Origin of the sequence: Acetanaerobacterium sp. MSJ-12, from assembly GCF_018917875.1 — a bacterium.
GTDB classification, from domain to species: Bacteria; Bacillota; Clostridia; order Oscillospirales; family Ruminococcaceae; genus Bittarella; species Bittarella massiliensis.
In genome coordinates, this window is the sequence record NZ_JAHLPK010000012.1 from 1 (window position 1) to 56,335 (window position 56,335).

52 protein-coding genes are annotated in these 56,335 nt (G+C 65.2%); 32 read left to right on the forward strand and 20 right to left on the reverse strand.

Going from position 1 to position 56,335, the window contains the following annotated elements; translation table 11 throughout:
• A partial coding sequence (locus KQI11_RS12035; RefSeq protein WP_216402289.1) for a hypothetical protein occupies nt 1–861 on the forward strand: 861 nt, incomplete at its 5' end.
• Nucleotides 862–1,662: 801 nt separating this feature from the next.
• Here the strand turns inward: KQI11_RS12035 and KQI11_RS12040 are convergent.
• Genes KQI11_RS12040 through KQI11_RS12050 form a run of 3 tightly spaced genes read right to left on the reverse strand, consistent with a single transcriptional unit; the run spans nt 1,663 to nt 4,548 of the window.
• Nucleotides 1,663–3,273, reverse strand: coding sequence for a hypothetical protein (locus tag KQI11_RS12040; protein WP_216402290.1), 1,611 nt, complete (start codon nt 3,271–3,273; stop codon nt 1,663–1,665).
• Nucleotides 3,266–3,979, reverse strand: coding sequence for an ABC transporter ATP-binding protein (locus KQI11_RS12045; RefSeq protein WP_185916772.1), 714 nt, complete (start codon nt 3,977–3,979; stop codon nt 3,266–3,268). The genes KQI11_RS12040 and KQI11_RS12045 overlap by 8 nt, the downstream gene beginning before the upstream one ends.
• Entirely contained in the window at nt 3,973–4,548 is a 576-nt protein-coding gene (locus KQI11_RS12050) for a helix-turn-helix domain-containing protein (RefSeq protein WP_216402291.1), read from the reverse strand. Before KQI11_RS12050 ends, KQI11_RS12045 begins: the two co-directional genes overlap by 7 nt.
• Before the next feature lie 238 nt (nt 4,549–4,786).
• Here KQI11_RS12050 and KQI11_RS12055 point away from each other — a divergent pair, with 238 nt between their 5' ends.
• A complete protein-coding gene (locus KQI11_RS12055; RefSeq protein ID WP_216402292.1) occupies nt 4,787–5,557 on the forward strand; it encodes an MBL fold metallo-hydrolase in 771 nt (256 codons plus the stop codon).
• Between the two features lie 92 nt (nt 5,558–5,649).
• On the opposite strand, the gene KQI11_RS12060 is transcribed toward KQI11_RS12055, so the two are convergent.
• Complete coding sequence (locus tag KQI11_RS12060; protein WP_185916770.1) at nt 5,650–5,877, reverse strand: helix-turn-helix domain-containing protein; 228 nt, start codon at nt 5,875–5,877, stop codon at nt 5,650–5,652.
• 99 nt (nt 5,878–5,976) lie between these two features.
• Between KQI11_RS12060 and KQI11_RS12065 the strand changes: the two genes are divergently transcribed.
• The 8 genes from KQI11_RS12065 (at nt 5,977) to KQI11_RS12100 (ending at nt 13,149) form a co-directional block, all read left to right on the forward strand.
• The gene (locus KQI11_RS12065) at nt 5,977–7,047 is read left to right on the forward strand and encodes a lipid II:glycine glycyltransferase FemX (protein WP_216402293.1); all 1,071 of its coding nucleotides are present in this window, start codon (nt 5,977–5,979) and stop codon (nt 7,045–7,047) included.
• Between the two features lie 158 nt (nt 7,048–7,205).
• On the forward strand, nt 7,206–7,820 hold the full coding sequence (locus KQI11_RS12070) for a manganese efflux pump (protein WP_243164555.1): 615 nt from the start codon (nt 7,206–7,208) through the stop codon (nt 7,818–7,820).
• 141 nt (nt 7,821–7,961) lie between these two features.
• The gene (locus KQI11_RS12075) at nt 7,962–9,755 is read left to right on the forward strand and encodes an LTA synthase family protein (protein ID WP_286172774.1); all 1,794 of its coding nucleotides are present in this window, start codon (nt 7,962–7,964) and stop codon (nt 9,753–9,755) included.
• A 458-nt stretch (nt 9,756–10,213) separates the two neighbouring features.
• Nucleotides 10,214–10,693 (forward strand): DUF2975 domain-containing protein, encoded by a 480-nt coding sequence (locus KQI11_RS12080; RefSeq protein ID WP_216402295.1) that lies wholly within the window; start codon nt 10,214–10,216, stop codon nt 10,691–10,693.
• 9 nt (nt 10,694–10,702) lie between these two features.
• Nucleotides 10,703–10,915, forward strand: a complete 213-nt coding sequence (locus KQI11_RS12085; RefSeq protein WP_216402296.1) for a helix-turn-helix domain-containing protein — start codon at nt 10,703–10,705, stop codon at nt 10,913–10,915.
• Between the two features lie 125 nt (nt 10,916–11,040).
• Nucleotides 11,041–12,003 (forward strand): GrpB family protein, encoded by a 963-nt coding sequence (locus KQI11_RS12090; RefSeq protein ID WP_216402297.1) that lies wholly within the window; start codon nt 11,041–11,043, stop codon nt 12,001–12,003.
• On the forward strand, nt 12,000–12,473 hold the full coding sequence (locus KQI11_RS12095; RefSeq protein WP_216402298.1) for a hypothetical protein: 474 nt from the start codon (nt 12,000–12,002) through the stop codon (nt 12,471–12,473). Before KQI11_RS12090 ends, KQI11_RS12095 begins: the two co-directional genes overlap by 4 nt.
• Nucleotides 12,466–13,149 carry an HD domain-containing protein gene (locus KQI11_RS12100; RefSeq protein WP_216402299.1) on the forward strand — a complete coding sequence of 228 codons (684 nt, stop codon included), beginning with the start codon at nt 12,466–12,468 and terminating at the stop codon, nt 13,147–13,149. The genes KQI11_RS12095 and KQI11_RS12100 overlap by 8 nt, the downstream gene beginning before the upstream one ends.
• 289 nt (nt 13,150–13,438) lie before the next feature.
• Here the strand turns inward: KQI11_RS12100 and KQI11_RS12105 are convergent, their stop codons facing one another.
• A complete protein-coding gene (locus tag KQI11_RS12105) occupies nt 13,439–14,161 on the reverse strand; it encodes a transglycosylase domain-containing protein (RefSeq protein WP_216402300.1) in 723 nt (240 codons plus the stop codon).
• Between the two features lie 157 nt (nt 14,162–14,318).
• Between KQI11_RS12105 and KQI11_RS12110 the strand changes: the two genes are divergently transcribed.
• Nucleotides 14,319–14,612: a Dabb family protein gene (locus KQI11_RS12110; protein WP_185916761.1), complete on the forward strand. Its 294-nt coding sequence runs from the start codon at nt 14,319–14,321 to the stop codon at nt 14,610–14,612.
• A 58-nt stretch (nt 14,613–14,670) separates the two neighbouring features.
• Here KQI11_RS12110 and KQI11_RS12115 read toward each other — a convergent pair whose 3' ends face one another.
• A complete protein-coding gene (locus KQI11_RS12115) occupies nt 14,671–15,954 on the reverse strand; it encodes a galactokinase (RefSeq protein ID WP_216402301.1) in 1,284 nt (427 codons plus the stop codon).
• 151 nt (nt 15,955–16,105) lie between these two features.
• On the opposite strand from KQI11_RS12115, the gene mscL reads away from it, so the two are divergent.
• Nucleotides 16,106–16,525, forward strand: a complete 420-nt coding sequence (mscL, locus tag KQI11_RS12120) for a large conductance mechanosensitive channel protein MscL (protein WP_216402302.1) — start codon at nt 16,106–16,108, stop codon at nt 16,523–16,525.
• Nucleotides 16,526–16,583: 58 nt separating this feature from the next.
• Here mscL and KQI11_RS12125 read toward each other — a convergent pair whose 3' ends face one another.
• The 6 genes from KQI11_RS12125 to KQI11_RS12150 all read right to left on the reverse strand — a co-directional run bounded on the left by KQI11_RS12125 (nt 16,584) and on the right by KQI11_RS12150 (nt 25,341).
• Nucleotides 16,584–17,282: a response regulator gene (locus KQI11_RS12125; RefSeq protein WP_021661234.1), complete on the reverse strand. Its 699-nt coding sequence runs from the start codon at nt 17,280–17,282 to the stop codon at nt 16,584–16,586.
• Complete coding sequence (locus tag KQI11_RS12130; protein WP_216402303.1) at nt 17,272–19,968, reverse strand: ATP-binding protein; 2,697 nt, start codon at nt 19,966–19,968, stop codon at nt 17,272–17,274. The genes KQI11_RS12125 and KQI11_RS12130 overlap by 11 nt, the downstream gene beginning before the upstream one ends.
• 441 nt (nt 19,969–20,409) lie before the next feature.
• Nucleotides 20,410–21,012 (reverse strand): potassium-transporting ATPase subunit KdpC, encoded by a 603-nt coding sequence (gene kdpC, locus KQI11_RS12135; RefSeq protein WP_216402304.1) that lies wholly within the window; start codon nt 21,010–21,012, stop codon nt 20,410–20,412.
• A gap of 43 nt (nt 21,013–21,055) precedes the next feature.
• Nucleotides 21,056–23,125: a potassium-transporting ATPase subunit KdpB gene (gene kdpB, locus KQI11_RS12140; RefSeq protein WP_216402305.1), complete on the reverse strand. Its 2,070-nt coding sequence runs from the start codon at nt 23,123–23,125 to the stop codon at nt 21,056–21,058.
• 14 nt (nt 23,126–23,139) lie between these two features.
• Nucleotides 23,140–24,957 (reverse strand): potassium-transporting ATPase subunit KdpA, encoded by a 1,818-nt coding sequence (gene kdpA, locus KQI11_RS12145; RefSeq protein ID WP_353653981.1) that lies wholly within the window; start codon nt 24,955–24,957, stop codon nt 23,140–23,142.
• A 195-nt stretch (nt 24,958–25,152) separates the two neighbouring features.
• Nucleotides 25,153–25,341 carry a hypothetical protein gene (locus KQI11_RS12150; protein ID WP_216402307.1) on the reverse strand — a complete coding sequence of 63 codons (189 nt, stop codon included), beginning with the start codon at nt 25,339–25,341 and terminating at the stop codon, nt 25,153–25,155.
• A 225-nt stretch (nt 25,342–25,566) separates the two neighbouring features.
• Here KQI11_RS12150 and KQI11_RS12155 point away from each other — a divergent pair, with 225 nt between their 5' ends.
• Both KQI11_RS12155 and sigE read left to right on the forward strand, forming a co-directional pair.
• Complete coding sequence (locus tag KQI11_RS12155) at nt 25,567–26,454, forward strand: sigma-E processing peptidase SpoIIGA (RefSeq protein ID WP_216402308.1); 888 nt, start codon at nt 25,567–25,569, stop codon at nt 26,452–26,454.
• Nucleotides 26,411–27,103, forward strand: coding sequence for an RNA polymerase sporulation sigma factor SigE (gene sigE / locus KQI11_RS12160; protein WP_021661242.1), 693 nt, complete (start codon nt 26,411–26,413; stop codon nt 27,101–27,103). The genes KQI11_RS12155 and sigE overlap by 44 nt, the downstream gene beginning before the upstream one ends.
• A 98-nt stretch (nt 27,104–27,201) precedes the next feature.
• Here sigE and KQI11_RS12165 read toward each other — a convergent pair whose 3' ends face one another.
• On the reverse strand, nt 27,202–27,642 hold the full coding sequence (locus KQI11_RS12165; protein ID WP_185916753.1) for a YaiI/YqxD family protein: 441 nt from the start codon (nt 27,640–27,642) through the stop codon (nt 27,202–27,204).
• A gap of 174 nt (nt 27,643–27,816) precedes the next feature.
• Between KQI11_RS12165 and trxA the strand changes: the two genes are divergently transcribed.
• The gene (gene trxA / locus KQI11_RS12170) at nt 27,817–28,128 is read left to right on the forward strand and encodes a thioredoxin (protein WP_185916775.1); all 312 of its coding nucleotides are present in this window, start codon (nt 27,817–27,819) and stop codon (nt 28,126–28,128) included.
• A gap of 66 nt (nt 28,129–28,194) precedes the next feature.
• Here the strand turns inward: trxA and KQI11_RS12175 are convergent, their stop codons facing one another.
• Both KQI11_RS12175 and KQI11_RS12180 read right to left on the reverse strand, forming a co-directional pair.
• Nucleotides 28,195–28,764 carry an HDIG domain-containing metalloprotein gene (locus KQI11_RS12175; protein WP_216402309.1) on the reverse strand — a complete coding sequence of 190 codons (570 nt, stop codon included), beginning with the start codon at nt 28,762–28,764 and terminating at the stop codon, nt 28,195–28,197.
• 53 nt (nt 28,765–28,817) lie between these two features.
• Nucleotides 28,818–29,444 (reverse strand): lactate utilization protein, encoded by a 627-nt coding sequence (locus KQI11_RS12180; protein WP_185916751.1) that lies wholly within the window; start codon nt 29,442–29,444, stop codon nt 28,818–28,820.
• Nucleotides 29,445–29,645: 201 nt separating this feature from the next.
• Between KQI11_RS12180 and KQI11_RS12185 the strand changes: the two genes are divergently transcribed.
• From KQI11_RS12185 to KQI11_RS12195, 3 genes are all read left to right on the forward strand, one after another.
• Nucleotides 29,646–31,553 carry an ABC-F family ATP-binding cassette domain-containing protein gene (locus tag KQI11_RS12185; RefSeq protein WP_216402310.1) on the forward strand — a complete coding sequence of 636 codons (1,908 nt, stop codon included), beginning with the start codon at nt 29,646–29,648 and terminating at the stop codon, nt 31,551–31,553.
• A complete protein-coding gene (locus tag KQI11_RS12190; RefSeq protein WP_216402311.1) occupies nt 31,526–32,086 on the forward strand; it encodes a hypothetical protein in 561 nt (186 codons plus the stop codon). The genes KQI11_RS12185 and KQI11_RS12190 overlap by 28 nt, the downstream gene beginning before the upstream one ends.
• 510 nt (nt 32,087–32,596) lie before the next feature.
• Complete coding sequence (locus tag KQI11_RS12195) at nt 32,597–33,877, forward strand: alkaline ceramidase (protein ID WP_216402312.1); 1,281 nt, start codon at nt 32,597–32,599, stop codon at nt 33,875–33,877.
• A gap of 144 nt (nt 33,878–34,021) precedes the next feature.
• On the opposite strand, the gene KQI11_RS12200 is transcribed toward KQI11_RS12195, so the two are convergent.
• A complete protein-coding gene (locus KQI11_RS12200; protein WP_185916747.1) occupies nt 34,022–34,462 on the reverse strand; it encodes an FMN-binding protein in 441 nt (146 codons plus the stop codon).
• 312 nt (nt 34,463–34,774) lie between these two features.
• Between KQI11_RS12200 and KQI11_RS12205 the strand changes: the two genes are divergently transcribed.
• The 4 genes from KQI11_RS12205 (at nt 34,775) to KQI11_RS12220 (ending at nt 38,393) form a co-directional block, all read left to right on the forward strand.
• On the forward strand, nt 34,775–35,830 hold the full coding sequence (locus tag KQI11_RS12205) for an FAD:protein FMN transferase (protein WP_216402313.1): 1,056 nt from the start codon (nt 34,775–34,777) through the stop codon (nt 35,828–35,830).
• A gap of 24 nt (nt 35,831–35,854) precedes the next feature.
• The gene (locus tag KQI11_RS12210) at nt 35,855–36,400 is read left to right on the forward strand and encodes a Gx transporter family protein (RefSeq protein ID WP_185916745.1); all 546 of its coding nucleotides are present in this window, start codon (nt 35,855–35,857) and stop codon (nt 36,398–36,400) included.
• A gap of 255 nt (nt 36,401–36,655) precedes the next feature.
• Entirely contained in the window at nt 36,656–37,753 is a 1,098-nt protein-coding gene (locus KQI11_RS12215; protein ID WP_216402314.1) for a BMP family ABC transporter substrate-binding protein, read from the forward strand.
• Between the two features lie 169 nt (nt 37,754–37,922).
• Entirely contained in the window at nt 37,923–38,393 is a 471-nt protein-coding gene (locus tag KQI11_RS12220; protein ID WP_286172772.1) for a transporter, read from the forward strand.
• Here KQI11_RS12220 and KQI11_RS12225 read toward each other — a convergent pair.
• Complete coding sequence (locus tag KQI11_RS12225; RefSeq protein ID WP_216402315.1) at nt 38,317–38,511, reverse strand: YlcI/YnfO family protein; 195 nt, start codon at nt 38,509–38,511, stop codon at nt 38,317–38,319. The two genes, KQI11_RS12220 and KQI11_RS12225, sit on opposite strands and share 77 nt — an antisense overlap.
• Nucleotides 38,512–38,744: 233 nt before the next feature.
• On the opposite strand from KQI11_RS12225, the gene KQI11_RS12230 reads away from it, so the two are divergent.
• The 8 genes from KQI11_RS12230 (at nt 38,745) to KQI11_RS12265 (ending at nt 48,462) form a co-directional block, all read left to right on the forward strand.
• On the forward strand, nt 38,745–40,358 hold the full coding sequence (locus KQI11_RS12230) for a peptidoglycan D,D-transpeptidase FtsI family protein (protein WP_216402316.1): 1,614 nt from the start codon (nt 38,745–38,747) through the stop codon (nt 40,356–40,358).
• Between the two features lie 153 nt (nt 40,359–40,511).
• Nucleotides 40,512–41,381, forward strand: coding sequence for a MerR family transcriptional regulator (locus tag KQI11_RS12235; protein ID WP_286172778.1), 870 nt, complete (start codon nt 40,512–40,514; stop codon nt 41,379–41,381).
• 375 nt (nt 41,382–41,756) lie between these two features.
• Nucleotides 41,757–42,509, forward strand: a complete 753-nt coding sequence (locus KQI11_RS12240; protein ID WP_216402318.1) for a DeoR/GlpR family DNA-binding transcription regulator — start codon at nt 41,757–41,759, stop codon at nt 42,507–42,509.
• Nucleotides 42,506–43,426, forward strand: a complete 921-nt coding sequence (gene pfkB, locus KQI11_RS12245; protein ID WP_216402319.1) for a 1-phosphofructokinase — start codon at nt 42,506–42,508, stop codon at nt 43,424–43,426. Before KQI11_RS12240 ends, pfkB begins: the two co-directional genes overlap by 4 nt.
• A 38-nt stretch (nt 43,427–43,464) precedes the next feature.
• Entirely contained in the window at nt 43,465–45,369 is a 1,905-nt protein-coding gene (locus tag KQI11_RS12250; protein ID WP_216402320.1) for a PTS fructose transporter subunit IIABC, read from the forward strand.
• A gap of 43 nt (nt 45,370–45,412) precedes the next feature.
• Entirely contained in the window at nt 45,413–45,670 is a 258-nt protein-coding gene (locus KQI11_RS12255) for an HPr family phosphocarrier protein (RefSeq protein WP_216402321.1), read from the forward strand.
• Between the two features lie 22 nt (nt 45,671–45,692).
• Nucleotides 45,693–47,354 carry a phosphoenolpyruvate--protein phosphotransferase gene (gene ptsP, locus KQI11_RS12260; protein WP_216402322.1) on the forward strand — a complete coding sequence of 554 codons (1,662 nt, stop codon included), beginning with the start codon at nt 45,693–45,695 and terminating at the stop codon, nt 47,352–47,354.
• A 169-nt stretch (nt 47,355–47,523) separates the two neighbouring features.
• A complete protein-coding gene (locus KQI11_RS12265; RefSeq protein ID WP_216402323.1) occupies nt 47,524–48,462 on the forward strand; it encodes a hypothetical protein in 939 nt (312 codons plus the stop codon).
• Here the strand turns inward: KQI11_RS12265 and KQI11_RS12270 are convergent.
• Both KQI11_RS12270 and KQI11_RS12275 read right to left on the reverse strand, forming a co-directional pair.
• Nucleotides 48,416–49,780 (reverse strand): MATE family efflux transporter, encoded by a 1,365-nt coding sequence (locus KQI11_RS12270; protein WP_216402324.1) that lies wholly within the window; start codon nt 49,778–49,780, stop codon nt 48,416–48,418. The genes KQI11_RS12265 and KQI11_RS12270 overlap by 47 nt on opposite strands.
• 76 nt (nt 49,781–49,856) lie before the next feature.
• Nucleotides 49,857–51,338: an APC family permease gene (locus KQI11_RS12275; RefSeq protein WP_216402325.1), complete on the reverse strand. Its 1,482-nt coding sequence runs from the start codon at nt 51,336–51,338 to the stop codon at nt 49,857–49,859.
• Between the two features lie 192 nt (nt 51,339–51,530).
• Between KQI11_RS12275 and KQI11_RS12280 the strand changes: the two genes are divergently transcribed.
• On the forward strand, nt 51,531–52,118 hold the full coding sequence (locus KQI11_RS12280; RefSeq protein ID WP_216402326.1) for a pentapeptide repeat-containing protein: 588 nt from the start codon (nt 51,531–51,533) through the stop codon (nt 52,116–52,118).
• A gap of 66 nt (nt 52,119–52,184) precedes the next feature.
• Here the strand turns inward: KQI11_RS12280 and KQI11_RS12285 are convergent, their stop codons facing one another.
• Nucleotides 52,185–53,069, reverse strand: a complete 885-nt coding sequence (locus KQI11_RS12285; RefSeq protein ID WP_216402327.1) for a YitT family protein — start codon at nt 53,067–53,069, stop codon at nt 52,185–52,187.
• A 509-nt stretch (nt 53,070–53,578) separates the two neighbouring features.
• On the opposite strand from KQI11_RS12285, the gene alaS reads away from it, so the two are divergent.
• On the forward strand, nt 53,579–56,233 hold the full coding sequence (gene alaS, locus KQI11_RS12290) for an alanine--tRNA ligase (protein WP_216402328.1): 2,655 nt from the start codon (nt 53,579–53,581) through the stop codon (nt 56,231–56,233).
• Nucleotides 56,234–56,335: the final 102 nt, after the last annotated feature.

Genomic DNA, 56,335 nt, shown 5'->3' on the forward strand with positions numbered 1-56,335 from the left:
CGGGTGGGGGACTACGTCCTCATCTACACCGTCACCGACCAGGACGGCAACCGGGTCAGCATCAAGTTGAAATACCACCTCATCAGCAAAACGCCCCCGGCGGTGGTGCCCAGTGACCCGGACCACCCCCTGCCCGACCCCATCCCCCTGCCCGACCCGGTGCCCGGCAGTCAGAAGAAGCACTGGAACATCCGCGACTATCTGGAGGAGGAGGTCCGCTCCGGCAGCTGGAGCAAGGCCGACATCCTGCACTGGATGGCCCAGCAGTACACCGTCTCCTCCAACCAGGCGGACGGCAGCCTGACATACGATTTGCTGCTCTTTGACCAAAATGGCCGCCCCGCCGAAGAAATCGACCTGACCCGTCCCGGCAGCTGCACTTTCTACTATACCGCCACCGACTCGGTGGGCAACACCACCACTGTGCAGTTGACCTACAAGCTCACCGACCGCCAAATCACCGGCCCCGTGGGGCCTGCTGACCCCGATGGCGCGGGCGGTTCCGGCGGCGCGCCGAACGGAGAGGGGAGTGCCCCCTACACCGGCCTGCTGGGCAGCCGCGGTGCGGGCAACTGCTGGGTCCACTGGCTGGCCCTGCTGCTGATGGCGGCCGTGGCCGTATACACTGCCTGCCGCCGTCGCCAGACCGATGCGGATGCCGAAAAGATGGGGGACGAGCGCCCTGGTCTCCTCGGCAAAGACCTCTTTTTCTACAGCGTGGTCTCCGCCCTGACAGCCCTGCTCTACCTGTTGCGGGGCTGCGCCCTCGACGGGGTCGCCCTGCTGGCCGTGGCGGCCGCCATAGTCGCCAGCGCCATTGTCGTGTCCCGGCGAGAGGCAGAGGAAAAAAGTGAACACTAATTGAAAAGGAGCGCCTTTTAGGCGCTCCTTTTTTACGGGCTGGGGCTTTTTTACAATGCTACGGCTTCCGGTGCGAAGGGCAAGTGGACGGGGTTTCCCCAGAACCTTCGCACCGCGTGTGGGCAGTTGCAGGGGAGGAGTGACAGCGGTAAAGGGGGATTTGCCGCTGCAAATTGACAGAGCATTGGGGAAGCGGTATAGTAAAGAAGAAAGAGGATGAAATGTTTTTGTGCTTTGTTGCTGTCGCACCCTACGCGGGTGCGTGGATTGAAATAACAGCCCTGAGGGCATTGGCGCTGAGATCGACACGTCGTACCCTGTGTGGGTACGTGGATTGAAATACCGCCTCAAGCGCGGTTATCACCATCACCACGTCGCACCCCTCGTAGGTGCGTGGATTGAAATTCCATGGTGTCCTCCAAGGCCGACGCTGGTTGCCAGTCGCACCCCACACGGGTGCGCGACTTGAAATCCTCCCAAAGCACACTCCCGTCACCATGGTACGTGGATAAACTTTCTAAGAAGTAGTAATCACAGCGGCGAGACAGTTTGTCGCATCCCCCCGCGGTTTCACCCTCCGAAACGGCGAGAATTCCACATTTGCGCGCAGCCCTACCATGCTGCCACCTTTTCCGCCTGACAGTATCCTTCGAGTTTTTGCCCCGCACGAGAGGGGATGACACAGAGGGGGTTGCCCCCACTTGCCCACCCAGCTCAAAGGGAGGCAGGCCGCTTGCCTTTGCACCGTGAGCAGGTGCGAGGCGCACATAAAAAGAGCCCTCCGGCCGGAGGGCTCTTTTTTTATAGCTGGGCGAAAATCCGCGCGCCCTTTGTGTTCAGCCATCCCCACATCGCCAGACAGAGGAGGACGGCGACCACAGTGGCCACAGCCGTGACCAAGACCATGGACAGGTGCAGGGCGAAACCGAGGCCGATGAACGCCGCGGCCAGAATGGGGGTGGTGAAGTACCCCAAAAAGGAGGCGACGGATTGCTTGATGACCGTGACCTCGCTCTGCCAGTCCAATTTGGGGAACAGGAGGTTGCAGACCAGCCCTCCCAGAGAGGTGGAGAGGGCGAAGGCCAGCGGGGTCAGGTAGAAGAGCACCCACTCGGCGGGGGAGGGGCGCAGGGCCATCCCCGCCATGGTCGAGCCAATCAGGCAGGCGGGGACGAGGACGGTGAGGTTGACCAGGGCCTTGCTGGCAAACACCTGCGAGGTGCGGACCGGCAGGGACTGCAAGATCCAGAGGTGGTTTCCCTCCAGGGAGATGGAGCAGCTGCTGACAGCCCCCATCCCCCCGACGGCGGCCATAATGAGGGGGCAGATGCCGGTGAGCATCCCGGCCAGGCCGGGAACGCCCATCATGGCCTCCAACTGGTCCTGGGGCAAAAAGAGTATCGCCCCGCAGAGCAAAATCAGCATCAGCGCCCCCATCCCGGCGTTGAAGATGTAGAGGGTGGAGGAGGTGAAGCGCCGCCACTCCTTTTTGTAGAGGGCCGAGAGGGCGGAGGACTGGCGCAGTTCGCCCAGGCGGTACTTCCCTTTGGCCGAGGTGGTGGTGAAGACGGCGTGCAGCTGCCGGTAGTAGCGCCCCACCAACAGGCAAAAGAGGGCGAAGGGCAGGATGCACAGGGCCATCAGCAGAAGCCAGCTGCCCCAGTTGCCGCCGGCCACCCCCTGGGTGAACAGCCGCGCCGGCGGGTAGACGGATTCCAGCTGCAGGGCAATTTGGCTGCCGACCTGGGCCAGCTCGGTGACCTCCATTTCGGCCGCGCGGTAGCTGAGGGCGGTGGAGCCAAAGAGGACCCCCACGATCAGCAGCCCATACAGGAGGATGGAGAGGATTTTGTTGCGCCCCAGCCGGGCGGCGATCAGGGCCACCGCCCCGCCGAGGACCAACCCGACGACCAGCGGCAGGATGGGCATTGCCAGCAGCGCGGGCACCAGGGCCAGCCAGAACCAGAGAGAGGGGCCGGTCTGCACCGCGTAAACCACGGCGGCGGGGACGAGCAGCAGGCAGGAAAAGAGCAGGCTGCTGGAGTAGAGGATGAGCACCCGGCTGGCGACGATGGTGCTTTGGGGGATGGGCAGGGCCATCTGCAGGTCGTAGTCCTGAAAGGAGAAGAGGACGCTGCCGGCCTTGTAGATGACGGTGATGAGGGAGAGGAGGGAGGCGGCCACGGCCATGACCGTCAGCACCAGCTCCGGCCGCCCCACCATGGCGGCCAGCTGTCCCATCCCCACCGAGTAGACAGCCGACATGGCCACCAGGAGGACGGCGAGAAAGGCAACCCCCACCCCCATGAGCAGCGATTTGCGCTTGGCGGCCGGATCCTTGGCGTGCAGCATCTTGCCGATGCCGAGGGATTGGAGCGCGTAGACTTTGCCGAGTAAAAACAGCTTATTCATGGTCGATCAACTCCAAAAATACGTCTTCGAGACTGCTCTGGCCGATCACCTCGTGGGTGGGGCCGCTGACGACCAGCCGCCCCTCTTTGATGATGGCGATCTTGTCGCAGAGCTTTTCTGCCACCTCCAACACGTGGGTAGAAAAGAAGATGGTGCTGCCCTGCGCGCAGAGCTCCTTCATGATCTGCTTGAGCTGAAAGGCCGCGCTGGGGTCCAGTCCCACCATCGGCTCATCCAAGACCAGCAGCTTGGGGGCGTGGATCAGGGCGGAGATGATGGCCAACTTCTGCTTCATCCCGTGGGAGTAGGAGGAGATGGGGTCGCCCAGGTTGGCGGTGAGTTCCAGCCGGTCGCCGTATTTGGCGATGCGCTGGCGGCGCAGCTCCCCCTCGACGGCAAAGACGTCGCCGACGAAGTTCAGGTACTGGATGCCGGTGAGGTGGTCGTACAGGTCGGGGTTGTCAGGGATGTAGGCGGTGACCGCCTTGCAGGCCATGGGCTCTCGCTTGACCGAGTGCCCGTCGATGAAGATGTCGCCTCCCTCAAAATCCAAGATCCCCACTGCCGCCTTGATGGTGGTGGTCTTGCCGGCGCCGTTGTGGCCGATAAAACCGTAGATCTCGCCGGCGGCCACCTCTAGGCTCAGGTCGTCGACGGCCTTTTTGCCGCCCTTGTACACCTTGGTCAAATGCTCGATTTTCAGCATGGGGGTTCCTCCTTCTCTCCCCCCTCTGGGGGGGCGGCCGGCGCCTCCGCCGGCGTGATGATAAAGGTCAGTTTGCGGGCCTTGCGCCCGGGGGCGGGCCCGTTTTGCACCAGCGGGCCCAAAATTTTGCCCATCTCCATGCTCAACTGCCGCGTCTCGCCGTCGGTGAGCATCAGCGTTGAGGTGGTGAGGGCGATGTCCCCCTTGGCCGGGTCGGGTGGCGGCTGTTTTGCAAAATAGCGCTCGAAATCGCCCATGACGCCCAGAAGGATGGCAAACAGTCCCTGGTGCATCTGCTCCAGCTCCTCCTCGCTGCCGTGCCACTGGGGGTTGGGGGCCAGGCGGTAAACCCTCTCCACCGAACCCCGCATCGGCCGCTCCTCGGCCACCTGCAAAAGTTCCAGCTGCGCCAGCTTTTTGATGTGCCGGTAGAGGGTGGCCTTCGGCACGTCGCTGAGGGCGGCGGCAATCTCGCCGCTGGTGGCGGTGGGGTGCAGGATCAGGTGCTGGATGATTCGCATCCGCACCGGGTTGAGCATGGCCTTCATGATATCCGCCGTAAACGGCAATTGGCACTCCTCCTCTCACAATTGTTCTCAATAATGATAATAGTATCAAAAATGAGAAAAGTCAAGCAAAAAAGGAAAGTACTCTTGATTTGCGCCCAAAAAGCAACTGGCTTTTTGCCGCATGTCCATCCGGACGGCCGCGCGGGGAAAAACAGGTTGACGGCAAGGGAGCTGGGAGATATGGTAAAGGGGAAGGAACTGCCCCAAAAAGGTGGGCGGCCGAGGAAAGGGGAACAGCATGGGCGAGTGGTTCACCGTCGAACAGATCGAGAGAGACACCTATGCCATCAGCGAATACCGGCACTGGGAGGAGCCCCACTGCTACCTGCTGTTGGGGGCGCGGCGGGCCCTGCTCATCGACAGCGGGTTGGGGGTGGCGGACATCGGCCGGGCGGTGCGGGATCTGACCTCGCTGCCGGTGCTGCTGGCCACCACCCACGCTCACTGGGACCACATTGGCGGCCACCACTGCTTTGCCCTTGAGGACATCGCCGTCGGCGCACAGGAGCAGGGGTGGCTCGCCGGCCACTTCCCCCTCCCCCTGTCGGCGGTCAAGGCGGAACTCCTGCGGGGGGAGACGGCGTTCTCGCCCTCCTTTGACTCGGAGCAGTACCGCCTCTACCAGGGGGGCGCGGCAATTGCCCTGAACGACGGCGACGCCATCGATTTGGGGGAGAGGGAGGTGGAGGTGCTGCACACCCCGGGTCACTCGCCGGGGCATCTCTGCTTTTACGAGCCCCAGCGGGGGACCCTCTACGCTGGCGACCTGGTCTATGCCGGCTGCCTGGACGCCTTCTACCCCACCACCGACCCCCTGGCCTTTTGGCAGTCCATCCAGCGGGTGCGTGCCCTGTCACCCCGCCGGGTGCTGCCCGGCCACCACCGCCTGGACATCCCCGCTGAGCTGGTGGGGGAAATCGACCGGGCCTTTGCCGATCTCTGGGCAAAGGGGGAGTGCCACCAGGGCCTGGGGGTGCGCGATTTCGGCGCCTTTCAGCTCCACCTGTAAATCGCGCCTGCGGGGCGGATAGAAGGGAGAGGGGAGCGAACCGTTCAGACTGTTCGCTCCCCTCTCCTATTTTGGGCCTGGATAGCCGCCCCTCACCGCTTGGGCGGCGGGTAGGGGGCGGGGTTGTCGGTGCGGTCGAGCAGGTAGTCGACGCTGGTGCCGTAAAAGTCGGCCAGGCGACAGAGCACCTCCGCCGTCAGGGCAATGGTGCCGGTCTCGTATTGGGAGTAGGTGTTCTGCGCCATCCCCAGGTGCTCGGCCACCTCCCGCTGGCGGATGTCCCGGTCACAGCGGAGGTCGCGAATGTGTCTGTAAGCCATTTTGATCACCCAGTGACAGTATGTGCTATCTGAAATCGAGATATTGACTTTTATCTGAAATACAGATAACATGGGGGGAAAGTCGAAGGAGGAGATCGCATGCTTGCGTGGGTGGACCGGGAGGACAGGGCCTTGGCGGCGGAGTACGAGGCGTTTGTGGAAAGGCGAGGGAGCTTTTTTCAGTCCCTCGCCTGGGGGGAGGTCAAGGAAAACTGGCGGGCCCAGGCCCTGCTCTCCCGGGGGGAGGACGGAGGGATCCGCGCGGCGGCCCTGGCCCTGATCCGCCCCCTGCCCCTGGTGGGGGGCTCGCTGCTGTACTGTCCACGAGGCCCGGTGGGGGAGTGGAGCGACCGGGCGGTCTTGGGCGACCTGACAGAGGGCTTTGCCCGGCTGGCGGAGAGGGAGCGCGCCTGCCTGCTCAAACTCGACCCTCTGGTCGCCCCCGGCGGGCCGGAGGCGGCCCTTCTCCAGTCGGCCGGGTTTCGCCACCGGCCGGGGGAGGGGGATTACCGCACCCTGCAACCCCGGTTTGGCTATCTCCTCCCCCTGGCAGACAGGAGGGAGGAGGAGCTGCTGGCCGGTTTTTCACAGAAGTGCCGCTACAACCTGCGCCGGGCGATCAAAAAGGGGGTGGAGTGCCGGATGGGCGGGGCGGAGGAACTGGACGCCTTCTACCCCCTGCTAGAGGAGACCGGCCGCCGGGATGGCTTTGTCATCCGCCCCCGGGCCTATTTGGAGCGGCTGCTGCGGGCCTTTGGCCCCGCGCGCTGCCGCCTCTTTCTCTGTCGCTGGCAGGGGCGGCCGGTCTCCGGCGCCCTGGCCCTGCGCTATGGGCAGACGGCCACCTACCTCTACGGCGCCTCGTCCGGTTGGGGGCGGGAGGTCATGCCAAACTACTTGATGCAGTGGGAGATGATCCGCTGGGCCCTGGCGGGGGGCTGCGTGGTCTACGACTTTGGGGCCGTCCCCCACTTCTTGGAGCCGAGCCACCCGGCCTATGGCATCTACCGCTTTAAAAAGGGGTTTGGCGGCCGGGTGGCCGAGTGGGCAGGGGAGTTCGACTGGGTCTATCGCCCCGTGTCCGCGGCGCTGCTGCGGGGCGGGCAGCGGGGGTTGCAGTTGGCGCAGGCGGCCCTTCGCGCCGGGCGGGAGCGGCGGGGGCGGGAATGAACCTGTCCTTCCTATATATTTACACCCTTCGCCTTGCCATTTGGGCCCGATTCTGGTATCCTGTAAAAAACCGATGGATTTGTCCCCTTTTTGAACGTTTTCTCCCTCGCCCCATAGACTGGTCTGAATCCAATAAATGGGGTGATGGTTTGCTGCAGATGATATTGTTCTCCCTCTCGGTGTGCGCCGACGCCTTTGCCGCCAGTTTTGCCTATGGGGCGGCGGGCATCCGCATCCCCCTGCGCTCGGCGCTGGTGATCGCCGGGGTGGGCAGCGGCTTTCTGGCCGCCGCCGTCTGGGGGGCGGGGCTGCTCACCGGCGCCCTCGACCCCGCCCTCTGCGCGGCGGCGGGGGCCTGGCTGTTGATTGCGCTGGGGCTCTTCTCCCTGGGGGGCGCGGCCCTGCGGGGCTGGCTGCGCCGGGGCGGGCGGGAGCGGGAGATCCGCTTTCAGGTGGCCGGGGTGCAGGTGCTGGCGGAGATCTGCCTGGACGAGACCCGGGCCGACCGGGACAACTCCCGCACCCTCAGCCCCAAAGAGGCGCTGTTGCTGGCCGTCCCCCTCTCGGCCGACTCGCTGGGGGCGGGCTTTGGCCTGGGGCTGTTTGGGGCCCGCCCGCTGGCGCTGCTGGCGGTTTCCCTGCTGCTGGGGCTGGCCCTCATCGAGGGGGCGCACCGCCTGGGAAGCAAGCTGGCTGGGCGGTTTCAGGGCGGGCTCACCTGGCTGTCCGGGGCGATTTTGGTGCTGCTGGGGGCGCTTCGCCTCTGGATGTAGACCTGTCGGTAGATCGACAGGGGTTGTTCATAAAGTTGTCACTTTTTTTATCACGAGACTGTCATATTGTCCCGATAGAATGAAGGCATAGAATAGAGAAAGCCGCGGGACAAGGGTCTGGCGGAGTGGTAGGTGATCGAGATGGAAGAGAAAAAACAGGGGCGCATCAGCCGCCTTTTTGCCCTGCGCGCGCAGATGCCCGACCGCCATCCCCGCGCCGGCAGGGTGCTTCTGGCCCTCTACCCGCTCTTTATCGTGCTGGTGTGCGAACTCAACCAGAGCCAGAAGTTTGGCGATATGTTCGGGTTTTGGCTCGCCCGCCCCACCGTTCTCCTCTTTGACGTGCTGCTGGTGGGGCTCATCTACGCGGCCTTTTTGCTGCTGTTTCGGCGGGGCCACCTGGCGGTGCTGCTGACCGCTCTGCCCCTTTACATCTTCTCCTGCGTCGAGTTTTTCAAGTGCCGCACCAGCGGCAGCCACTTTGTGCTGGGGGACTTGGTGATGACCACCAACGCCTCGGACATCGCCCGGTTTGCCGACATACAGATCACCCCGGTATTGGCCCTCTGCTTTTTCTTGGTGCTGGGCTATTGGGCGGCGGTCTTCTGGCTGGGGCCCACCCTGCCGCTGGCGGGGCGGCGGCGCTTTGCCACCCTGGGCACGGTGGCCGCCGTGCTGGTCTGCTTTTTTGCTGTCCCCACCGTTTCGGCCGGGGCGATGGACCTCTTTGACATCCGGGCCGAGAGCGCCTACAACACCTTTGAGCAGAGCGACAAGTTCACCTCCAACCAGATGATTGCCAACCTGGTGGAGACTGCCCTCTCCCAAAACGAGTCCCTCGCCAAGAGGGAGAGCGCCTACCGCGCCTACCTGAATACCGCTGCCGCCAAGTCAGGCAGGGAGACCGCCGCCGCGGCGGACTACAAAAAGCCCAACGTGGTCGTCGTCCTCTCGGAGTCCTACGCCGATTTTCGCGCCCTCAAAGAGCTGGGGGTGCGGGATGAGATCTACCAGAACGCCGACCGGGTGGCGGCCGAGGGGACCAGCGGCACGGCGGCGGTGCCTACCTTTGGCGGCTACACCGTGCGCAGCGAGTTTGAGCTGCTCTTCGGCCTGCCGGTGCGCTCCCTCTACAACGCCGAGATCCCCCACAAACTGCTCAAGGAGCGGGCCCAGGCGGCCTTCCCCCGGTACTACCAGTCCCTGGGGTACGAGACCACCTACCTGCACCCCTTTAGCGGCACCTTCTACGGGCGGGACAAAACCTACAACAACTACGGCTTTGACCGGATGCTCTTTCAGGGCGATTTGACCGTCCCCCAGAAAAATTACAAGACCTACACCGACGACGGCTGTGTCTTTGACCAGATCGAGCAGCTCATCGGCGAGAGCGATCAGCCGCAGATGGTCTTTGCCATGACCATGCAAAACCACCAGCCCTACCTGGACGAGAACAGCTCTCTCACCGAGATCGACTACTACCTGGACAAAATCCAGCACACCGACAAGGCGCTGGGCCGGTTCATCGCCGATCTGCGCGCGAGCGACGAGCCCACGATCGTCCTCTTTATGGGGGACCACTTCCCCTCCTTCACAGCGTCGGGCGACGTGTACAGCCAGCTGGGCATCGGCAGCGACAACTGCGATGTCCTCTACCAGCAGCGCTACCTGGTGTGGAGCAACTACGGCGCCGATTTGAGCGCCTTCCCCACGGGGGAGAAGGTCTCCTCCTTCTACCTGCCCTACCTGCTGCTGAAAACCACCGGCGCCCCCCTCACTGCCGACCAAAACGCCGCCCTGGACGAGATGGAGAGCCAGCCCCTCTACGACTACCAGTTCTCCCAGGGGGACGATCTCTTTTGGGATATGCTCACCTACGATGTGGTGCTGGGGGACCAGACCATCCGCACCCTGCCCCAGGGCAGCGCCCAGTAGCGGCTTTGACAGCCTTCCTGCACCGGAGGGGAAAAGGGGAGACAGTTGCAAGCAGAGAGACCCGAGCCGACGGCTCGGGCCTTTTTTGTTGCAGCTTTATCGCCCAAAGCCCCCGACCTTGCCGCGGGGGCGGTTTGCTTTGGCATGAGACCTCCTGGGAGGAAGGGCGCTGGAAGTGAAAAAGGGTGATTGGGGGGATGGATGACATAAAATGGAATCCCAGATGACCAGCTTACCGGTGACAGCGGGTGTCATACAAGTGTAGAGTTTCGACGCCCCTTGAGGGGCCCAGCCTGTATGTCGCCCTTTTCAGGCTGGTGTATACCGCCCATTTGGCTGACGGATTTGGTTTATAAGTTTAATGTTTTATTTTAAATTATTATTGTATTTCAATATGATATGGGGTATACTGTGGTTGTCGGAACAGGACACGAGGTGGCGTAGAGGGGGAGTGGAGAATGGTGTGTAAACAGTTGGCTCGCTGCTGCAAAATTTCTCTGACAGGGGGCTGCCTCTGTTTGGCCGCCGTCTATCTGGTGGCGGTCCCCGGGGTGACAGCGGGTCTCTTGCGGCAGGCGCCGGAATTGGCAGACCGCTTTTGGCCCTGGCTGCTGCTGGTCGAGGCCACGGCGCTGCCCTGCATTCTGGTGGCCCTGTGGGGCTGGAAGCTGACAGGGGAGATCGGGCGGGGCAACGCCTTTTCCGGAGAGAGTGCCCGCCTGGTGAAGAGGGCCTCCACGGCCCTGCTGCTGGACGCCGCCCTCTTCCTCGCCGGCAATGTCGTCTATTTTTTGCTGGGCATCAGCCACCCTGCGGTCGCCCTTTTGGCCCTGTTTGTCTGTGCGGCGGCCGCGGTGTTCGGCCTGGCAGCGCGGGCCCTTGCCCAGCTGGTGGGCGAGGCCGCCCGGCTGCGGGAAGACAGCGAACTGGTGATTTGAGGTGAGGGTGTGATAGCGGTCAATTTGGATGTGGTGCTGGCGCAGCGAAAGATGACCCTGACGCAGTTGTCCCGGGAAGTCGGCGTCACTGTCGTCAACCTCTCGCTCTTAAAGACGGGAAAGGCCAAGGGGGTGCGCTTTTCCACCCTGGACAAAATCTGCCAGGCCCTGGACTGCCAGCCGGGCGACCTGTTGGAGTGGTGCCCCGACCCCCAGCCGTAAGACCGGGGAAAACCGGTGAGAGACCCGCTCGGGCATTTGCCCCGGGCGGGTTTTGTGCTACAATGACGGTACCCCCCCAAACCGCCTTTTCAGGCCGGACAGGGGAGGAGAGGAGGCGCTTTTAGATGCTGGGACTCAAGCGGGGCACGGTGCAGTTGCTGCCCTATCAGGAGAGTTGGGCCGAGGAGGGGGCGCGAGCCGCCGCCCGCCTGCAGGAGCTGTTTGGCAGCGAGGTGGCGGACGTCCGCCACGTGGGCAGCACCTCGGTCAAGGGGCTGGCGGCAAAGCCCATCATCGACCTGGCGGTGGGGATGTGGGACCTGGGTCAGGCCGAGGCCCTTTACCCCGCTCTGGCTGCGGCGGGATTTGTCCACCGCCCCCATGTGGACGAGCCGGACAGCCTCTTTTTGAGCGCCGGAGACGAGGGGGCCGACACCCGCACCCACCACGTCCACCTGGTGGAGTACGACGGCCGCCGCTGGCGGGACTACTGCTATTTTTCCGACACCCTCAACCGGGACGAGGGGAAGCGGGCGGCCTATCAGGCCCTTAAAGAGGGGCTGGCGGCTGCCAACAGCGCGGACAGGGTGGCCTACACCGAGGGGAAGGCGCAGTTCATCGAGGGGGTGCTGTCCGAAGGGCGGGCGCTGGAGGACACGGCGGTCACCTTTGCAGAGCCCCCCTCGCCGGGGGATGTCCGCTTTGCGGTGGTGGTGGCCCGGCACCGGGGGCGGTGGGTCTTTTGCAAGCACCGCCGCCGCGATACTCTGGAACTGCCCGGCGGCCACCGGGAGCCGGGGGAGACCCTGGAGCAGGCCGCCCGGCGAGAGCTGTGGGAGGAGACCGGCGCCACCGATTTTGCCCTCAAAGAGGTGGGCCCTTACACCGTTCGCCAGGGGGAGGGGAGGCCCAGCTACGGGGTGCTCTACCGGGCGGAGATCGCCGCCCTCGGCCCCCTGCCGCCCCATGAAATCGAGCGGGTGGAACTGTGTTCCGCCGTCCCCCGGCAGATGACCTACCCCCGCATTCAGCCCGCACTGATGAAGCGGGCGGTGGCGGACGGCCGCAGAGAGGGGTGGTTGCGGTGAAGGGCGAGCCCACACAGACACTGGTGCAGCGCCTGTGCGCAGGGGACGAAAGGGAAGGGTACGCCGCCCTAAAAGAGCTGTTGGAGCGCTCGCGGGCAGGGCGGGAGATTTCTCTCTATTGGGAGGAACTGGCCGCCCTGCTGGGCAGTGCCAACAGCTACCGGCGCACCCGCGGTGCCCTTTTGCTGCTGCAAAACGCCCGCTGGGCAGAGGAGGAGCAGCTCGAGCGCTGGATGCCCCTGCTGCTGGGGCTGCTGCAAGAGGAGGAGCGGGCCACCGCCCTGCGCCAGTACCTGCGCGCCTGGGAGGGGACTGTGCGCGATGTCCCCGCCCTGGCAAGTCCTTTCTGCCGAGTGTTGGAGGGCCTTGATCTTGAGCGCTACGGCGAGAGCATGGCCCCGCTGTTGCAGCGGGACAGGGAGCAGCTGCTGAGCGCTCTGCAGGGGGAAGGGGATGAGGGGGATGAATAGAGCTCTCTTTGCCCGGGCCGAGGCCTTTATGGCGACCTGCACCGACGGCGGGGTGCACGATGAGATGCACGTGCGCCGGGTGCTGGGGTACGCCCTCTCCATTGCCGGGGGGATGCCCGAGGCCGACGGGGAGATCGTGGCCCTGGCCGCCCTCCTCCACGATGTGGGCCGCCCAGAGGAGAGGGCCGACCCCGCCCTCTGCCACGCCGAGGTGGGCAGCCAAAAGACGTTGGATTTTCTGCGGGCGGAAGGCTATCCCCCGGCACGGGCTCGCTGGGTGGCCGACTGTGTCCTCTGCCACCGCTACCGGGCTGACCGTCGGCCCGAGACGATCGAGGCCAAGATCCTCTTTGATGCCGACAAGCTGGACCAGACCGGCGCCCTGGGTGCAGCCCGGGTCATCCGCTTCGGGGGGCAGATCGGGGAGCCCCTCTACCGAGTCGGGGAAAGGGGTCGCCCCCTGCCCGGCGAAGAGGGGGAGGGCCCCTCTCTGCTGCGGGAGTACCACCGCAAGCTGGAAGGCCTTGCCGGTCAGTTTTACACCCCTGCCGCCCAGGCGCTGGCCCGGGCCCGCCAGCCGGTGACGGACCGCTATTTTGCCGCCCTTGCCGCCGAGGCGGAGGAGAGTTGGGCGGCCGGTCAGCGCGCCCTCGCCCAGCTGCTGGGGGAGGAGTAGCGGCCACCACACCGCCGAGATGCCGCCTGGAGGGGAGGGAGGCCCTGTTCGGCGGAACCAAAACGCCGCCTTGTCCTGGCACGGTCGGGGGAAGGGCGCGCGGCTTGCCCCTGCCCTTGCGCCCTGTCGGGCCTTCCCTTGCGCCCCGCCGGACTTGCCCCTATGCTCCGCCGGACCTATTCTTTCTCCATTTGACAGCTTGTTTTTCCCCGGCAGGCTTGACGACAGACGGCCAAGAGGCCGCGCAGCCCTTGTCTGGGCGCGCGGCCTCTTTTATCGCAAAATCCGCCTATCGCAGTTCGTCGGGGATGGGGCAGCCCTGGGCGACGATCTCGTCGCGCTCCCCCTCGGTGAGGTAGCCGTAAGCCACCATAGCGCCCAGCACGGCCCGCCAGCGACCCTCCATCTGCTCGGGGTTGTCGGCAAAGTAGCTGGGGGCCTGGGGCAGGGCGGCCAGAAACGCCGCCTGGGCCACTGTCAAATCGCTGGGGTCGGTGTGGTAGTAGGCGCTGGCCGCGGCGATGCCGGTGCGCCCGTTGCCGAAATAGCTGGTGTTGCAGTAGAGCTCCAAAATCTCCTCCTTGGAGAGTTCGTGCTCCAACTTGAAGGCGAAGAAGACCTCGGTCACCTTGCGGGAAAGGCTCTGTTCCTGGGAGAGGTAGATGTTTTTGCAGACCTGCTGGGTGATGGTGCTGGCGCCCCCCACGATCCGCCCGTTCCAGAGGCTCTTCCAGAGCACCCGGCCGATGGAGATGATGTCGATCCCCCCGTGGGAGTAAAAGCGGTGGTCCTCGATGGCGACGATGGCCTTTTGAAAGTTTTCCGAGATCTCGCCGATGGGGACATACCCCTCTTCCCGGCGGAGGGCGGCCACCTTTTCGGCTACCGGCTCCGCCTCCACCCGTTTGCGGTAGTCGCCAAAGCAGGCAACGGAGAAGGCGGTCCCGGCGATGATGGCCAGGCCGAGCACAATGATTATAGCGTTTCGCAGATAGCGCAAAAACCGCTTCATCCGGCATTCCTCCCCTCTGGGGCAGCTCTGTTTGCAGGGCCGCCTGTTTTTGTTGATTTCATTATAGGGCAAAACGGTTGCCTTTTCCATGGTCCTTTATTACAATAAGCTTACAGCTTTGCCACATATCCCGTGAAGTTTGAAAGGTGGTTTTACCGTGGTCACACACATTGTCTTTTGGAATTTGAAAGAGGCACCAGAGGCCGAGCGGGCCGCCAGCGCCCGCAAGATGAAGGAACTGCTGGAGGGACTGGTGGGTCAGGTGCCCGGCCTGCTCTCGGCGGGGGTGCACCAGAACTTCACCCCCGGCGGGTACGACCTCTGCCTGGTCTCCCAACTCACCGACCGGGCAGCTCTGGAGGGGTACCAGGTCCACCCGGCTCACCTGGAGGTCAAAAAGTTTGTCCACAGCGTGGTCTGCCAGCGCGCGGCGGTGGACTACGAGGAGTGATCGCCAGACAGGAGAGAAGGCGGGCGCCCGTTGCGGGGCGCCCGCCTTTTTTGCGCGGTCATCGGGGGAGGGCGAGCTCCACCGCCCCCACAGGGCGGATGGTGAGGGATCGGCAGCAGCCGGGGCCCAGCGCCCCCTCCATGGCGCTGCAGAAGGGGGCGGCCAGCTCGTCGGGGAGCAGGACCAGGGCGGTCCCGCCAAAGCCGCCCCCGTGGACCCGGTAGGCCCCCTGCCCGGCCAGCAGCCGGTCGCAGAGGGCCAGGGCCGCTGTCAGGGGCTGGCTGCGGGGCCGAGCGGGGGAGTAGAGGTTTTGCAGGTAGAGGGCTGAGGAGCGCCCCGAGCGGCGCACCAACTGCAAAAAGGTGCAAAAATCCCCCTGGGCAAGGGCCTGGGCCTCCTGCGCGGCCCGCCGGTCCTCCCTAAAAAAGTGGGCGGCCCGCAGGACCGGCCGCTCCCCCAGCGCCTGCGTCAGGGCGGCCCAGTTGGCGTAGAGGGCCTCTTCCTCCACCTGGCACAGCCGCTCCCGGCCAAACCAGGTGGCCACCTCCCCCATCTCCCGGGGGATGGCGGCGTAGTCCTCGGTCAAGTCGGCGTGGCTGCTGCCGGTCGCCACCAGGCAGAGCTGGTGGCCGCTGTCCTCCCAGCGACAGGAGAGGGGGGTGACGGCGGGGCGGAGGGGGTCGGCGAAATCCAGCTGGGCGATCCCCCCCACCGCGCTGGCCACCTGGTCCATCATCCCGCAGGGCTTGCCGAAGTAGCCGCTCTCGGCCCGCTGGCCGATCGCCGCCAGTTCCAGCGGGGTGCGCCCGCCCTCAAACAGTCCGTTCAGGGCGGCGGCCACCGCCACCTCAAAGGCGGCAGAGGAGGAGAGCCCGCTTCCCGGCGACACGTCGGAGAGGGCGTAGAGCCGCGCCCCGCCCAGGGCGCAGCCTGCTGCCTGCAGCCCGGCGGCGACCCCCCGCAGCAGGGCGGCGGTGGTCCCCCTCTCCGACGGGCGGGGGGCAAGGTCGGAAAGCGCCACCCGGCAGGGGGCAAACCCCTCGGACACCAGTTCGATTGTCTCCCCCTCGGCGGGGACGGCGATCACCAGGGTGTCCAGGTCGACGGCGGCGCAGAGCACCCGCCCGCCCTGGTGGTCGGTGTGGTTGCCCCCCAGCTCAGTGCGCCCCGGGGCCGAGAAGAGGCGCACCGGCCCCTGTTCCCGCCACTGGGCGGCAAAGCCCGCCAGCCCCCGTGCCAGCCGCCCCCGCTGCCGCGACGCGTGCCCGGGGGACAGCCGCTCCAACTGTTCATCCAGCGCCCTGCACGCCAGGGCCTCTTTCCACTGCGCGATGGTTGCCATCTGTCCGCCTCCTCTTTTCTGCGCTGTTTTTTTCAGTTTACGGCAGTTTGCCCAGTTTGGCAAGGGGGATGGGGTCGGGCGCCGGCCCCCTTTTCTTCCGCCCGATTTTCTGCTATACTAATTGGCAAAACCAGTCGAAAGGAAGCGGATCATGAAAACTTTTATGCGGGAATTCAAGGCCTTTGCCCTGCGCGGCAACGTGGTCGACATGGCGGTGGGCATCCTCATCGGCGGCGCCTTCTCGGGCATTGTCACCGCCCTGACGGCCAACTTCATCAACCCCATTTTGAACGTGGTCACCGGCAGCGCCACCTACGGCCTGGCGGACATTGCCGGCTTTGCCTCGGCCTTTCTCTCGGCGGTCCTCAACTTCCTCTTGATCGCCCTGGTGCTCTTTTGCATCCTCAAGGCCGTCAACAAGGTCGCCTCGCTGGGGAAGCGGGAGCAGGCGCCCGAAGCGCCCCGGGAAAAGACCTGTCCCTACTGCAGGGAGAAGATCGCTGTTGAGGCCACCCGCTGCCCCCACTGCACCTCAGTCTTGGAGGAGCAGCCGCAGGAGGCGGTCCTCTAAAAGAAAAAAGCCCCTGCTCGCCCTTCGAGCAGGGGCTTTTTGCCGCCAAAAGGGCGGTCTACACCCGCAGCATCCGATAGCCCACCCCCACGTGGGTCTGAATGTACTGGGGGGCGGAGGGGTCCTTTTCGATCTTCTTGCGCAGGGTGGCCATGAACACCCGCAGCGAGGCCACGTCGTTTTCCCAGGCGCTGCCCCACACCTCCCTCGTGATGTAGGAGTGGGTCAGCACCTTGCCCACGTTTTTGGCCAGCAGGCAGAGCAGCTTGTACTCGATGGGGGTCAGGTGGATCTCCTCGCCCCCCAGGTAGACACAGCCGGCGGCGTAGTCGATCTTGAGCTCGCCGTTTTCAAAGACGGCCCCGTCCTGGCTGCCGCCGCTGCCCCCGTGCAGCCGGCGAAAGGTGACCCGCAGCCGGGCCAGCAGCTCCTCCACCGAAAAGGGCTTGGTCAGGTAGTCGTCCGCCCCGGCATCCAGCGCCTCGATCTTGTCGGTGTCCTCGCTGCGGGCGCTGATGACGATGATGGGGGTGTTCGACCAGCTGCGGATCTTTTGGATCACCTGAACGCCGTCGGTGTCCGGCAGCCCCAGGTCCAGAAGGATCACGTCGGGGTTGTGGGAGGCGGCCTCCAGGATGGCGGCCTCCCCGGTGGGGGCGGCGTGGTGTTTGTAGTCGTGGGCCTCCAGGGTGGTGGAGATCAGGTTGCGGACGGCGGGGTCGTCCTCCACCACCAAAATCAGCGGTTTATTGTTCATGCAGCGTTACCTCCTCAATGGGCAGTGTAAAGGAAAATACGGTTCCGTGGGGGGTGTTGTCGGCCACGGCGATCTCGCCGCCGTGGGCAGTGACGATGGACTTGCAGAGAGCCAGCCCCAACCCCATGCTCCGGCGGCTGTCGGCCACCCCCGAGTTGACGGTGTAGAACATGTCGAAGATGCGCGCTTTGGCGCTGTCGGGGATGCCGTCGCCGTCGTCGGCCACCGAAATCATCGCCCACTGCCCTTGGCGGGCGGCCGAGACGGCGATGGTCGAGCCGACGGGGGTGTACTTGATGGCGTTGTCCACCAGGTTGATGAGGACCTGTACAATGAGGCGGGCATCCATCTTTGCCAGCAGGAACTCGTCGGGGAAGTGGGTCTGGATGTGGTGCTCGGCGCTCTTGCGGCTCACGTGGCGCAGCGCTTCGCCCACCACCTCCTCCACCAGTTCGGCCGTCGGGTTCAGGCGCATGGTGCCGTCCTCGATCTTGGTCACCGAGAGCAGGTTTTCCACCAGGTTGATCAGCCAGAGGGAGTCCTCGTAGATGTCGCTGTAGAGCTGCCGGCGCTGGCCCTCGTCCAGGTTTTTCTCGCTCTCCAGCAGCACGCCGGCGCTGCCGGAGATGGAGGTGAGGGGGGTGCGCAGGTCGTGGGAGATGGAGCGCAGCAGGTTGGCCCGCAGCTGTTCGTTCTTGGCCAGCACGGCCGCCGCCTCCCGCTCCCGCATGGCGTTCTCGCTCTCCAGCGCCAGGGCGCACTCCCCCAGGATGGAGAGCATGATGCTGTTTTCATAGGCGTCCAGGGGCTCGCCGTCCAGGGCGATGCCCGCCACCCCGTAGACCACCTCGTTGACCCGCACCGCCAGGTAGAGGCATTTGGCGCTGCCCAGGGTGCCGGTGCTGGCCCCGGCGCGCTTGTTGTTTTGAAAGACCCAGGCGGCCACCGCCCGCTCGTTTTCGGCGGTGAGTTCGGCCCGGGGCGCCCCGCCCTGGGCGGGGAAGGGGAGGGGTTCGCCCATCCTGCCGTCCCGGGCGGGGTAGAAGACCACGTCCCGCCGCAACAGCTTTACCAGCTGCCCGGCCACCGTGCCGATGATCGCCTCCCGGCTGTCGCAGCGCTGCAGCAGCTGGTTTGTCTCCAGCAGGGTCTTGGTGCGATAGGCAGTCTCCACCGAGCGGCGGGCCTGCTGTTTGAGCCGCCCGGCCAGGGTGCTGGTGAGAAAGGCGGCGATGAACATGATGGCGAAGGTGGCGGGATAGCCCCTGTCGTAGGCCGCCAGGGTGTAGCGCGGCACGGTGAAAAAGTAGTTGAAGGTGAGCACGCTCACCGCCGACGCGACCAGGCTGTACACCCGCTTTTTGGTGATGACCGCCGTCAGCAGCACCCCGAGGATGTAGACGGTGATGATGTTGGCCTCGGTAAAGCCCAGCCGCTCGAAGAGAAAGCCCACCGCCGTGGCCCCGGCCAGCAGGGCCGCACTCTTGAGCAGGTCGGGCCCCACCTTGCCGGCGCGGCGCTGGCGCACCCGCTTGGCGCGGTAGTACCCGGCGCTGTCGTCGGGGATGATGTGGATGTCCAGGTTGGGGGCGGCGGCGATCAGCCGGTCGGTGAGGTTGGATCCCCGCCAGGGGTACTTGCGGCGGGTGCTGCTGCGACCGATGACGATCTTTGACACCCCCGACACCCGGGCGAACTCGGCGATCTGAAAGGGGACGTCCTCGCCGTAGACGGTCTCCACCGAGGCCCCCAGCTGCCCCGCCAGGTGGATGTTCTCCCGCAGTTGGGCCCGATCCTGCACGCCGAGGCTGGGGAAGTCGGGCGTCTCGACGAAGAGGGCAGTCAAACTGCCCTTGAAGGCCCCCGCCATCCGGGCGGCGGTGCGGATGCACTTGGCGTTGGAGGGGGAGGGGGAGAGGCAGACGAGGATGTGCTCGTCGGTGCAGTAGCCGCCCTCCTCGGCCAGCCGCACCCGCTCGGCCAGCCGGTTGATGCGGTCGGCACAGCGGCGCAGGGCGATCTCCCGCAGGGCCGTCAGATTTTTCTCGTCAAAAAAGTTGACCAGCGCCCGCTGGGCCTGCTCCTCCCGGTAGATCTTTCCCGCCTGCAGCCGCTCCATCAGCTCCTGCGGCTCGATGTCTACCAGCTCCACTTGGTCGGCGCCGTCGAACACCCGGTCGGGGATGCGCTCGCGCACCGTCACCCCGGTGATGGCCGCCACTGTGTCGTAGAGGCTCTCGATGTGCTGCACATTGACGGTGGTGTAGACGTCGATGCCCGCCCCCAGCAGTTCGTCCACGTCCTGATAGCGCTTTTGGTGGCGGCAGCCGTCGGCGTTGGTGTGGGCCAGTTCGTCCACCAGCATCAGCTGGGGGCGGCGGGCGATGGCCGCGTCCAAATCGAATTCCCGCAGGGCGATGCCCCGGTGCTCCACCGCCAGGGGGGGCAGTTGTTCCAGCCCCTTTAAAAGGGCGGCGGTGGCGGGGCGGGCGTGGGGCTCCACATATCCGGCCACCACATCGACCCCCCGCCGCCGGGCCGCCTGGGCGGCTTTGAGCATGGCGTAGGTCTTGCCCACCCCGGCGGCGTAGCCGAAGAAGATTTTCAGCCGCCCCCGCTGTTTGGCCCGCTCCTCCCGCCGGATTTGGCGGAGAAAATCCTCCGGGTCCCTTCTCGTCTCTTCCAAGCGACACCCCTCCTTTTTTCCTTACGCCATTTTAACACGAAATCCCCTAAGCGCAGCATAAGGACTGCGTTTAGGGGATTAAAATTTCATTAAGACGGCCCGCCCTCTCGGCGGGGGGAAGATATGCCCGCTTTCCCTGAAGCGCGGACTGCCGCCCTGCTCGAGGCGGTGCACTTTGACGACCTGGCGCAGGCGGCAGCGCGGCCTCGGCCCTTTCCCGATTTTTTTCCGCACCGTTCGGGGCGGATGCCCTCAAACGGGAAGGGGGGATGTTGGCAGCCAACGGGTCCGCCCATCTCCCCGCGTGAAGCGCACTGTTCTGGGAGAGCGGCCCATGCTCTGGTTTGCGGCCTGTCGTCTGCACCCCCGCGCAGGGGAGATTTGCCGGTCCTCTGCTCCCCGCCCTGGGGATTTTGGGCCCGCCCCCCTCGGCGGCAGGGGTCAGAGGATGCCGTCCAGGCGCAGGTTGACCTCCAGCACATTGACCCGCTCCTCGCCGAAGAGGCCCAAAAACCGGCCGTCGGTGCAGTCTTTGATGATGTCGCGCACCTCGTCCTCGCTCCTGCCGGTGGCGCGGGCCAACCGGGGCACCTGGTACTCGGCTGCGGCGGGGGAGATATGGGGGTCAAGGCCGCTGCCCGAACAGGTCACCAGGTCCACCGGGATGGGGGCGTCGCTCCGCTCGGGGTCGGCCGCCCGCAGTTTTTCCACCCGCTGGGCCACCAGTTGCTCGTACTCCTCGCTGGCGGGGCTCAGGTTGGAGGGGACGGCGTAGAGCAGCGCCTTCCCGTCCTCGTCGCGGTAGGTGCTCACGTCCAGCTTCATGATGCGGCCCCACATGTGGCCCTCGTCGGTGTACTGCTGCCCCAGCAGCTCGCTGCCGTAGCGCTTGCCGTCCACCTCGATGATGCTGCCGTTTGCCTGGTGGGGAAAGAAAATTTGGGCGATGCCGGTGACGGCCAGGGTGTAGAGCACCCCGCAGACCACCGTGAACACCAGCAGGAGCATGGCTGCCCGGGGCAGGATGGACTTGATTTTTTTCACAGAAATTCCCTCCGTTTGCAGTGATTTGAAAGGGCCCGGCCGCCTATGCCAGCCCCAAGAAGACCAGCAGCAGGTCGATGAGTTTGATGAAGACAAAGGGGGCGACGATGCCGCCGAGGCCGTAGACGAGCAGGTTTTGGGAGAGCAGCTTGCCGGCCGACACCTCCCGGTACTTGACCCCCTTCAGGGCCAGGGGGATCAGGGCGATGATGATGAGGGCGTTGTAGATGATGGCCGAGAGGATCGCGCTCTGGGGCGAGTGCAGCCCCATAATGTTCAGCGCCGCCAGCCCTGGGTAGAGCCCGGTGAAAAGCGCCGGGATGATGGCGAAGTACTTGGCCACGTCGTTGGCGATGGAGAAGGTGGTCAGGCTGCCCCGGGTCATCAGCAGCTGTTTGCCGATGCGCACGATGTCGATGAGCTTGGTGGGGGAGGAGTCCAGATCCACCATGTTGCCGGCCTCTTTGGCCGCCTGGGTGCCGCTGTTCATGGCCACGGCCACATCGGCCTGGGCCAGGGCGGGGGCGTCGTTGGTGCCGTCGCCGGTCATGGCCACCAGGTGGCCGCCGGCCTGAAAGTCGCGGATCATCTTCAGTTTCCCCTCGGGGGTGGCCTCGGCCAAAAAGTCGTCCACCCCGGCTTCAGCGGCGATGGCCGCCGCCGTGAGGGGGTTGTCGCCGGTGATCATGATGGTCTTGATCCCCATCTTGCGCAGGTCGGCAAACCGCTCTTTGACCCCTTTTTTGATGATGTCCTTGAGGTGGATGACCCCGAGGACCCGGTGGTCTTTGGCCACCACCAGAGGGGTGCCCCCCTGCTCGGAAATCTGGCGCACCACCTGTTCGCAGGCCTCGCTGTACCGGCCGCCGCCGGCGAGGACATAGGCCTTGACCGCCTCGGCGGCGCCCTTGCGGATCTCGCTGCCGCCGAAGTCGACGCCGCTCATCCGGGTCTTGGCGGTGAAGGGGATAAAGGTCATCCCCTTGTCAGAGAGGCTGCGCCCCCGCAGGCCAAAGCGCTCTTTGGCGAGCACCACCACGCTGCGCCCCTCGGGGGTCTCGTCGGCCAGGGAGGACAGCTGCGCTGCGTCGGCCAGCTCCTCTGGGGCGGTGCCGTCCACCGGGATGAAGGCGTGCGCCTGCCGGTTGCCCAGGGTGATGGTGCCGGTTTTGTCCAACATCAGGATGTCCACGTCCCCGGCGGCCTCGATGGCCCGACCGCTCATGGCCAGGACGTTTGCCTGGTTGAGCCGGCTCATCCCGGCAATGCCGATGGCCGAGAGGAGCGCGCCGATGGTGGTGGGCGCCAGGCAGACCAGCAGGGCCACCAGGGTGGTGACCGAGGTGGGGTTTTCGATCCCCGCCTGGTTGGCCGAGAAGAGGGAGTAGGTGTAGAGGGAGAGGGTCACCAGGATGAAGATGATGGAGAGGGCCACCAGAAAGATTTGCAGGGCGATCTCGTTGGGGGTCTTTTTCCGGGCCGCCCCTTCCACCATGGCGATCATCTTGTCCAAAAAGCTCTGGCCGGGGTCGCTGGTGACCTGCACCACCATCCAGTCCGAGAGGACGGTGGTGCCCCCGGTGACGGCGCTCCGGTCGCCACCCGCCTCGCGGATGACCGGGGCCGACTCGCCGGTGATGGCGCTCTCGTCCACCGAGGCGGCCCCCTCGATGACCTCGCCGTCGGCGGGGATGGTCTCGCCCGCCCGCACCAGCACGATGTCCCCCTTCTTCAGCTGGGACGAGGGGCACTCGCACCCCTCATCCTTGCGCTCGGCAGAGGGGATCTTGCGGGCGCTCACCTCTCTCTTCGAGGCGCGCAGGGCGTCGGCCTGGGCCTTGCCCCGGCCCTCGGCAATGGCCTCGGCAAAGTTTGCAAACAAGACGGTGAACCAGAGGATGACGGCGATGGCCAGGGTGTAGCCCGACGGGGCGTCGCCGACGCCGAAGAGGGAGAACCCCCAGAGGGCGGTGGTCAGGATGGCGGAGATGTAAACCAGCAGCATGACGGGGTTTTGGGCCTGCGTCCGGGGCGCCAGCTTCACAAATGAGTCCTTGACCGCCCGCAGGACCATCGCCCGGTCCATGAGGGCGCTCTTTTTTGTTTTTGTCACAGGAAAGGCCTCCTTTACGCGATGCTGCCGAAGAACTCGGCAATGGGCCCCAGGGCCAGGGCGGGGAAGAAGCTCAGGGCGCCCACCAGCAGCACCACGAAGATGAGCAAAAAGACAAACATCCCATTGGTGGTGGAGAGGGTGCCCGCCGTCACCGCCAGCCTCTTCTTCTTGGCGAGGCTGCCGGCGATGGCCAGGGTGCCGACGACCGGCACGAACCGGGCAAAGAGCATGACCAGCCCCAGGGAGAGGTTCAAAAAGACGGTGTTGGCGTTGAGCCCCGCAAAGGCGGAGCCGTTGTTCCCCCCTGCGGAGGAGAAGGCGTACAGCACCTCGGAAAAGCCATGTGCCCCGGTGTTGCCAAGGCTCTCCACCACCTGGGGGAGGGCAGCGGCGATGCCGCTGCCGATCAGGATGGCCACCGGGGTGGCCAGGCAGACCACCACCGCCCACTTCATCTCATAGGGCTCGATCTTCTTGCCCAGAAATTCGGGGGTGCGCCCCACCATCAGCCCGGCGATAAAGACGGCGAGGATGGCAAAGGCCAGCATTCCGTAAAGGCCGCAGCCGGTGCCGCCGAAGACGACCTCGCCCAGCTGCATCAGGAGCATGGGGATCATCCCCCCCAGGGGGGTGAAGCTGTCGTGCATGGCGTTGACCGAGCCGTTGGAGGCGGCGGTGGTAAAGACCGCCCAGGTGGAGGAGGTGGCGATGCCGAAGCGGGTCTCCTTGCCCTCCATGTTGCCGCCGGCCTGCTGTACGGCCGACAGGTCTACCGCCCCGCTCTGGGCCAGTTGGGGGGTGGCCATCTGCTCGTTGACGGCCACCACCGCCAGGGCGGTGACCAGGCAGAGGAACATGGCCAGGAAGATGGCGACGCCCTGCTTTTTGTTCTTCACACACCGGCCGAAGGTGAAGCAGAGGGCCGCCGGGATCAGCAGCAGCGAGATCATCTCCAGCAGGTTGGTAAAGGGGCTGGGGTTTTCCAGCGGGTGGGCCGAGTTGACCCCCATAAAGCCGCCGCCGTTGGTGCCCGACTGTTTGATGGCCACCTGGCTGGCGGCCGGCCCCATGGGCACAAACTGTTCGGTCACGATCTGGGCCCCCTCGACCGTCCGGCCGCCAAGGGTCACGGTGCCGGCTTCCAGGTCGATGTCGGCCCCCTCCAAGATCTCCCCCTCAGCGCTCACCGCCACCGGTTCCAGCAGGGAGACGGTCTGGGCGGGCTTCCAGCTCTGGATCACCCCGCCGGCCACCAGGCAGACGGCCAGCACCAGGTTCAGGGGCAGCAGGATGTGGACGGTGATGCGGGTCATGTCCACCCAGAAGCTGCCCAACCCCTCTCTCTTCACCTGGATCAGCCCGCGGATGAGGGCGAACAGGACGGCGATGCCCACCGCCGCCGAGAGGAAGTTTTGCACCGTCAGCCCCAGGGCCTGGGTCAGGTAGCTCAGGGTGCTCTCGCCGGTGTAGGACTGCCAGTTGGTGTTGGTCACGAAACTGACGGCGGTGTTAAAGGACAGGTGCCAGCCCACCCCCGGCAGGTTTTGGGGATTTCCGGGCAGCGCGCCCTGCAGCAGTTGCAGCAGAAAGAGGACAACCAGGCTGACCCCGGAAAAGAGGAGCACGCTGGCGGCGTACCGCTTCCACCCCATCTGCTCGCCGGGGTCGACCCGCATCACCCTGTAGACCGCCCGCTCGCAGGGCGTCAGGAGGCGGGACAAAAAGGTCTTTTCCCCCTTCATCACCTTGGCGATGTAGCTGCCCAGGGGGATGGCCAGGGCGACGAGCACCGCCAGGTAGAGGATGTATTGTACAATGGTTCCCATCACTGTTTGTCACCTCTCATCAAAATTGCGACGTAGTAAATCAAAAGGACGACCGCGATCCCTCCGATCGCGGCAACGAGTATTTCCATTTCTCGATCCCCTCCTCTCCTTGTCAAAGTTTAGCGCGGAGTCCCTAAAAAGAGTGTTAGGGGCTCCGCGCGGGAAATTAAGAAAGGATTAAGACGGCTGCAGTTCCTGTCACAGACAGCCGAACAGCCAGGCGACGGGGAAGGCGATCGCCGCCGCCAGCAGAAAGACCGCCGCCAACAGCCCCAAGGGCATGGCCAGCCAGAGCAGCCCGTAGCTCAAATAGGGGTGCTGTGCCATCCAGCGGCCCAGCCGCCGGTCCAGAGAAGACTGTCTGCAAAGGGAAATCACACGGCTCATCACGGTTTCCTCCTCCTTCTGCTCTCATCATAGAGGGGCGGGCGTAAAAAGGGGGCAAGCAAACGGGGCGCGAAGATGAAATTTTTGTTAAGAGGGGCGCGCCCTCGTCCCGCCGGCCGCCCTCCCCGGGGCAGGGAGGAGGGGAGGCCGACTTGTCCCCGGGGGCAGGATTCGCCAAATCCCGCTCCCCGCTCGGGCTATCATCAGAGACAGGGGGGAATCGCCGTGACCGTTTACCTGGACGTCCTGGTGGCCATCAACGTCTTTATCAACTACCTGCTCTTGCTGGGCACCGCCTGCCTGGGGGGGATCCCCGCCGGGCGGCTGCGGATCTTGGCGGCCAGCGCCCTTTCAGGGGCCCTCTCCGCCTGCATCCTGCTGCCGGGGTTTGACAACCTCTTTTTTAAGATCGCCCTCTGCGTCCTGACGGTGGCGGTGGCCTTTCCCAACCGGTCCCTGGCCGGTTTTGGGAAGAACGCCCTCCTGTTTTTGCTGGTGAACTTTGTCTTTGCCGGGGCCATCATGGGGTTGGAGCTGGCCTTTTCCCCCAAGCGGATGGCCTATTTTAACGGGGTCTTGTACCTGGACCTGCCCATCGGCACCTTTGTCCTCTTCGCGGGCCTCTCCTACCTGCTGGTGGAGGGGGTCAGCTGGCTCTCGGGGCGGTTTTCCAGGGTCCAGTACCGGGTGCGGGTCCAAAAGGGGGGGAGGGAGACGGTCTGCACCGGTTTTGTGGACACCGGCAACACCCTTGCCGACCCCTATACCGGGGACCCGGTGGTCCTGCTCTCCCTCTCGGCGGTGGCCCCCCTTCTCACCGCCCACCAGCAGCTGTTCGTGCTCAGCTCGCAGACCAAAGACCCCGCCGGCCTCCGCCTCATCCCCTACGGCACCGCCAGCGGCAAGGCGCTGCTCCCGGCCTTTACCCCCGACCGGATCTTGGTGGAGGACGCCCGCGGCCGGGTGCTCTGCAACACCGGCCGGGTCTGTGTGGGGGTGGTGGCCGAGCGCTTTGGCAAGGGGGAAAACGACTGTATCCTGCAAGGAGAGATCATAGGGAGGACCGACAATGGATTGGCTGCGAAGACTGTGGAAAAAATGGTTCGGCGGTAGACACGTCTACTACATCAACGGGCCGGAGGTACTGCCCCCGCCTCTGGAAAAGAGCCGCGAGGCGGAGGTGTTTGACCAGCTGGAGCGGGGGGAGGAGAGCGCCAAGGAGACCCTCATTGTCCACAACCTGCGGCTGGTGGTCTACATCGCCAAGAAATTTGAGTCCACCGGGGTGGGGGTGGAGGACCTGATCTCCATCGGCACCATCGGTCTCATCAAGGCGGTGAACACCTTTCAGCCCCAAAAGAAGATTAAGCTGGCCACCTACGCCTCCCGCTGCATCGAAAACGAGATCCTCATGTACCTGCGCAAGGCCTCCAACAAGCACCAGGACCTGAGCATCGACGAGCCGCTGAATGTGGATTGGGACGGCAACGAGCTGCTCCTCTCCGACATCCTCGGCACCGAGCCCGACAGCGTGGGCAAGGGCATCGAAAAGGACGCCGAGCGCACCCTCTTGCAGCAGGCGGTGGCCCGCCTGGCCCCCCGGGAGCGGATCATCATGGAGATGCGCTTTGGCCTGGGGGGGCAAAAGGAGCACACCCAAAAGGAGGTGGCCGAGCTCATCGGCATCTCCCAGTCCTACATCTCCCGGCTGGAAAAGCGGATCATCAAGCGGCTGCGCAAGGATCTGGAGGCCGCCATCTGACCCGCCTGCACATACATAAAACAGCACCCCAACAGAAAGCGCGGGGGCGCACCCAGTCTGGGTGCGCCCCCGCGCTTCCTCTTTTTCTCTGCCCGCCATCAGGGGCGGGCGTCCAGCAGCCCCTCCAGCGCCCGGCAGAAGTCTTCATCCTGCTGGGCGGTGCGCTTTTTGGGGCCCTTGGTGCGGCCGCCCGCCCGGCGGATCTTTCTCCCCAGGTGGCGGCTCATCAGCAGCCCGTCTAAGTTTTCGTCGGTGTAGACCAGCCCGTTTTGGTTGAGCGCCCGCGCCCGTTTGGCCAGGGCCATGGCGGCCACCCCGTAGTCCTGGGTGACGGCGATGTCCCCCGGCGCCAGGTCGCCCACCAGGGCGTAGTCGGCGGCGTCGGCCCCCTGGGAGACCACCTTCACCTCGCACCCCTCGCCCGGCGCAAACTGGTGGGCGGTGTCGCAGTAGAGGGTGACGGCCACCCCCCGCTCCCGGCAGAGGGCGAGGGCCAGCCGGGTCACCGGACAGGCGTCTGCATCGATGCGCACGCGCATGGAAATCCGCTCCTTTTCGTATATGTTGATGAGAGACAATGGGGACCGGCGGCGGGGGAGAGGCGGGTCTTTTCCGCATAACCGGTCGAAGTAGGGAAAGGATAGGGTTGACAAATGAACAAAACTATACTAAACTGGTATAAAAAGAAGAAAACCAAGGAGGTCAAACGAACCATGACGCTGGAACACCTGAATGAAAGCAATTTTGAAACCGCCGTCAAGGGCAGCGGCAAGCCGGTGCTGGTGGACTTTTTCGCCACCTGGTGCGGCCCCTGCAAGATGCTGGGCCCGGTGCTCGAAGAGCTGGCCGGCGAGATGGAGGGGCAGGCCGACTTTTACAAGCTGGACATCGACGAGGCGCCCGACATCGCCAACCGCTTTGGGGTGATGAGCGTCCCCACCCTGATCCTCTTTCAGGACGGGCAGGAGATCAAGCGCACCCTGGGCTTTCAGCCCAAGAGCAAGCTCAAGGCCCTGTTTGACTAGTTTGTCCCGGTGAGCAAAAAAGGAACGGAGAGATCCGTTCCTTTTTTGTGGCTGCAGAGGGGGCGGTCACTCCGCCATCCCCAGGCCGACCTGGTCGGCCACTTCCTTCATCCCCTCCAGGGCCTCGGCCATCACCCAGTCCAGCTCTTTCCCCAGCAGTTCACAGCCGCCGCGGATCACGTCCCGGTTGCAGCCGGCGGCAAATTTTTTGTCCTTGAACTTCTTTTTCAGGCTCTTGAGCTCCATGTCCATCACGCTCTTGCTGGGGCGCACCAGGGCCGCGGCGTTGATGATACCGGTGAGCTCGTCCACCGTGTAGAGGGTCTTCTCCATCTCGCTCTCGGGCTCGACGTCGCAGCAGAGGCCGTACCCGTGGGAGCAGACCGAGTGGATGACGCTGTCGTCCACCCCTTCGGCTTTCAGCAGCTCCACCGCCTTCTTGCAGTGCTCCTCGGGGTACTGGTCGTAGTCCACGTCGTGCAGCAGCCCCACGACCCCCCACAGCTCCTCGTCCGCCCCCGCGAGGCGGGCGAAATGGCGCATGGTCCCCTCCACACAGAGGGCGTGTTTGACCAAATCGGGGGAGTGGGTGTACTTGGTGAGGATGTCGTATGCCTGTTGGCGGTTTGGGATCATGAAAATCGCTCCTTCTTTCTATCGTCTCTGTCTTTATTTGCCGTCTCAAACGATCAGTAGCCCAGCTGCCCCGGCAGGAAGAAGAGGTGGATGCGCTGGGGGTCCCGCTGGTAGGACTGCACCGAGAAATCGCAGCAGATGCGCCCCTCGCTGCGGCAGCGCCGCTCGCCGCAGTGGCCGGTGGCCGCACAGGGGGTGGCCAGCCCCAGGCGAACGCAGTTTTTCGGCGCGGCCACCGCCTTGACCCGCTCCACCGCCGCCTTCAAGTCGGGGACGATCTTGTTCTCCCCGGCGATGACGAGCACCTTTTTGGGTCCAAAGGCCATGGCCGCCACCCGGTTGCCGTTGCCGTCCACGTTGAAGAGCTCGCCCTGTTCGGTGACGGCGTTGGTCGAGGTGATGTACCAGTCGGCAAAGAAGGCGCGGCGCATCATCTCCCCGGCCTCCTCGGGGGTGATGCCGGGGCGGGCCCGGTCGAGAAAGCGGTAGTCCCCGCAGGCCAGCAGCCGGGCCACCCCCGTCTCGGCGGCGGTCATGGTGCCGCCCATGGCCACCGTGTCGCCGGGCCGCAGGTAGTCTCGGCGCAGAAGGGCCACCAGGTCCTCCGGGCCCTCCACGAATTGGGCTTGGATGTTGTTTTTTTGCAGTGCGGCGATGGCCCTCGCCAGCTGTTCGGTCATGGCGGCCCCTCCTTTTTGGATGGGGGGCGGCAGGCGCAAAATCGCGGCCGCTCTTTGCCCCCTGATCCTCTGCTTTCCAGTATAAACACCCCCTCTTTTTTTGTAAAGCGGTTTCCCCCCTTCCCCCGCTGTCTTTTTTGCGGGAGATGTGGTATGATAGACCTGTTTTGAAAATCTCTCGACGACACAACAGGTGACACCATGGAAATCAAGTGCAACGACCTCTCCCTCTCCTTCGGTCAGTTCCCGATCTTGCAGGGGGTCAACTTTACCCTGACCGACACCTCTCGGGTGGGGATCATCGGCCAGAACGGGGCGGGCAAGTCCACCCTGCTCAAACTCATCACCGGGGAGCTGACCCCCGACGCGGGCGAGCTGTTCATCACCCGGGGCACCAGCATCGGCTTTCTCAAACAAAACAGCGGCCTCTCGGCTGAGCGCACCATCTTCGAGGAGATGCGCTCGGTCTTTTCCCGGCTGCTTTTCTGCCAGGAGCAGATGGCAAAGCTCCAGCGGCAGATGGCCGCGGTCGACCCCGCCGGCGCCGACTACGCCCGGATGGCCGCCGACTACGCCGCCCTGAACACCGAATTCGAGGCGGGCGACGGCTACACCATCGACTACCGCATCCGCACCGTCCTCTTCGGCATGGGCTTTGGGGAGGAGGACTTCCCCAAGGAGATCTACAAGATGTCCGGCGGGGAGAAGACCCGTCTGGCCCTGGCCAAACTGCTCCTCCTGGGTCCCCAGGTGCTGCTGCTGGACGAACCCACCAACCACCTGGACTTCACGACCCTCCTCTGGCTGGAAAACTACCTCAAGGGCTACAAGGGCTGCGTGGTGGTGGTCTCCCACGACCGCTATTTCCTCGACACCACCGTCACCGAGATCCTCGAAGTCTCCCGCCACCGGGTCAAGAGCTACAAGGGCAACTACAGCCGCTACAAACAGCTCAAGGAGGAGGAGCTTTACGCCGGTTCCCGCGCCTACGAAAAGCAGCAGAAGGTCATTGAAAAGTACGAGGATTACATCCAGAAAAACCTGGTGCGGGCCTCCACCTCCAAGATGGCCAAATCCCGCCGCAAGGCGCTGGAAAAGATGGAGGTCCTCGAAAAGCCCACCGAGGAGAAGGAGGTGGTCCGCTTCACCTTCCCCTTCGATCGGCCCCCCTTTGAAAATGTCTTTTCGGTCAAGGGGGTGGATGTCTGCGTGGAGGGCAAAGCCCTCATCCGCGATGTCTCCTTCACCGTCAAGCGGGGGGAGAAGGCCTGCATCGTGGGGGAGAACGGGGCGGGAAAATCCACCTTTTTAAAGCAGGTGCTGGGAATGCTGCCCACCCTTCGGGGCAGGATACAGACAGGCGGCTTTGTGAAGATCGGCTACTTCGAGCAGGAGCAAAACCCCTTTCACCCCGGCGAGACGGTGCTGGACGCCCTGCACAACAAATACCCCGGCATGACCGAGTTGGAGCTGCGCTCCCACCTGGCGGCCTTTGCCTTTACCGGGGAGGAGATCGAAAAGCGGGTGGGCGAACTCTCCGGCGGGGAGCTGGCCAAGCTGAAATTTGCCAACCTAAGTTTGCAGCGGCCCAACGTCCTGGTGCTGGACGAACCCTCCAACCACCTGGACCTCTTTGCCAAGGAGGAGCTGCAAAAGGCCCTCAAGGCGTATGAGGGGACCATCCTCATGGTCTCCCACGACCGCTATCTCCTCAACGACACCGCCGACTACATCATCGAGATGTCCCGCAGCGGGGTGGAGATCACCCCGGGCAATTTCGAGGCATACCGCGCCAAGTTGGAGGCCAGGGAGGCCGCCGGCCAGGCCCAGGAGCAGGAGAAAAAGCCCGCCCCCAAGCAGGAGGCGGGGAGCTACCGCTCCAAGGAGGAGCGGCGCCGGGCCGCCCAGCGGCGGGAGGCCCTCTCCCGGGTGGAGCGGGCCATCGAGGCCTGCGAGGTGGAGATGGCCGCCCAGCAGGCGGCCTTGGCCGACCCCGACGTGCAGAGCGACTACCAGCGGCTGGCGGACATCACCGCCGCCCTGGAGGCGCTCCAGTCCAAATTGGATGGGTTGATGGAAGAATGGGAAACGCTGGAAAGCGCGCAGTAAAGGGCCGGGTCCGCACCGCAGCCCTGCTGCTGGGGGCGGTCGCCTCCTGCGTTGTGGCCATGGAGGCCACCTATTACACCACCCGGGCGGTGGCGGGCCGGGTCGAGCGCTCGGCCCTGGGCAACCTGGTGAGCACCGCCCGCCTCTTTTTGAAGAGCGAGGTGGACCCCCGCCCCTACATTCAGGTGCTCTTTGGCAGGGGGGACACCCTGCAGCTCTTTTTTGACTACACCGACGCCCTGGGGGACTCGGCCCTGCGCGCCGAGATGCAGCCCCAGGTGGTGGCGGTGGGCTTTCTCGACATCCTCAAGGCCATCCCGGTGGAGCAGAAGATCGAGCGCATCCGCTGTGACGACGGGGCCATCACCTTCTTTTTGCCGCAGGCCGACATGGAGGAGGGGCGCGCCTACGCCGAGATCCTGGCTGGCAGCAAGGCCTTTCTTCGGGTCAAGGTCACCCCCGGCACTGGCGGGGTCTACCTGGCCTGCGAGCTGCCCTCCCTGGCGGAGGTGCCCGCCCTCGCGGGGAAATGAAGAAATACCTGAAAGCGCGCCCTCTGCGGAGAAGCAGGGGGTGCGCTTTTTTGCAATTTTAGCGCCTGCCCTCCCGATTTTGCCGGGGGTTCAAATGGCTCTCGCATAAGGCTTTCCTGAAAAGAAGGGTGCCGAAGGCGCAGAAGGAGAGGCGATTTTCGGATTGTAGACGGCGCGAAATGGCAATCCTGGCTTACCGGTTCAACGGTGACAGCGGGTGTCATGCAGTCCTACTATTTTGGTGTCCCTTGAGGAACTGCGCCTACATGGCACTCCTCTCAGGCATCTGTTTTACTGGCGGTTTTGATTGCGCTGGAAACGAGGAGAGCGCTCTGGCGGAGAGGGGAGGGGCGTGCTATACTGGGGTTGGCCGAGGTGGGGCAAGCGAAGAAGACCGGCAAAATACACCGCTGTATCCCGAAAAAAGGAGCTTTTGCGGGGCGGGTGGGGACAGCGTCCGCCGGAATGGCCCCTCGCACCGGCCACCTGTGAAAAAAGGAGAAATCAAAGATGGATACAACCAATCAAACCGCCCTGCGCATGGGCTATGCCCAGGCCGACATCACCCCGACGGGGCCGGTCATCACCATCGGCTTTGGGCGGGAGGACCAGCTCTCCCGCGGGGTGCTAAAGCCCCTCTCGGCCCAGGTCACCGTCTGGCAGCTGGGGGAGGAGCGCTGCTGTCTGGCCGCCATCGACCACATCGGCCTCGGGCTGGAGCACGCCCGGGCGCTGCGCGACGAGCTGGGGGAGGCGCTGGGCATTTCCCGGGAAAAGGTGATGCTCTGCTTTTCCCACACCCACGCTGCGCCCAACGACAGCGAGGAACCCACCTATCTGCGCCTTCTCTGCGAGCGGGTGCTGGCAGCCGCCGCCGAGGCGGCCGGGCAGATGGCCCCCGCCTGTGCGAGGTGGGGCAACGGGCACACCTCCATCGGCGTCAACCGCCGCGCGGACAGCGCCCAACTGGACGACCGGTTGGGCGTTTTAAAGGTGACGGATCCCGCCACCGGCGAGCTCCGGCTGCTGCTGTTGCGGCTGACCGCCCACGCCAACGCCCTCAAGGGGGACAACTGGCTCATCAGCCCCGACTACTTCGGCGCGGTACGGGAGCTGCTGGGCCGCCGGTACCGCTGCCCAGTGGTGGTCACCCAGGGGGCGTCGGGCAACGTGGCCCCCCGCTATTTCTGCTCGGATGAAACCCCGCCCGACGCCGTGGGGGACGCCTTCCAGCGCTCTGCCACCGCCCTGGAGGACATGGCCCAGACCGTCCTCCGGGACGCCGAGCCGGTCATCGACCGCATCCGCCCGCAGGGGGTGGAGCGGCTGGCCATGTTTGCCCGCACGGTCGAGTTGACCGCCGAGGTCCCCAGCTGCGAGCGGGCGCTGGAAATCGCCGATGAGGCGCGGCGCTTTTGCAACATGGACGGCACGGCCTGGCTGGCCGAGGTGCGCCGCCTTCTCGACGCCGGTGTCCGCCGGCAGGTGGAGGCGGTGGAGGTGCAGTACTTTTTGCTGGGGGAGGGCTGTCTCTGCGGGGTGCCCAACGAAGTGATGTGCGAGTTCGCCCTGCGCGCCGCCGCCCAGGTGGGGAGCGAATACCTCTACTTTGGCGGGTACACCAACGGCAGCGGGGGCTATTTCCCCACCGAGGAGGAGTTCGACCTGGGCGGCTATGAGGTCTACTGGTCGCTGCTCCTCTACTTTCCCTACTTCGGGCGGGTCTTCCCCCTGCGGCGGGAGTCGGCGGGCCAGCTCATCGACTTTGTGGCCGCCAACAGCCCCCTGTAAGGGGAAGGGCCCTCCGCGATTTGCCGCCCTATCCCTCTGGGGGCGGTGGGGACGACATTGGATCAGCGCAAAAAAATGGGAGATGCTACTTTTTGTAGCATCTCCCATTTGGGAAAGGTCCGTTTCGGCCTGTCAAAGCAGCCCTTAGGCAGCGGTGACGGTGACGGTGTCGGTCTTGCCCTCTTTCATGCTCTTCTCCAGCTCGACCAGCAGCACCTTGATGGAGTTGGAGGAGTTGGTGGCGCCAGCAACGGCGGCCATCTTCTCGGCGGACTGCTTCTCCACGTACTGGGTGGCGATGTCCTTGTAGAACTTCTCGGGGTAGTTGCCGTTGACCGGCTCCATGGAGGCGCGGTAATCGGCGTCCTGAGACTTCTTCTTCCCGGCGGCGTTTGTGGCGTCAGCGGTGCAGGCAGTGACCTTGCCGTCTTTGACGGTGACCTCGACATACTCGGTCCAGCCGTGCTCGTCGGCAGCGCTGTACTGGGCCTTGTAGGTGCCGTCTTTGTAGGCGGATTTGCCGCAACCAACAAAAACGGAGAGGGCGAGAATGGCGACCATAGCAATGGACAACACTTTCTTCATAATATTCTCCTTTTCTCCAGCGCAAAGAAACTTACCTGGTGCGCGCCGCCCCCGGACGCTGGCGTGAGGACGGACACAGACCGGAAAGCTGTGACAAAAGGCGCACCTCACCATTTATCATTCCCGGGCTAACTATTAATATACCCTATTATATCCAATTTGTCAATCGAGAGAAAGGGAGCAAATCCCCCCTTTTCTGTGCAGGTTCGACAACCCTTTTTGAGGGGGAGAGTTGACACCGCAGTTTTGGGCAATTACAATAGAGAAATCGGATGGCAAGTAGACAGTTTTGCCGGAAAGGGGAGGGGTTTTGTGGAAACGGTGAAAAAGCGGACAAGGCGGTGGCCGGCGGCCGTGGCGGTGGCTGCCCTGTTGCTGGCCCTCCTCCTCTTTGGCCGCTGGTACGAGGAGGGGCGGGCCTCCTCTTCCAGCACCGACTTTTTGATGAACACCTTTGTCAGCCAGACGGTGTACGGCCCCCACAGGGAAGAGGCGATCACCGCCGTGGTCGAGCGGCTGCGCCAGTTCGAGTCGGTCTATTCCCTCTATAAAGACGGCTCCCAAATCGAGGCCATCAACCAAAACGCGGGGATCGCGCCGGTGGAGGTGGACGCCGAGGTGTTCACCCTCATCGCCCGGGCCAAGGCCCTCTCCGAGGAGAGCGGCGGCGCCTTTGACATCACCGTGGCCCCCCTCTCCCTCCTCTGGGACATCACCGGCAAAAACCCGCGCGTTCCCGCCCAGGGCGAGATCGACCAGGCCCTGGCCCTGGTGGACTACCGCGACATCCTCCTGGACGAGGAGCGGGGGACGGTGATGCTCCGCCGCTCGGGGCAGAAGCTGGATCTGGGGGCCATCGCCAAGGGGTATGCCTGCGCGGTGGCCGGGCAGGTCTACCGGCAGCAGGGGGTCGAGTCGGCGGTCCTCTCCATCGGGGGGAACGTCTACACCGTCGGCCACCAGCCGGGGGGAAAGCCCTTTGACATCGGGGTGTCCGCCCCGGTCAAGGACCGGACCGAACTCCTGGGCACCCTCCACGCCGACGGGATGGTGATCTCCACCTCCGGCGCCTACGAGCGGTATTTCGAGGTGGACGGCCAGCGCTATCACCACATCTTCGACCCCGCCACCGGCTGGCCCGCCCAGTCCGACCTGCTGTCGGTGACGGTCATCTCCGAAGACGGGGCCCTGGCCGACGCCATGTCCACCGCCCTCTTTGTGGAGGGGCTCTCCGGCGTCAAGGAGAACTTGGACCGGGAGGAGTTCTCCCTCCTCGCCGTCGACGCCACCGGCGCGGTCTACCTCTCGGACAACATTAGGGACGACTTTGTCCTCACCGACGAAAACTACCACCTGGCCGACGCGTAGCGCCCGGGGGAAAGGAGCGGCACCATGCACCAGAAAACCAGGCGGATCGCCCTGTTGGGGCTTCTCTTTGCCGTCTCCTTGGTCCTCTCCTTTTTGGAGGGGCTCATCCCGCCGCTGCCGGCCATGCCCCCCGGGGTCAAACTGGGGCTGGCCAACATCGTGGTGATGTACAGCCTGCTCTGCCTCGACTTTCGCAGCGCCCTCACCCTCACCGCCCTCAAGGGGCTCTCGGCCTTTTTGATGCGGGGGGCCATCTCCGCCTGCATGAGTTTGGCGGGCAGCCTGGTCTCGGTGCTGGCGATGGAGGGGGTCGTCCTCCTCTCCCGCGCCTTCAAAAAAAGCCGCAAGGTGGACCTGCTGACCCTGGCCATGATCGGCTCCATCGGCCACAACCTGGGCCAGATCGGGATGTCGGTCCTCCTCCTCAAGACCACCGCCGCCTTTTACTACCTGCCGGTGCTGCTGGTCTCCGGGGTGGTGATGGGGGTGGTCACCGGCTCCACCCTGCGGGTGGTGATGCCCCACATCCAGCGGCTGCAGCTGCGGGGGGAGGGCAGCCGCCGACAATAGCGAATGGCCAGCGGGCCCGGCAGATGCCGGGCCCTTTTTTTGCGCGGCGATCCGCCGTGGCCCCCTTGTGGGACAACTTGTCATACACTTAGTACAAATGTACAAAGAAACGGCCTGCTCTTTTGGCAGAAGGGGGAAAATGGAGCCCCCGTGTTGACAGCTTGTTGTCTTGATGTTATGTTTTAGATACAAGTTGACCGGGCGCCGATCGCGCCTGAAAACGGTCAAAAAACAGATGGGGAGGATATGAAAACCATGAAAAAATGGATGGCGTCGCTGCTGGTACTGAGCGTTCTCGCGGGGTCGACGATGACCGGCTGCGGGGAGAAAAAAGAGGCGGGGAACGAGAGCTCCAGCCAGCAAAAGCACATCGAGAGCATCTGCTATGTCACCGCCAACCTGGGCGACAAGTCCATGTCCGACATCGCCAACGAGGGGTTGGTGAAGGCGGGCAAGGAGTTTGGCCTGACCTACAAGACCATTGAGTACGGCACCGACAAGGCGAAGATCGAGCCCAGCATCCTCGACGCCGCCGAGAACTACGACCTGGTGTTCCTCTCCGGCAGCGAGCGGTTGGAGTACGTGCAGAAGCACGCCGCCGAGTTCCCCGACGTCAAGTTTGTGGCCTTTGACGTCGACCCCAGCAAGGTGCCCGAGCACCCCAACGTCTACTGCATCACCTACGCCCAGAACGAGGGCGACTTCCTGGCGGCGGCCCTGGCCCAGAAGATGTCCAAAAACGGGGTCATCGGCTGGGTGGGCGGCCGGGAGGACACGGTCATCAACGACTTTTTGGTGGGCTATATCGAGGGCAGCAAGCACGCCAACCCCGGCGGCAAGGTCGCCATCTCCTTTGTGGGCGACTTCTCCAACGCCCCCAAGGCCAAAGAGCTGGCCCTGCTGCAAATCGAGCAGAGCGGCGCCAACATCATTCACCAGGTGGCCGGCGGCGCCGGGCTGGGCGTCTTTGAGGCCCTGAGCACCAAAGAGGGCACCTGGGGCATCGGCGTGGACGCCGACCAGCGCAACTTCTTTATCGAGAGCAAGCCCGAGATCGCCGACCTGATCCTGGTCTCCATGCAAAAGCGCAACGACGTGGCCATCTACGACCTGACCAAGATGACCATGAACGGCGAGACCGAGATGTACGGCACCAACGAGACCTGGGGCATTGCCCGGGGGGCCATCGGCCTCTCTGAAAACGACTTCTACAGGCAAAACACCCCCAAAGAGGTGCAGGACTACATCGCCCAGTGCAAAGAGGGCATCACCGGCGGCTCCGTCAAGGTGAAAAGCGCCTTCGGCCTGGAGCAGGATGTCATCAACACCATGAAAAACGAGGTCAAAGCCTAACGGCTTGCCCCCTTCCTTTTGAAAGCCCCCTCTTTTCCAAGCGGACCGGCGTCTGGCGGCCAGTGGTCAGATGCCGGTCCGCTTTTGTCCGGCTATTTGACATTTGCCCGGGCGGGGGCTACAATCGAAAAAAAGCCGGTGTGACCGGCGGGGAGAAGGGGGAATGGGGATGGGCATCTTCTATCAGTTCTGCCTCGCCGTGTCGGCCGGGATCGTGCTGGGCTTTTTGGGAGGGGCGATCAAGGCCATCTGCCGCAAGAAAGGGTATTCCCAGCAGCAGGTGACGCAGGCCCGAAAGGTGCTGGCCCGGGCGGCCCGGGTGGCCAAATACCTCACCTTTCTCGGGCTGGCGCTGGGACTCATCTGGTGCGTTTACTTTTTGGTGCTGGGGGCGGTGTCCCCCGGGCAGGCCGAGTACGCCAACAACATGTCTGAATTGATCGTCGCCGTCCTCACCGTGGTCTCCATCGTCTTTGCCTTCCTCGAATTCCTCAAGCACGCCGACAGCGGAACGGCCGCAGGCAGAAAAAAGCCGCCCTTTGTGGGGCGGCTTTTTTGGCCCGTCACGGCGGGTGCGGCGGGTCCTCCTCCGGCAGGTGGTCCAGGGCGTATTCGACGGCTTGCAGGAGGAGGGAGTTGAGGGAGACGCCGGTGCGCTTTTTGAGGGCGCAGAGCCGGTCGTAGAGGGCGGCGGGGAAGCGGGTGGTCAGGCCGATGTCGGCCCCTTTGTACCCAATTGCCCTGATTGTAAACGCCATTGCAAGACCGCTCCTTTCCTCTCGGTGTACAAGTCTACAATCGCGCAGATCGGCCCGTCGATAAAGAGCAATTTTCGCGAGTGATTTGGGCAAACACTTCAGTCCACTGGTGAAATGGTGCAAAAAATTGGTCCTCCCGTGCTTTTGTCACAGAAAAATGGAGATGTGCTTTCGGGTTTATCCTCCCGCCCCGCCGCCCATACTAAGGAAAAAACAGGGGAGGCGGTCTTTTTATGCGCCGCGTGAGGGAAAAGCGAACCAAACTGCAAAGGCGCACCCGGGTGGTGGCCCTGGTGCTGGCGGCCGTGTCGGTGCTGCTGGGGGTGCGCATCTACGCCCTCGGTCGGGACGAGGAGATCGTCTCGGCCGCCCGCAGCCAGTCCACCCGGCGGGTGGTCATCTCCCAGAACCGGGGGACCATCTTCGACTGCAATCTGCAGCGGCTCACCAACGCCGAGACCGGGTACAAGCTGGTGGTGACCAAGAACTTTGGCCAGGTCAAGTCCATCCTGCAAAAAATCGTCCCCGACGACCGGGACTACGCCCTGGAGATGGCGGCCAAAGGGAAAATCTTTTCGGTCCGCCTCACCGGGCCCCTCAACTTTTCCGGGGGCTACACTGTGCGCTACCAAAAGCCGGTGGGGGAGGGGCAGTTGGCCCCCCACATCATCGGCTACACCGATGAAAGCGGCGGCGTAGTGGGGCTGCAAAAGGCCCTCAACAGCCAGTTGGAGGAGCTGGGCGGCGAGCGCTCCCTCTCCTTTGGGGTGGATGCCACCGGCTCCCCCCTCCTCTCGGGGGAGATCACCGGCGAGTCCGACCCCGACCTCAACCGCGGCCCGGTGCTGACGCTGGACAGCCGCGTCCAATCCCTCTGCGAGGAGGTGGGGAACCGCTCCATCGAGTCGGGGGCCATCGTCGTTCTCGACAGCGCCTCGGGCGAGATCCGGGGCTGCGCCAGCTTCCCCGCCTACGACCCGGCCAACGTGGCCGCCAGCCTGAACGCCCCCCACTCCCCCCTGGTCAACAAGGCCTTTGAGGCCTACGCCGTGGGTTCGACCTTCAAGCTGGTCACCGCCTCCGCCGCCGTGGAGAGCGGCATCTCCCCCGACACCCGCTTTACCTGCAATGGCCAGGTGACGGTGGGGGACACCGTCTACCGCTGCCACAAGCTGCAGGGCCACGGCGAGCTGGACATGGCCGGGGCCATTGAAAAGTCCTGCAACTGCTATTTTGTCCAGCTCTCCCAGCAGATGGGGGACGAGTTCCTCCTCTCCCTGGCCAAGGACATGGGGTTTGGCAAAAAGACGGTCTTCTGTGACGGCCTCTCCGCTGCGGCCGGCAACCTGCCCACCGCCCAGCAGCTGCTGCAGGGGGACATGGAGAACTTCTCCTTCGGCCAGGGCAAACTGCTGGCCACCCCGGTGCAGTTGGCGGCCATGGTCAACGTCTTTGCCCAAAACGGCGTCTACCGGCAGCCCACCCTGCTGCGCGGCACCTACCAGGACGGCCAGCTGCGGGCCGAGGCGCCGGCCGCCGCCCGGCAGGTGATTTCAGAGAAAACCGCCGCCGCCGTCAAGGAGGCCATGCTCCAGGTGACCGAGGAGGGCGGCACCGGCACCCGCGCCAAGGTGGAGGGGCTCTCCATTGCCGGCAAGACCGCCACCGCCCAGACCGGCGTCTTTGTGGACGGGGAAGAGCAGCTCAACGCCTACTTCTCCGGCTTTTTCCCCGCGGAAAACCCCCGCTACACGGTGGTGGTCTTCTGCGAGAACGGCGGCGAGGGCAGCTTTGTGGCCGCCCCCATCTTCAAGGAACTGGCCGCGGGGCTGATGGCCCTGCAGTAGGGCCTGAAATTTTTTTAAAAAGTCCATTTCCCCCCTTGACCCTCACGCACCGTGAGGGGGTATAGTAGTCGTAGAGGGCAGCGGTCCCCGCCGCCCCCTCTGCCGGCAGAACGAACATCCACCACGACAAAAAGGGAGGGAGCACAAGCTGTGATGACCGTCAAACAGGTCGCCTCGCTGACCGGCGTTAGCGTGCGCACCCTGCAATTTTACGACGAGATCGGCCTGTTCAAACCGACCGCCACCAGCGAGGCCGGCTACCGCCTCTACGACGAGGCCGCGCTGGAGACCTTGCAGCAGATCCTGTTTTTCAAGGAGCTGGACTTCACCCTGCGGGAGATCCAGGCCATTCTGGCGGACCCCGCCTTTGACCGGGCGGCCGCCTTCGCCAAACAGCGGCAGCTCATCGAGATGAAGCGGGACCGGCTCAACGGCCTGTTGGAGCTTTTGGACAGGCTGGCAAAGGGGGAGACATGGTTGGACTTTGACAAATTTGACATGAGCGAGTACTTCCGCGTGTTGGCGGAATTCAAGGAGACCCATCTGGAGAGGATCGTCGAGCGCTTCGGCAGCGTCGCGTCCTTCGACGAGATGCTCGATGAGCTGAAAGCCCACAGCGGGGACATCGCCCCGCTGGTGCTTCGGCAGTACGGCAGCATGGAGAGATATGCGGCCGCCATGAGGGAGACCTTTCAAAACTACCTGGAAAACGGCCCCTCGGTCGAGCCCTCCCAGGTGGATGAGCTGGTCGCCCAGGGGGACGCCATCGCCCACCGCATCCTGAGTGACTTGCAGGCAGACCCCGCCTCGCCCGAGGTGCAGGCGGCCGTCGCCGAGTGGGTCGCCATGGGTGAGCGCACCAGCGGCGGCACTGACATGGGCGATGGGTACTGGCCCTTTTTGGCCGAGTGCTACCTGACAAACCCCGCCTATATCGAGGGCACCGACCGCCACTTTGGCAAAGAGGGGTGCGCCCGCTTCTTGGGCCTCGCCCTCAAAGCCTATCTCGCCAAAAAAGAATAACGCCGCCCGGCGCAGAGAAAGAGAGCGGGCCCTGGCACACTTGGATGCCGGGGCCCGCTCTCCCTCTCTGTATAAAACCCGCCCGGAAGGGGAAACGTTCCAACAGGCGTCTTTTCAAAAAACATCCCTGGCGGATTCGGTCAAATCCAACCATTCTCTCACAAGCGATCAAAATCAGTCATCCCTTCACGACGGCGTTCAGCCCCTATAGGACTGGAAAAAGGGGAAGGTCGAGCAGATTTCACAAAATCAAACAGTCATATTCAGTCAGAAATGCAATAATTATTTGATTAAAAATGATTGAATATGATTGATATTGGTGATATGATGGGGGCACAGAGCGGGGGAAGCCCCGACAGAAGGGGGAGGAATGAGATGCTGACGGAAGAGCGCTACCGGGAGATCTTGCAGTGGGTGGCCCAGCGGGGCAGCGCCACGGTGGCCGAGTTGACCGCCCTGCTGGGGAGTTCGGAGTCCACCATCCGCCGGGACCTGACCGCCCTGCACAGGATGGGCAAACTCATCAAGGTGCACGGGGGGGCCACGGCGCTGGAAAACAGCTATGTCGCCAGCGAGGACGAGGTCAGCGTCCGCCACGGGCAGAACACCGGGGAGAAGCGGCGGATCGCCGCCTATGCCGCCGGGCTCATCGGCGGGAGCGACTTCTGCTACATCGACGCGGGCACCACCACCGAAATGCTGGTGGACGCCCTGCAGGTGCGGGAGGCCGTCTACGTCACCAACGGGGTGGTGCACGCGCAAAAGCTGGCCCAAAAGGGCTGCCGCACCGTCCTCTTGGGGGGCGAGGTGCGGGCCGTGACCGACGGCATCGTCGGCGGCGAGGCGCTGGCCGCCCTGGGCCGCTACCACTTCACCAAGGGCTTTTTTGGGGCCAACGGCATCGGACTGCAGGGGGGCTTCTCCACCCCCGACCTGCGGGAGGCCCAGGTCAAGGAGGCCGCCCTCCTGCACTGCGGCGAGGCCTTTGTGCTGGCCGACCCCAGCAAGTTCGGCAAGCTCTCCTCGGTGACCTTTGCCGATTTGGGCGACGCCGCCATCGTCACCACCCGCCTCGGCGACAGGAGATATGCCGAGAAAACCACCGTTTGGGAGGTAGATACCCTGTGATTTACACCGTTACCTTCAACCCCTCGCTGGACTACACCCTCTCCCTCGAAAAGCTGGAGCTGGGCCGGGTCAACCGGGCGGCAGGCGAGACCCTCGCCGCCGGGGGCAAGGGGCTCAACGTCTCGATGGTGCTGCAAAACCTGGGCTACCCCAGCACCGCCCTGGGCTTTGTCTCCGGCTTCACCGGCGACGAGATCGAGCGCCGGCTGAAAGCCCGCCGCTGCGCCACCCGCTTTATTCACCTGCCCGCGGGCCTCTCCCGCATCAACGTCAAGGTCCGGGCGGAGGAGGAGAGCGAGATCAACGGCCTCGGCCCCCCGATCGGGCCCGAGGCGCTGGAGGGGCTCTACGCCATCCTCGACGAGCTGGAGGAGGGCGACATCCTGGTGCTGGCCGGCAGCATCCCCGCCGTCCTGCCGGACGATATTTACCAGAACATCCTCAAGCGGCTTCAGGGCCGGGGGATCCGCGCCGCGGTGGACGCCACCGGCGACCTCCTCTGCGAGACCCTGCCCTACCGGCCCTTCCTCATCAAGCCCAACAACCACGAGCTGGGCGAGATCTTCGGCAGGCCCCTGGCGGGGGCGGAGGAGATCGCCTCCTGCGCCGAGCAGCTGCGCCGGCGGGGGGCGCAAAACGTCCTCGTCTCCATGGCGGGGGACGGCGCCATCCTGGTGAGCGAGGGGGGCGCCCGCTTTCGGGCCGCCGCCCCCCAGGGCCGGGTCAAGGGCTCGGTGGGGGCGGGGGACTCGATGGTGGCCGGGTTTTTAGCCGGCTGGCTGGCAAGCGGGGGCGACGTCAGGCGCGCCTTCGCCCTGGCCGTCGGCGCGGGCAGCGCCACCGCCTTTTCCGAGACCCTGGCCACCGGGGCCGAGGCCGAGCGCCTGGCGTCCCAGGTGCGGATCGAATCGTTTTAAGAGGGGTCGCCCCCCTTTGAGAGAGGAGTAGGGAAGATATGCGAATCACCGAATTGCTCAGCGAGCAGGGGGTCGCGCTGCACTTTCAGGCCGCCGACAAGGCCCAGGCCGTCGACGAGCTGGTAGAGCGGATGGACAGTCTGGGGGTCCTTGCCGACAAGGCCGCCTATAAGGCCCAGATCCTGGCCCGCGAGGAGGAGGGGACCACCGGCATCGGCGAGGGGGTGGCCATCCCCCACGCCAAGGTGGCCGCCGTCAAGCGGGCGGCCCTGGTGGCGGCGGTCTCCAGGGACGGGGTGAACTACGACTCCCTCGACGGGGAGCCCACCCACCTGTTTTTCATGATCGCCGCCCCGGAGGAGGCCAAGAACTTCCACCTGGACCTGCTGGGCCGTCTCTCGGTCCTCCTGATGGACGAGGGGTTCCGCCAAAAGCTGATCGCCGCCCCCACCCCGGCGGAGTTTTTGCGCATCATCGACGAGGCCGACGAGGAGAAGGCGGAGGGGGAAGCCCCGTCGCCCGCCCCCGCCGCCGGCTACCAGATCGTGGCGGTCACCGCCTGCCCCACCGGCATCGCCCACACCTATATGGCGGCCGAGGGGCTGGAGCAGAAGGCCGCCGAGCTGGGCGTCTCCATCAAGGTGGAGACCAACGGCTCCGGGGGGGCGAAAAACGTCCTCACCCCCGAGGAGATCGCCGGGGCCAAGGGGGTCATCGTCGCCGCCGACACCCAGGTGGCGATGGAGCGCTTTGACGGCAAGCGGGTGGTGCAGACCAGGGTGGCCGACGGCATCTCCAAGCCGGGCGAACTCATCGCCGCGGTGCTGGAGGAAAAGGCCCCCCTCTACCGCGCCCAGGGCGGCAGTCAGCAGCCCTCCCGGTCCCAGGGCGGGGAGGGGGCGGGCCACGCCATCTACAAGCACCTGATGAACGGCGTCTCCCACATGCTGCCCTTCGTCATCGGCGGCGGCATCCTCATCGCCCTGGCCTTTTTGGCCGACACCCTCCTCGCCCCCGGGGCCGACCCGGCCAACTTCGGCAAGAATTCCCAGCTCGCAAACTTCCTCAAGACGGTGGGGGAGGCGGCCTTCGGCTTCATGCTGCCCATCCTGGCGGGCTACATCGCCTCCTCCATCGCCGACCGGCCGGGGCTGGCCGTGGGCTTTGTGGGCGGCGCCCTGGCCAGCGCCGGGGGCTCGGGCTTCTTGGGGGCGCTGATCGCCGGCTTTGCCGCGGGCTACCTGGTGCTTCTCCTCAAATGGCTCTGCGACAAACTCCCCGCCTCGCTGGAGGGGCTCAAGCCGGTGCTCCTCTACCCCTTCTTCGGCATCCTCGGCATCGGCGCTGTCATCACCTTTGTGGTCAACCCGCCGGTGAGCGCCCTCAACGCCGCCATCTCAAACGGCCTCATCAACATGGGCGAGGCCAGCGGCATCCTGTTGGGGGTGGTGCTGGCCGCCATGATGGCCATCGACATGGGCGGCCCCTTCAACAAGGCGGCCTATGTCTTCGGCACCGCCTCCCTGCTGACGGCCAGCGGCGCCTCCATCTCCTCCGGGCCGATGGCGGCGGTGATGATCGGCGGCATGGTGCCCCCTCTGGCCATCGCCCTCTGCTCCACCTTCTTTAAAAACCGCTTCACCGCCAAAGAGCGCCAGTCCGGTCTCACCAACTACATCATGGGGCTCTCCTTCATCACCGAGGGGGCCATCCCCTTTGCGGCGGCCGACCCGCTGCGGGTCATCCCCGCCTGCGCCATCGGCTCGGCGGTGGCGGGCGGCCTGAGCATGTTCTTCGGCTGCACCCTGCCGGCCCCCCACGGCGGCATCTTCGTCATCCCGGTGGTGCACAACTGGCCCATGTACCTGCTGGCCCTGGCCATCGGCTCGGCGGTGAGCACGCTCCTGCTGGCCCTGTTAAAGAAACCCGTCGGGGAGGACTGACCCCCCGACGACCACCCACCATCCAAACAAGGAGGAATCGATCGTGACTACATTCACCTACACCATCACCGACGCGTCCGGCATCCACGCCCGCCCCGCGGGCCTGCTGGTCAAACAGGCGGCCGGGTTCCCCTGCGCCATCACCCTGCAAAAGGGGGAGAAGACCGCCGACGCCAAGCGCATCTTCGCCGTCATGAGCCTGGCCGCCAAACAGGGCGAGACCATCACCGTCTCCTGCGACGGCGAGGGCGAGGCCGAGGCGGCAAAGGCCCTGGAGGCCTTTTTGGCGGAACATCTCTAGCGGACAGAAAGGGGCGGTCTCTGTGATTCGCATCAAAGGAAAGGGCGTCTCGGGCGGCGTCGCCATCGGGCGGCTCCACTTCTACGAAAACCGGCGCCAACAGGTGGAGCGCCGCCACGTTGCGGACGCGGCGGCCGAGCTCGCCCGGTTTGAGGCGGCGGCCCAGACGGCGGCCCAGCAGTTGGGCGCGCTGCGCGACCGGGCTGTGGGCGAGGTGGGGGAGTCGGGCGCCCAAATTTTTGAAATCCACCAGATGATGCTCGAGGACCTGGACTACCGCGAGTCCATCGCCGACATCATTCAGCGCCAAAAGGTCAACGCCGAGTACGCCGTGGCCGCCACCGGGGAGAACTTCTCCCAGATGTTTTCCGAGATGGACGACGAGTACATGCGCGCCCGGGCCGCCGACGTGAAGGACGTCTCCGACCGGCTGCTGCGGGTGCTCGCCGGCCAGGGCGACGCCCTCATCGGCGGGGAGGAGCCGGTCATCGTCGCCGCCAGGGACCTGACCCCCAGCGAGACGGTGCAGTTGGACAAGGGGAAGGTGCTGGCCTTCGCCACCGCCGAGGGCTCCTCCAACTCCCACACCGCCATCCTCGCCCGGACCATGCAGATCCCCGCCGTCATCGGCCTGGGGGCGGGGCTCGACCGCCGCTACGACGGGGCCCTCTGCGCGGTGGACGGCGCCGCCGGCGAGCTGGTGGTGGACCCCGACGAGCAGACCCTGGCCGCCCTGCGCCAAAAGCAGCGGGAGGACGAGGAGGCCGAGGCGCTGCTGCAATCCCTGCGGGGGCAGGAAAACGTCACCAAAGACGGCCAGCACATCGACGTATTTGCCAACGTGGGCAGCGTCGCCGATGTGGGGCTGGCCCTGCAGAGCGACGCCGGCGGGGTGGGGCTCTTTCGCAGCGAGTTCCTCTACCTGGAAAACAGCGATTACCCCACCGAGGGGGAGCAGTTTGCCGCCTACAAGGCCGCGGGCGAGATCCTCGCCGGGCGGCGGGTCATCATCCGCACCCTGGACATCGGCGCCGACAAGCAGATCGGTTACTTCCATCTCCCCCAAGAGGAAAACCCCGCCCTGGGGTACCGGGCCATCCGCCTCTGCCTCGACCGGGAGGAGATGTTCAAGACCCAGCTGCGGGCCATCCTCTGCGCCTCCGCCTTCGGCAACCTGGCCATCATGGTCCCCATGGTCATCTCGGTGGAGGAGGTGCGCCGGGTCAAGGCCCTCCTCGACGGCCTCAAAGCCGAGTTGCGGGAACAGGGCGTCAAGTTCGACGAGGGGATCCCCCTGGGCATCATGATCGAGACCCCGGCTGCCGCCATGATCGCCGACGAGTTGGCGCAGGAGGTCGACTTTTTCAGCATCGGCACCAACGACCTCACCCAGTACACCCTGGCCATCGACCGGCAGAACGCCCAGTTGGAGTCCCTCTACGACCCCCACCACAAGGCCATCCTGCGGCTGATCCGCCGGGTGGTGGAGAGCGCCCACCAGGCGGGCATCTGGGTGGGCGTCTGCGGGGAGCTGGGGGCCGACCTTTCTCTCACCGAGACCTTTTTGGCCCTGGGGGTCGACGAGCTCTCGGTCTCCCCGGGCCGGGTGCTGGCGGTGCGCCGGCAGGTGCGGGCCTGCGATCTCTCCCGCCGGGAGGAGATCCTCGCCGCCATCGGCCGCTAAGGGGCCGCCGAAGAGACAGAAAAAGGGCCCCCGCACCGGAACACACCGGTGCGGGGGCCCTTTTTTGCGGCGGGATGCGGTCTGTGAAAAGGGGACTATTTTGCCCCCGCTCGCCCCATACTCTACTAAAAAGCGCCGTGTCCGGCGGCGCGGGAGGGGAGAGATGGGGATGAAGCGGTTGGGAAAGGCACTGGCGGCGGCCCTGGCCTTCTGGCTGGCCCTGGCCCTCTCGGGCTGGGCCGGCCCGGCCCTGGCCCGCCGGGTAGAGAGCAGCCCCCGGCTGCTGGCCCTCTACGCCAGCGGGGGAGAGTTTGAGCAAAACCCCTATTTCAGCGAGGAGAGCCAGGCGCGCTTTGGGGTGCCCCTGGACCTGCTTTCCCCCCTGGGACTTGCGCCGCCGGTGTCCCAGGCCGAACTCTGCCGCCGGTACGCCCAGCGGGCGGAGGAGATGGCCTACCTCCTCTGCCAAAACCAGCCCTACCTCGAGTACCTGCGGGAGGAGGGGACCGGCCTCGCCGGGTTGGCGGAGTACTGCCAGCGGGTGGCCCAGCTCCCCGACAACCTGACCTATGCCTGCCGCTACCTCCTCTTTTTGCTCTGGGTGCTCTTTTTGCACCTGCTCCTGCGCAACCGGCCCGCCCTCTATTTCGGGATGGGGCTGCTCTGCCTGCTGGCCACCGGCTTCAAGCTCTCGGGCAACCTGTTGGCGGCGGCCCTGCTGGGCAGCCCCGCCGCCCTGCATGGGGTGGCTGAAGGGGCGGTGCCGCCCCTGTTGGAGGCCATGCTCACCTTCCTCATCTTCGACATCACCCTCCTCTCCCTCGAGCAGTCCCGGCTGGGCAGAAAGCTGGCCCCCCTCTACCGGGACCTGCCGGCTTTGCAGACCCTTGTCGCCACCCTCTCCGTCGCCCCGGCCTCCCCCGCCCTCTACCGCAGCCGGGTGGAGCGGTCCCTGCCCCACTTCGCCGCCTACGCCAAACAGAATAGGAGCCGAAGGGCGAAGGCCCTTCGGCTCCAGCGGGCGGTGGAGGCCCTGGCGGGACCCCACACCAACCAGTCCTTTATCCGCGACTTGGTGCGGCTGCAGACCCTCCTTCCAAACCGCTAGACGCGACCTTTTTCATGTACCACAGGCAGAGCAGCAGGGAGAAGAGGGTGGCCAGGGGTGCGGCAAAGCCCACCGGCGTGAGGCTCCCCCTGCCGCTGCGGGAGAAGAAGAAGGAGAGGGGGATGCGCACCAGAAAGGTGGAGAGCAGGCTGTGCACCAGGGGGAAGACCGGGTGCCCGCCCCCGCTCAAAAAGGCGTTCATGCAGAAGACGAAGCAGACGGCCATGCAGTCGGCGCTGTAGGCCCGCAGGTAGCCGCTCCCCGCCGCCACCACCCGGGGGTCGCCAGTGAAGAGCCCCACCAGGGCCGGGGCCTGTAACTGGGCGGCCAGAAAGCAGCCCGCCCCGAACACCAGCGAGAGGGCGATGGCCATCTTGAGGCAGCGCTTGGCCCGCCCCATCATCCCCGCGCCCCGGTGCTGGGCGGTCATGGCCGAGAGGGCGGCGGCAAAGGCGGTGGTGGGCAGCATGGAGAAGGCGATCAGCTTCTCCACCACCCCCACGGCGGCCGCCGCCACCAGCCCCAGCCCGTTGAGGATGGCGGTGATGATGAGGAAGGAGAGGTTGACCAGCCCCTCCTGCAGGGCGATGGGGGCCCCGGTGGCCAGCACCTGTTTGGCCGCCACCAGCTTGAAGCAGGGCGCGCCGCCCCGGTACTTGCGCACCAGCCCCCGCCCGGCCAGGTAGAACAGGGCCAGCACCAGGCTCGCCACCTGGGCGAGGACGGTCGAGACCGCGGCCCCGGCCGCCCCCTGGCGCATCACCCCCACAAAGAGCACGTCGGTGGAGACATTGATGACACAGGCCAGGGCGATGAGCAGCAGCGGGGTGCGGGAGTCCCCCAGCCCCCGCAGGATGCCGCTGACGGCGTTGTACCCTACAATGAAGGGGATGCCCAGGGCGCAGAGAAAGAGGTACTGCCGGGTGGTGGCCAGGGCCTCGGCGGGCACCTGCATCAAGTTGCAGATGGGGTCGAGCAAGAGCAGGGTGGCGGCGCAGAGGGCCAGGGAGAGCAGCCCGAACACCCAGAAGATGGTCTTGACCGCGCTGGCCACCTCCCGCCCCCGACGGGCGCCGTAGTACTGGCCGATGAGCACCGTCCCCCCCGCGGTCAGGCCGATGGAGAGGCCGGTGATGGTCTGCATCACCTGGCCGCCGGTGGCCACCGCGCAGACCCCCACCGAGTCGGAAAACCGCCCCACCATGAACAGGTCCGAGGCCCCGTAGCAGGCCTGCAGGATGTTTGCCAGCAAAAAGGGGAGCGAGAACCGCACCAGTGTCCCAAAGGCGCTCCCCTCCGTCAGCCGCCGTCCCTCCATTTTGATTCCCCCCAAAATTCCTGTATTTTTTCATTCCTATGCGAAGGGGGAGCGGTTCATGCGCTCCGCCGGGATTTCAGCGGGCCAACAGGGCCAGGTTGAGCCCCAAGACCAACAGGGCGGCGGCCGCCACCGCCCAGGCCCAGCGGTGGAAGGAGCGGTCCATCTTTCGGTTCTCCTCCGGCCCCGGCGGCGGGGGTAGGGGGGGCAGCGCGATCTCTGTCCCCCGCCTTCCCCGGCGGCAGAGGGTGTAGAGCAGTAGCCCCAGGGCCGACCAGGCCGCCCCCGCCAGGGCGGCGAAGGGGTCTAACTGGGTCATCATCGCCAGGTAGATGAGGATGCTCACCGGCGCCCCCACCCAGAGCAGGGGGGCCCGGTAGGGCCGGGTCAGGTCGGGCTTGCGCAGCCGCAGCCCGCAGGCCGCGGCGATGCCGATGACGTAGTAAAAGAGGGTCGCGAAGAGGGAGAGGGAGGCGATGTAGGCGATGGAGCCGGTGCCCACCAGCAAAACCATCAGCCCCCCGATGACGACCACGGCCGCGGCGGGGGTGTGCCAGCGGGGGTGTAGCCTGCCGAAGACGGCGGGGGCCGCCCCGTCCCTGGCCATGGTGTAGAGGTAGCGCGCCGGGGCCGACACCCCGGCGTTGAGGGTGGAGAAGTCGCCCCCAAAGGCGATGCCCGCGCAGAGGAGCACCAGGGGGAAGCCCACCACCCCGGCCAGGCGCATCCCCTCGGCGTAGGGGGCGGCCGCCGTGGCCAGCTGCCCCAGGGCGTCCCCCGGCACCAGGGCCACCAGTGCCCACTGGAACAGCCCGTTGACCGCAAAGACCAAAAACGGGGCCAGGAAGAGGGCCCGGGGCAGGTTTTTCTGGGGGTAGCGGATCTCCTCCCCCATGGCGCAGCAGGTCTCAAATCCAGCAAAACACCACCAGATGAGACAGACGCACCCCAGAAAGCCGCTGGGGGTCAGGCTGGACGGGTCGGGCACCGCCACCGTCCCGCCGCCGGTCAGGGAGGGCAGCAGGGAGAGCACCCAGACCGCCGCCACCCCCCAGAAGAAAAAGAGGAACCCGTTTTGCAGCCGCCCGGTCATCTCCACCCCCCGCACGGCCAGCAGCAAAAAGGCCGCCAGGGTGATGCAGGCCACCCACCGGTCCGAGAGGGGCAGCTCGATCCCCAGGGCCCCCAGCAGGGTGCGCAGGTAGAAGCTGAAGGCCAGGGCCTCGCCGCTGGCCACCGACACCATGGAGATGATGAAGTTCCACCCCGCCAGCATCCCGAAGGACCGCCCCAACCCCAGGGACGCGTATTGATATGTACCCCCGGAAAAGGGGAGGGCGGCCCCCATCTCGGCGTAGAGCAGGGCGGGGTAGATGCTCACCAGCATGGCCGCCAGGGTGGCGAGGATGGTGGCGGGCCCCAGCATCCCCACCACGTTGGCCCCCACGGTGAACAGCCCCACCCCGATCACCGTTCCCACCGTCAGGGTGATGGTCTCCCGCAGCCCCAGACAGCGCCTCAGTCCGGCCTGCGCCGGATCGCTTTTGCAGTTTTGCATGGCATTCCTTCCTCTCACAGCAGTGTTTGGCCGTCCGCGCGGCCTCCGCCAGTCTACGGGAAGGTGGGGAAAAAGGTGTGCCCGGCCGCGCTTGTCAGCCCCATTGTCCCGCCGGGCGGGATGTGCTATAATCCCCTCATATCTCCTCCCCGCCCCGTGGGCGGCGGGGAGGGGGCGGGGAGGGATTGCAAAATGGTGGAAAACGGCTCCTTTGAAGACCGCCTTTTCGAGGGGGTGCGGCTGGAAGGGGAGACCCTTGCGGGGTGCACCTTTGCCGACTGCACCTTTCGCGACTGCGCCGCCGAAAACTGCCGGCTGCTGGGCTGCACCTTCTCCGGCTGCCGGTTCGAGGGGTGCCGGGTGACCAATCTGCGCAGCGAGGGGTCGGAACTCCGCGGCACCGACTGGGTCGCCTCCTCCCTGGTGGGGGTCAACTGGGGCGAACTGCTGCCCAGCGGCCGCTTTGCCGAGCCGGTCAGCAGCCTGGAGGACTGCCAGCTCAGGTACAACACCTTCACCGGGATGAGCCTGCGCCGGTTTGACTTTTCCAGCTGCGCCCTCCTGCGCTCCACCTTCGGCGAGTGCGACCTCTTCGAGAGCCGCTTTTTCGGCTGCCGGTTGGAGGGGACCGAGTTTTTTAAGTGCGACCTGCGGAGGGCGGACTTCCGCGAGGCGACGGGGTACGAGATCGACGTTCTCACCAGCCGGATGAAGGGGGCCCGCTTCTCCTTCCCCGAGGCCGTCAACCTCCTCCACTCCCTGGAAGTCACCGTCGAATGAGTGTCCCCGACAGGCAAAAGAGAGGGCCCCCGGACAGCGCTGCCGTCCGGGGGCCTCTTCCTTTTTTTACTGGGTCTGTCCGGGTCGGCGACGGCGCTCCTGCTCAAAGGAGAAGCCGCGCCCCCGCACCTCCCCCACCTCGCTGAGCACCATGAAGGCCTGGGGGTCGATGGCGGTCACCACCGATTTGAGCCGGGCCAGTTCCCGGTTGGAGACCACCGCCATCACCACCTGCTGGTTGGCCAGCAGGTAGCCGGTGGTGGCCGCCAGCAGGGTGGTGCCCCGCTCCAGCTGTTCCTGAATGGCCTGGCTGATCTCCTGGTACTTGGGGCTGATGATCATGGCCTGGGTCTGGCTCTTGCCCAGCAGCAGCACCCGGCTCATCACCAGGGCGCTGATGAGGACTTCCAGCACCCCGAAGAGCACCTGCTCGGCGCTGGAATAGCCGATTTGGCAGAGCAGGATCACCGTGTCAAAGCCGTACATCAGCCCCGCCAGGGGCAGCCCCACCTTTTCGTGGAGGATCACCGGCGGGATGTCCATCCCCCCGGTGGAGGAGCCCACCCGCAGCACCAGGCCGACCCCCAGCCCCACCAGCAGCCCGCTGTACACCGTCTGCAAGAGGATGTTGTCGGTGAAGGTGGTCAGGGCGGGGACAGACTGAAACAGCTTGACAAACAGCGGGTAGAGCACCGAGGAAAGGAGGGTGGACAGGGCAAAGCGCCGCCCCAAAAAGGCCGCCCCCACGAAGAAGAGGACGAAGTTGAGGGCCGAGAGTGCCAACGAGATGTCCACCGGCAGCAGGTGGCTGATGAGCAGGGCCAGGCCGGTGGCCCCGCCGGAAATCAGCCCCCCGGGCACGATAAAGGCCACCACCCCCAGGGCCAGGATGGCGTTCCCCGCCACGATGAAGGGGACCTTCTTCCCCTCCTCTTTCCAGTCGATTTTCATCTCCGGTCACGTCCTTTCTCTCTAGCTTTTCCAAACAGGGTCAGTATACGCGATTTGGCCCCATTTTTCCAGGGTGAGCGCCAAAAAAGAGGCGCTTTTCGCCGATTTTGGGTGCCCGGTCTGGGCGGGCGGGGAAAATGGCCTGAAAAAGCCGCCTTTTCCTTGACAAATGGCGGCCGGTGCGTGTACAATCATCTTTGTGAAAGACGCTGAAGAGGAAGGCTGTGCGCCTCCCCACCCAGAGAGGGGCCCCTGTGCTGAAAGGGCCCTTGGGCGGGGCGCATGGCTGCCGCCTTGGAGTTTCGCCGGGAGGACCGGCGGCGGGCCCGGCCCCGTTACGGCCGCAAAGAGGCGGGGGCCTTTACGCCCTGCGCAATTTGGGTGGTACCGCGGAAACTGACAGCTTTCGTCCCAGAGTGGGGGCGGGGCTGTTTTTTTGTACGCTGTGGCCGCCGGCCAGGGGCAGACCCCTTTGGCGCAACCAACGAGAAAAGAGGAGCGAGTCGATCGTGAAATGGACTGGACTGAATCAACTGCGGGAAGAGTTTCTCGCCTTTTTTGAGGAGAAGGGTCACACCCGCCTCCCCAGCGCCCCGCTGGTGCCCCAGGGGGACAACAGCCTCCTGCTCATCAACTCGGGGATGGCCCCGCTGAAAAAGTACTTCCTCGGGCAGGAGACCCCGCCTAACGTCCGGGTCACCACCTGCCAGAAGTGCATCCGCACCCCCGACATCGAGCAGGTGGGCAAGACCGCCCGCCACGGCACCTACTTTGAGATGCTGGGCAACTTCTCCTTTGGCGACTACTTCAAGAAAGAGGCCATCGCCTGGGCCTGGGAGTTCATCACCCAGCGGCTGGAGATCCCGGTGGACAAGCTCTGGGTCACCATCTACCTGGACGACGACGAGGCCTACGACATCTGGACCAAGGAGATCGGCGTGGCCCCCGAGCGGGTGGTCCGCCTGGGCAAGGAGGACAACTTCTGGGAGATCGGCGCCGGCCCCTGCGGCCCCTGCTCCGAGATCTACTTTGACCGGGGCGAGAAGTACGGCTGCGGCAGCCCCGACTGCGGCCCCGGCTGCGAGTGCGACCGCTTCATGGAGTTTTGGAACCTGGTGTTCTCCCAGTTCGTCAACGACGGCGAGGGCAACTACACCGAGATGGAGCACAAGAACATCGACACCGGCATGGGGCTCGAGCGCCTCGCCTGCCTGATGCAGGGGGTGGACAACCTCTTCGAGGTGGACACCGTCCAGAACATCATGAAGCACATCAGCAAGATCGCCGGCGTCCACTACGGCGAGGACCCCCGCACCGACGTTTCCCTGCGGGTGGTGACCGACCACATCCGCTCCACCGTCTTCATGGTCTCCGACGGGGTGGTGCCGCAAAACGAGGGCCGAGGCTACGTGCTGCGCCGGCTGCTGCGCCGGGCCGCTCGCCACGGCCGGCTGCTGGGCATCGACCGGGCCTTCCTCTACCAGGTCTGCGACACCGTCATCGACGAGAACATTGGCGCCTACCCCGAGTTGGGCGAAAAGCGGGAGTACATCAAAAAGGTCATCCAGAACGAAGAGCTCCGCTTTGAAAAGACCATCGACCAGGGGATGGAGCTGCTGAGCACCATGCTCGACCACATCAGCGCCGAGCAGATCAAGGCCGGCAAGGCCGTCCTCCCTGGGGACGAGGCATTCAAGCTCTACGACACCTTCGGCTTCCCCATCGACCTGGTGCGGGAGATCGTGGCCGAGCGGGAGATCGGCCTGGACGAAGCGACCTTCAACGAGCTGATGGAGCAGCAGCGCCAGCGGGCCCGCGCCGCCAGGGAGCAGATGGACACCATCGCCTGGTCGGAGGACGTCACCGCCGAGCTGGACCTGCCCCGCACCGCGTTTGTGGGCTATGAAAAGCTGGACGCGGTGGCCCGCCTGGCCTGCATCATCGCAGACGGCCAGCTGGCCGACAGCGTCACCGCCGGCGAGCAGGCCACCCTTATCTTCGACACCACCCCCTTCTACGCCGAGAGCGGCGGACAGGTGGGGGACCGGGGCGCCATCACCGGCGAGGGGGTCGCCGCCCTGGTGGAGGACTGCACCAAGTCCCCCACCGGCCAGTACCTCCACACCGTCACCGTGCAGTGCGGCACCCTCCACACCGGCGATGCCCTGCGCCTCTCGGTGGACAAGGACTACCGCGCCGCCGTGGCCCGCAACCACACCTCCGCCCACCTGCTGCAGGCCGCCCTGCGGGAGGTGCTGGGCGAGCATGTCCACCAGGCCGGCCAGCTGGTGACCAAGGACCGCGTCCGCTTTGACTTCTCCCACTTCTCCTCCATGAGCGGGCTGGAACTGGCCCAGGTGGAGGAGCTGGTCAACCGCAAGATCATGGAGGCCCTGCCCACCGACGTGCGGGAGATGCCCATTGAGGAGGCCAAGCAGCTGGGGGCCATGGCCCTCTTTGGCGAGAAGTACGGCGACACCGTCCGGGTCTGCTCGGTGGGGGACTTCTCCCGCGAGTTCTGCGGCGGCACCCACGTGAGGAACACCGGCTGCATCGGGCTGTTCAAGATCCTCTCCGAGAGCTCGGTGGCCGCCGGCGTCCGCCGGATCGAGGCCGTCACCGGCTTCGGCGTCATCCGCCAGCTCGACCGCGACCAGGAGGCCATCCAGCAGGCCGCCCGGGCCCTGAAACTGCAAAATCCCGCCGACTTGGTGGAGAAGGCCGAGTCGGTGATGGGCGAGCTCAAGCGCTGCGGCAAGCAGATCGAGGAGCTGGGCAGCCAGCTGGCCGCCATCCAGATGGACAGCCTCTTCGAGCAGGCCACCGAGGTGGGGAACGTGCGGCTGGTCAGCGCCTCCTTTACCGGCACCGACGCCAAGAGCCTGCGCTCGATGGGCGAGCGGGTGCGGGACAAGGCGCCGCGGATGGTGGCCGTCCTCTCCACCGTGGTCGACGGCAAGGGCACCATCTGTGTCTCCTGCGGCAAAGAGGCCGTTGAGGCCGGGGTCCACGCCGGCAACCTGGTCAAGGAGATCGCCAAACTGGCCGGGGGCAGTGGCGGCGGCCGGGCCGACAACGCCATGGCCGGCGTCAAGGAGATCTTCAAGATCGACGAGGCCATCGCCCAGGTGCCCAGCATCATCGCCCGAATGATCGCCCACTAGCGCCTTTCCCGCCCCGCCTTTGACAGGGTGTGGCGTCAGCGCTTACACAAAATTGCCCGGCGGGCGGGGGAGAGCCCCTGCCCGCCGGCAGAAGGGAGGAGT

Excerpts from the sequence above, each read along its gene's own strand:
- KQI11_RS12230 (WP_216402316.1), top strand. The coding sequence starts at position 38,745 with ATGCGCCGCGTGAGGGAAAAGCGAACCAAACTGCAAAGGCGCACCCGG.
- sigE (WP_021661242.1), top strand. The coding sequence starts at position 26,411 with ATGGATTGGCTGCGAAGACTGTGGAAAAAATGGTTCGGCGGTAGACAC.
- KQI11_RS12280 (WP_216402326.1), top strand. The coding sequence starts at position 51,531 with ATGGTGGAAAACGGCTCCTTTGAAGACCGCCTTTTCGAGGGGGTGCGG.
- KQI11_RS12185 (WP_216402310.1), top strand. The coding sequence starts at position 29,646 with ATGGAAATCAAGTGCAACGACCTCTCCCTCTCCTTCGGTCAGTTCCCG.
- KQI11_RS12150 (WP_216402307.1), bottom strand. The coding sequence starts at position 25,341 with ATGAGCCGTGTGATTTCCCTTTGCAGACAGTCTTCTCTGGACCGGCGG.
- KQI11_RS12190 (WP_216402311.1), top strand. The coding sequence starts at position 31,526 with ATGGGAAACGCTGGAAAGCGCGCAGTAAAGGGCCGGGTCCGCACCGCA.
- KQI11_RS12200 (WP_185916747.1), bottom strand. The coding sequence starts at position 34,462 with ATGAAGAAAGTGTTGTCCATTGCTATGGTCGCCATTCTCGCCCTCTCC.
- KQI11_RS12055 (WP_216402292.1), top strand. The coding sequence starts at position 4,787 with ATGGGCGAGTGGTTCACCGTCGAACAGATCGAGAGAGACACCTATGCC.
- KQI11_RS12225 (WP_216402315.1), bottom strand. The coding sequence starts at position 38,511 with ATGGCGTTTACAATCAGGGCAATTGGGTACAAAGGGGCCGACATCGGC.
- KQI11_RS12045 (WP_185916772.1), bottom strand. The coding sequence starts at position 3,979 with ATGCTGAAAATCGAGCATTTGACCAAGGTGTACAAGGGCGGCAAAAAG.
- mscL (WP_216402302.1), top strand. The coding sequence starts at position 16,106 with ATGAAAACTTTTATGCGGGAATTCAAGGCCTTTGCCCTGCGCGGCAAC.
- KQI11_RS12275 (WP_216402325.1), bottom strand. The coding sequence starts at position 51,338 with ATGCAAAACTGCAAAAGCGATCCGGCGCAGGCCGGACTGAGGCGCTGT.
- KQI11_RS12040 (WP_216402290.1), bottom strand. The coding sequence starts at position 3,273 with ATGAATAAGCTGTTTTTACTCGGCAAAGTCTACGCGCTCCAATCCCTC.
- KQI11_RS12165 (WP_185916753.1), bottom strand. The coding sequence starts at position 27,642 with ATGCGCGTGCGCATCGATGCAGACGCCTGTCCGGTGACCCGGCTGGCC.
- KQI11_RS12220 (WP_286172772.1), top strand. The coding sequence starts at position 37,923 with ATGGGCATCTTCTATCAGTTCTGCCTCGCCGTGTCGGCCGGGATCGTG.
- KQI11_RS12100 (WP_216402299.1), top strand. The coding sequence starts at position 12,466 with ATGAATAGAGCTCTCTTTGCCCGGGCCGAGGCCTTTATGGCGACCTGC.
- KQI11_RS12105 (WP_216402300.1), bottom strand. The coding sequence starts at position 14,161 with ATGAAGCGGTTTTTGCGCTATCTGCGAAACGCTATAATCATTGTGCTC.
- KQI11_RS12075 (WP_286172774.1), top strand. The coding sequence starts at position 7,962 with ATGGAAGAGAAAAAACAGGGGCGCATCAGCCGCCTTTTTGCCCTGCGC.
- KQI11_RS12285 (WP_216402327.1), bottom strand. The coding sequence starts at position 53,069 with ATGAAAATCGACTGGAAAGAGGAGGGGAAGAAGGTCCCCTTCATCGTG.
- KQI11_RS12195 (WP_216402312.1), top strand. The coding sequence starts at position 32,597 with ATGGATACAACCAATCAAACCGCCCTGCGCATGGGCTATGCCCAGGCC.
- KQI11_RS12215 (WP_216402314.1), top strand. The coding sequence starts at position 36,656 with ATGAAAAAATGGATGGCGTCGCTGCTGGTACTGAGCGTTCTCGCGGGG.
- KQI11_RS12070 (WP_243164555.1), top strand. The coding sequence starts at position 7,206 with ATGATATTGTTCTCCCTCTCGGTGTGCGCCGACGCCTTTGCCGCCAGT.
- KQI11_RS12175 (WP_216402309.1), bottom strand. The coding sequence starts at position 28,764 with ATGATCCCAAACCGCCAACAGGCATACGACATCCTCACCAAGTACACC.
- KQI11_RS12060 (WP_185916770.1), bottom strand. The coding sequence starts at position 5,877 with ATGGCTTACAGACACATTCGCGACCTCCGCTGTGACCGGGACATCCGC.
- KQI11_RS12090 (WP_216402297.1), top strand. The coding sequence starts at position 11,041 with ATGCTGGGACTCAAGCGGGGCACGGTGCAGTTGCTGCCCTATCAGGAG.
- KQI11_RS12270 (WP_216402324.1), bottom strand. The coding sequence starts at position 49,780 with ATGGAGGGACGGCGGCTGACGGAGGGGAGCGCCTTTGGGACACTGGTG.
- KQI11_RS12125 (WP_021661234.1), bottom strand. The coding sequence starts at position 17,282 with ATGAACAATAAACCGCTGATTTTGGTGGTGGAGGACGACCCCGCCGTC.
- KQI11_RS12250 (WP_216402320.1), top strand. The coding sequence starts at position 43,465 with ATGCGAATCACCGAATTGCTCAGCGAGCAGGGGGTCGCGCTGCACTTT.
- trxA (WP_185916775.1), top strand. The coding sequence starts at position 27,817 with ATGACGCTGGAACACCTGAATGAAAGCAATTTTGAAACCGCCGTCAAG.
- KQI11_RS12235 (WP_286172778.1), top strand. The coding sequence starts at position 40,512 with ATGACCGTCAAACAGGTCGCCTCGCTGACCGGCGTTAGCGTGCGCACC.
- KQI11_RS12240 (WP_216402318.1), top strand. The coding sequence starts at position 41,757 with ATGCTGACGGAAGAGCGCTACCGGGAGATCTTGCAGTGGGTGGCCCAG.
- KQI11_RS12210 (WP_185916745.1), top strand. The coding sequence starts at position 35,855 with ATGCACCAGAAAACCAGGCGGATCGCCCTGTTGGGGCTTCTCTTTGCC.
- KQI11_RS12080 (WP_216402295.1), top strand. The coding sequence starts at position 10,214 with ATGGTGTGTAAACAGTTGGCTCGCTGCTGCAAAATTTCTCTGACAGGG.
- KQI11_RS12265 (WP_216402323.1), top strand. The coding sequence starts at position 47,524 with ATGAAGCGGTTGGGAAAGGCACTGGCGGCGGCCCTGGCCTTCTGGCTG.
- KQI11_RS12065 (WP_216402293.1), top strand. The coding sequence starts at position 5,977 with ATGCTTGCGTGGGTGGACCGGGAGGACAGGGCCTTGGCGGCGGAGTAC.
- KQI11_RS12115 (WP_216402301.1), bottom strand. The coding sequence starts at position 15,954 with ATGGCAACCATCGCGCAGTGGAAAGAGGCCCTGGCGTGCAGGGCGCTG.
- KQI11_RS12180 (WP_185916751.1), bottom strand. The coding sequence starts at position 29,444 with ATGACCGAACAGCTGGCGAGGGCCATCGCCGCACTGCAAAAAAACAAC.